General features: G+C 44.5%; 55 protein-coding genes (1 of these 55 running past the window's edge). 40 read left to right on the plus strand and 15 right to left on the minus strand.

Features of this window, described 5'->3' with window-relative positions; translation table 11 throughout:
- The first annotated feature begins 672 nt into the window (after nucleotides 1–672).
- The 6 genes from KCX82_RS15575 to KCX82_RS15600 all read left to right on the plus strand — a co-directional run bounded on the left by KCX82_RS15575 (nucleotide 673) and on the right by KCX82_RS15600 (nucleotide 7708).
- Nucleotides 673–1584, plus strand: coding sequence for a 3-hydroxyacyl-CoA dehydrogenase family protein (locus KCX82_RS15575; RefSeq protein ID WP_227019419.1), 912 nt, complete (start codon nucleotides 673–675; stop codon nucleotides 1582–1584).
- Complete coding sequence (locus KCX82_RS15580) at nucleotides 1581–2528, plus strand: 3-hydroxyacyl-CoA dehydrogenase NAD-binding domain-containing protein (RefSeq protein WP_227019420.1); 948 nt, start codon at nucleotides 1581–1583, stop codon at nucleotides 2526–2528. Before KCX82_RS15575 ends, KCX82_RS15580 begins: the two co-directional genes overlap by 4 nt.
- Before the next feature lie 352 nt (nucleotides 2529–2880).
- Nucleotides 2881–4812, plus strand: coding sequence for an endo-1,4-beta-xylanase (locus tag KCX82_RS15585; RefSeq protein ID WP_227019421.1), 1932 nt, complete (start codon nucleotides 2881–2883; stop codon nucleotides 4810–4812).
- A 303-nt stretch (nucleotides 4813–5115) separates the two neighbouring features.
- Nucleotides 5116–6399 (plus strand): 4Fe-4S dicluster domain-containing protein, encoded by a 1284-nt coding sequence (locus KCX82_RS15590; RefSeq protein ID WP_227019422.1) that lies wholly within the window; start codon nucleotides 5116–5118, stop codon nucleotides 6397–6399.
- A 33-nt stretch (nucleotides 6400–6432) separates the two neighbouring features.
- Complete coding sequence (locus tag KCX82_RS15595) at nucleotides 6433–7131, plus strand: M23 family metallopeptidase (RefSeq protein WP_264373298.1); 699 nt, start codon at nucleotides 6433–6435, stop codon at nucleotides 7129–7131.
- Nucleotides 7132–7135: 4 nt separating this feature from the next.
- Nucleotides 7136–7708: a DUF4256 domain-containing protein gene (locus KCX82_RS15600; RefSeq protein WP_227019423.1), complete on the plus strand. Its 573-nt coding sequence runs from the start codon at nucleotides 7136–7138 to the stop codon at nucleotides 7706–7708.
- 229 nt (nucleotides 7709–7937) lie between these two features.
- Here the strand turns inward: KCX82_RS15600 and KCX82_RS23395 are convergent, their stop codons facing one another.
- Genes KCX82_RS23395 through KCX82_RS15635 form a run of 7 tightly spaced genes read right to left on the minus strand, consistent with a single transcriptional unit; the run spans nucleotide 7938 to nucleotide 10936 of the window.
- A complete protein-coding gene (locus KCX82_RS23395; RefSeq protein WP_465250664.1) occupies nucleotides 7938–8099 on the minus strand; it encodes a cysteine-rich KTR domain-containing protein in 162 nt (53 codons plus the stop codon).
- On the minus strand, nucleotides 8030–8800 hold the full coding sequence (locus KCX82_RS15610; RefSeq protein ID WP_227019424.1) for an ABC transporter permease: 771 nt from the start codon (nucleotides 8798–8800) through the stop codon (nucleotides 8030–8032). Before KCX82_RS15610 ends, KCX82_RS23395 begins: the two co-directional genes overlap by 70 nt.
- Nucleotides 8801–9562 (minus strand): ABC transporter ATP-binding protein, encoded by a 762-nt coding sequence (locus KCX82_RS15615; RefSeq protein WP_227019425.1) that lies wholly within the window; start codon nucleotides 9560–9562, stop codon nucleotides 8801–8803.
- Nucleotides 9559–9912 (minus strand): DUF1048 domain-containing protein, encoded by a 354-nt coding sequence (locus KCX82_RS15620; RefSeq protein WP_227019426.1) that lies wholly within the window; start codon nucleotides 9910–9912, stop codon nucleotides 9559–9561. Before KCX82_RS15620 ends, KCX82_RS15615 begins: the two co-directional genes overlap by 4 nt.
- A 2-nt stretch (nucleotides 9913–9914) precedes the next feature.
- Entirely contained in the window at nucleotides 9915–10256 is a 342-nt protein-coding gene (locus KCX82_RS15625) for a DUF1048 domain-containing protein (protein ID WP_227019427.1), read from the minus strand.
- A 9-nt stretch (nucleotides 10257–10265) separates the two neighbouring features.
- A complete protein-coding gene (locus KCX82_RS15630; protein ID WP_227019428.1) occupies nucleotides 10266–10613 on the minus strand; it encodes a DUF1048 domain-containing protein in 348 nt (115 codons plus the stop codon).
- Nucleotides 10613–10936 (minus strand): PadR family transcriptional regulator, encoded by a 324-nt coding sequence (locus KCX82_RS15635; RefSeq protein WP_227019429.1) that lies wholly within the window; start codon nucleotides 10934–10936, stop codon nucleotides 10613–10615. Before KCX82_RS15635 ends, KCX82_RS15630 begins: the two co-directional genes overlap by 1 nt.
- 245 nt (nucleotides 10937–11181) lie before the next feature.
- Here KCX82_RS15635 and KCX82_RS15640 point away from each other — a divergent pair, with 245 nt between their 5' ends.
- Nucleotides 11182–12000, plus strand: coding sequence for a TIM barrel protein (locus KCX82_RS15640; RefSeq protein ID WP_227019430.1), 819 nt, complete (start codon nucleotides 11182–11184; stop codon nucleotides 11998–12000).
- Nucleotides 12001–12041: 41 nt separating this feature from the next.
- Here the strand turns inward: KCX82_RS15640 and KCX82_RS15645 are convergent, their stop codons facing one another.
- On the minus strand, nucleotides 12042–12908 hold the full coding sequence (locus KCX82_RS15645; protein WP_227019431.1) for a Crp/Fnr family transcriptional regulator: 867 nt from the start codon (nucleotides 12906–12908) through the stop codon (nucleotides 12042–12044).
- Here KCX82_RS15645 and KCX82_RS15650 point away from each other — a divergent pair.
- Together KCX82_RS15650 and KCX82_RS15655 are read left to right on the plus strand one after the other, a co-directional pair.
- Nucleotides 12907–13281 (plus strand): permease, encoded by a 375-nt coding sequence (locus tag KCX82_RS15650; protein ID WP_319633359.1) that lies wholly within the window; start codon nucleotides 12907–12909, stop codon nucleotides 13279–13281. The two genes, KCX82_RS15645 and KCX82_RS15650, sit on opposite strands and share 2 nt — an antisense overlap.
- A gap of 11 nt (nucleotides 13282–13292) precedes the next feature.
- Nucleotides 13293–14018 carry a permease gene (locus tag KCX82_RS15655; RefSeq protein ID WP_227019433.1) on the plus strand — a complete coding sequence of 242 codons (726 nt, stop codon included), beginning with the start codon at nucleotides 13293–13295 and terminating at the stop codon, nucleotides 14016–14018.
- A 269-nt stretch (nucleotides 14019–14287) separates the two neighbouring features.
- Here the strand turns inward: KCX82_RS15655 and KCX82_RS15660 are convergent, their stop codons facing one another.
- Nucleotides 14288–14887: a TetR/AcrR family transcriptional regulator gene (locus KCX82_RS15660; protein WP_227019434.1), complete on the minus strand. Its 600-nt coding sequence runs from the start codon at nucleotides 14885–14887 to the stop codon at nucleotides 14288–14290.
- Nucleotides 14888–15064: 177 nt separating this feature from the next.
- Between KCX82_RS15660 and KCX82_RS15665 the strand changes: the two genes are divergently transcribed.
- The 3 genes from KCX82_RS15665 to KCX82_RS15675 are packed head-to-tail and all read left to right on the plus strand — an operon-like array spanning nucleotide 15065 to nucleotide 18791.
- The gene (locus KCX82_RS15665) at nucleotides 15065–16336 is read left to right on the plus strand and encodes an aconitase X (protein WP_227019435.1); all 1272 of its coding nucleotides are present in this window, start codon (nucleotides 15065–15067) and stop codon (nucleotides 16334–16336) included.
- A 1-nt stretch (nucleotide 16337) separates the two neighbouring features.
- Complete coding sequence (locus KCX82_RS15670) at nucleotides 16338–16778, plus strand: aconitase X swivel domain-containing protein (protein WP_227019436.1); 441 nt, start codon at nucleotides 16338–16340, stop codon at nucleotides 16776–16778.
- A 24-nt stretch (nucleotides 16779–16802) separates the two neighbouring features.
- A complete protein-coding gene (locus KCX82_RS15675) occupies nucleotides 16803–18791 on the plus strand; it encodes an oxidoreductase (protein WP_227019437.1) in 1989 nt (662 codons plus the stop codon).
- Between the two features lie 14 nt (nucleotides 18792–18805).
- Here the strand turns inward: KCX82_RS15675 and KCX82_RS15680 are convergent, their stop codons facing one another.
- Nucleotides 18806–20377, minus strand: a complete 1572-nt coding sequence (locus KCX82_RS15680; protein WP_227019438.1) for a response regulator — start codon at nucleotides 20375–20377, stop codon at nucleotides 18806–18808.
- Entirely contained in the window at nucleotides 20352–22124 is a 1773-nt protein-coding gene (locus tag KCX82_RS15685; protein ID WP_227019439.1) for a sensor histidine kinase, read from the minus strand. The genes KCX82_RS15680 and KCX82_RS15685 overlap by 26 nt, the downstream gene beginning before the upstream one ends.
- 407 nt (nucleotides 22125–22531) lie before the next feature.
- On the opposite strand from KCX82_RS15685, the gene KCX82_RS15690 reads away from it, so the two are divergent.
- From KCX82_RS15690 to KCX82_RS15765, 20 genes are all read left to right on the plus strand, one after another.
- Nucleotides 22532–23842, plus strand: coding sequence for an ABC transporter substrate-binding protein (locus KCX82_RS15690; RefSeq protein ID WP_227019440.1), 1311 nt, complete (start codon nucleotides 22532–22534; stop codon nucleotides 23840–23842).
- Between the two features lie 120 nt (nucleotides 23843–23962).
- Complete coding sequence (locus KCX82_RS15695) at nucleotides 23963–24835, plus strand: carbohydrate ABC transporter permease (protein WP_227019441.1); 873 nt, start codon at nucleotides 23963–23965, stop codon at nucleotides 24833–24835.
- 14 nt (nucleotides 24836–24849) lie between these two features.
- Nucleotides 24850–25695, plus strand: a complete 846-nt coding sequence (locus KCX82_RS15700; RefSeq protein WP_319633360.1) for a carbohydrate ABC transporter permease — start codon at nucleotides 24850–24852, stop codon at nucleotides 25693–25695.
- Between the two features lie 107 nt (nucleotides 25696–25802).
- Nucleotides 25803–26888, plus strand: coding sequence for a Gfo/Idh/MocA family protein (locus KCX82_RS15705; RefSeq protein WP_227019442.1), 1086 nt, complete (start codon nucleotides 25803–25805; stop codon nucleotides 26886–26888).
- Nucleotides 26889–26969: 81 nt separating this feature from the next.
- Nucleotides 26970–27869, plus strand: coding sequence for a sugar phosphate isomerase/epimerase family protein (locus KCX82_RS15710; protein ID WP_227019443.1), 900 nt, complete (start codon nucleotides 26970–26972; stop codon nucleotides 27867–27869).
- A gap of 11 nt (nucleotides 27870–27880) precedes the next feature.
- A complete protein-coding gene (locus KCX82_RS15715; RefSeq protein ID WP_227019444.1) occupies nucleotides 27881–28603 on the plus strand; it encodes a glucosamine-6-phosphate deaminase in 723 nt (240 codons plus the stop codon).
- Nucleotides 28600–29667, plus strand: a complete 1068-nt coding sequence (locus tag KCX82_RS15720) for a PfkB family carbohydrate kinase (RefSeq protein WP_227019445.1) — start codon at nucleotides 28600–28602, stop codon at nucleotides 29665–29667. The genes KCX82_RS15715 and KCX82_RS15720 overlap by 4 nt, the downstream gene beginning before the upstream one ends.
- A gap of 129 nt (nucleotides 29668–29796) precedes the next feature.
- Nucleotides 29797–30399, plus strand: coding sequence for a class I SAM-dependent methyltransferase (locus tag KCX82_RS15725; protein ID WP_227019446.1), 603 nt, complete (start codon nucleotides 29797–29799; stop codon nucleotides 30397–30399).
- Between the two features lie 253 nt (nucleotides 30400–30652).
- Nucleotides 30653–31147 carry a PEP/pyruvate-binding domain-containing protein gene (locus KCX82_RS23400; protein ID WP_465250665.1) on the plus strand — a complete coding sequence of 165 codons (495 nt, stop codon included), beginning with the start codon at nucleotides 30653–30655 and terminating at the stop codon, nucleotides 31145–31147.
- Nucleotides 31098–31274 carry a PEP/pyruvate-binding domain-containing protein gene (locus KCX82_RS23405; protein WP_465250666.1) on the plus strand — a complete coding sequence of 59 codons (177 nt, stop codon included), beginning with the start codon at nucleotides 31098–31100 and terminating at the stop codon, nucleotides 31272–31274. Before KCX82_RS23400 ends, KCX82_RS23405 begins: the two co-directional genes overlap by 50 nt.
- 102 nt (nucleotides 31275–31376) lie before the next feature.
- Nucleotides 31377–31706, plus strand: a complete 330-nt coding sequence (locus KCX82_RS23410; protein WP_465250667.1) for a hypothetical protein — start codon at nucleotides 31377–31379, stop codon at nucleotides 31704–31706.
- 22 nt (nucleotides 31707–31728) lie between these two features.
- A complete protein-coding gene (locus KCX82_RS23415) occupies nucleotides 31729–32868 on the plus strand; it encodes a PEP-utilizing enzyme (RefSeq protein ID WP_465250668.1) in 1140 nt (379 codons plus the stop codon).
- A complete protein-coding gene (locus tag KCX82_RS15735) occupies nucleotides 32865–33683 on the plus strand; it encodes a S1 family peptidase (RefSeq protein ID WP_227019447.1) in 819 nt (272 codons plus the stop codon). Before KCX82_RS23415 ends, KCX82_RS15735 begins: the two co-directional genes overlap by 4 nt.
- Nucleotides 33684–33912: 229 nt before the next feature.
- Entirely contained in the window at nucleotides 33913–34674 is a 762-nt protein-coding gene (locus tag KCX82_RS15740) for a type II toxin-antitoxin system Phd/YefM family antitoxin (RefSeq protein WP_227019448.1), read from the plus strand.
- Nucleotides 34675–35073: 399 nt separating this feature from the next.
- Nucleotides 35074–35661 (plus strand): TetR/AcrR family transcriptional regulator, encoded by a 588-nt coding sequence (locus tag KCX82_RS15745; protein WP_227019449.1) that lies wholly within the window; start codon nucleotides 35074–35076, stop codon nucleotides 35659–35661.
- Complete coding sequence (locus tag KCX82_RS23420; protein WP_465250669.1) at nucleotides 35658–36143, plus strand: PEP/pyruvate-binding domain-containing protein; 486 nt, start codon at nucleotides 35658–35660, stop codon at nucleotides 36141–36143. The genes KCX82_RS15745 and KCX82_RS23420 overlap by 4 nt, the downstream gene beginning before the upstream one ends.
- Nucleotides 36140–38281 (plus strand): phosphoenolpyruvate synthase, encoded by a 2142-nt coding sequence (ppsA, locus tag KCX82_RS15750; protein ID WP_465250670.1) that lies wholly within the window; start codon nucleotides 36140–36142, stop codon nucleotides 38279–38281. The genes KCX82_RS23420 and ppsA overlap by 4 nt, the downstream gene beginning before the upstream one ends.
- A gap of 118 nt (nucleotides 38282–38399) precedes the next feature.
- Entirely contained in the window at nucleotides 38400–38732 is a 333-nt protein-coding gene (locus tag KCX82_RS15755; RefSeq protein WP_227019450.1) for a DMT family transporter, read from the plus strand.
- A gap of 26 nt (nucleotides 38733–38758) precedes the next feature.
- On the plus strand, nucleotides 38759–39685 hold the full coding sequence (locus KCX82_RS23155; RefSeq protein WP_227019451.1) for an AraC family transcriptional regulator: 927 nt from the start codon (nucleotides 38759–38761) through the stop codon (nucleotides 39683–39685).
- A 237-nt stretch (nucleotides 39686–39922) separates the two neighbouring features.
- A complete protein-coding gene (locus KCX82_RS15765) occupies nucleotides 39923–43156 on the plus strand; it encodes an S-layer homology domain-containing protein (protein ID WP_227019452.1) in 3234 nt (1077 codons plus the stop codon).
- 61 nt (nucleotides 43157–43217) lie between these two features.
- Here KCX82_RS15765 and KCX82_RS15770 read toward each other — a convergent pair whose 3' ends face one another.
- Nucleotides 43218–45161: a M56 family metallopeptidase gene (locus KCX82_RS15770; RefSeq protein WP_227019453.1), complete on the minus strand. Its 1944-nt coding sequence runs from the start codon at nucleotides 45159–45161 to the stop codon at nucleotides 43218–43220.
- 2 nt (nucleotides 45162–45163) lie between these two features.
- Complete coding sequence (locus KCX82_RS15775) at nucleotides 45164–45526, minus strand: BlaI/MecI/CopY family transcriptional regulator (protein WP_227019454.1); 363 nt, start codon at nucleotides 45524–45526, stop codon at nucleotides 45164–45166.
- 219 nt (nucleotides 45527–45745) lie between these two features.
- On the opposite strand from KCX82_RS15775, the gene KCX82_RS15780 reads away from it, so the two are divergent.
- The gene (locus KCX82_RS15780; RefSeq protein WP_227019455.1) at nucleotides 45746–46063 is read left to right on the plus strand and encodes a TfoX/Sxy family protein; all 318 of its coding nucleotides are present in this window, start codon (nucleotides 45746–45748) and stop codon (nucleotides 46061–46063) included.
- Nucleotides 46064–46083: 20 nt separating this feature from the next.
- Nucleotides 46084–46551, plus strand: a complete 468-nt coding sequence (locus KCX82_RS15785) for a VOC family protein (protein WP_227019544.1) — start codon at nucleotides 46084–46086, stop codon at nucleotides 46549–46551.
- Between the two features lie 95 nt (nucleotides 46552–46646).
- Here the strand turns inward: KCX82_RS15785 and KCX82_RS15790 are convergent, their stop codons facing one another.
- Nucleotides 46647–47480 carry a class I SAM-dependent methyltransferase gene (locus KCX82_RS15790; protein WP_227019456.1) on the minus strand — a complete coding sequence of 278 codons (834 nt, stop codon included), beginning with the start codon at nucleotides 47478–47480 and terminating at the stop codon, nucleotides 46647–46649.
- A 391-nt stretch (nucleotides 47481–47871) separates the two neighbouring features.
- Between KCX82_RS15790 and KCX82_RS15795 the strand changes: the two genes are divergently transcribed.
- The 4 genes from KCX82_RS15795 (at nucleotide 47872) to KCX82_RS15810 (ending at nucleotide 53524) form a co-directional block, all read left to right on the plus strand.
- On the plus strand, nucleotides 47872–49842 hold the full coding sequence (locus KCX82_RS15795; RefSeq protein WP_465250671.1) for an acyltransferase family protein: 1971 nt from the start codon (nucleotides 47872–47874) through the stop codon (nucleotides 49840–49842).
- 112 nt (nucleotides 49843–49954) lie between these two features.
- Nucleotides 49955–50668: a response regulator transcription factor gene (locus KCX82_RS15800; protein WP_227019457.1), complete on the plus strand. Its 714-nt coding sequence runs from the start codon at nucleotides 49955–49957 to the stop codon at nucleotides 50666–50668.
- Nucleotides 50665–52059 carry a sensor histidine kinase gene (locus KCX82_RS15805; protein WP_227019458.1) on the plus strand — a complete coding sequence of 465 codons (1395 nt, stop codon included), beginning with the start codon at nucleotides 50665–50667 and terminating at the stop codon, nucleotides 52057–52059. The genes KCX82_RS15800 and KCX82_RS15805 overlap by 4 nt, the downstream gene beginning before the upstream one ends.
- Nucleotides 52052–53524, plus strand: a complete 1473-nt coding sequence (locus KCX82_RS15810) for a hypothetical protein (RefSeq protein ID WP_227019459.1) — start codon at nucleotides 52052–52054, stop codon at nucleotides 53522–53524. The genes KCX82_RS15805 and KCX82_RS15810 overlap by 8 nt, the downstream gene beginning before the upstream one ends.
- A 35-nt stretch (nucleotides 53525–53559) precedes the next feature.
- On the opposite strand, the gene KCX82_RS15815 is transcribed toward KCX82_RS15810, so the two are convergent.
- Entirely contained in the window at nucleotides 53560–54975 is a 1416-nt protein-coding gene (locus KCX82_RS15815; protein ID WP_227019460.1) for a PQQ-dependent sugar dehydrogenase, read from the minus strand.
- A 164-nt stretch (nucleotides 54976–55139) separates the two neighbouring features.
- On the opposite strand from KCX82_RS15815, the gene KCX82_RS15820 reads away from it, so the two are divergent.
- Nucleotides 55140–56042 (plus strand): DUF3658 domain-containing protein, encoded by a 903-nt coding sequence (locus KCX82_RS15820; protein ID WP_227019461.1) that lies wholly within the window; start codon nucleotides 55140–55142, stop codon nucleotides 56040–56042.
- A gap of 32 nt (nucleotides 56043–56074) precedes the next feature.
- Nucleotides 56075–57671, plus strand: the 5' portion of a protein-coding gene (locus KCX82_RS15825) for a translation factor GTPase family protein (RefSeq protein ID WP_227019462.1). The gene runs 1079 nt beyond the window's last position; the window shows 1597 of its 2676 coding nt (coding positions 1–1597); the start codon lies at nucleotides 56075–56077; the stop codon falls past the right edge of the window.

Genomic DNA, 57671 nt, shown 5'->3' on the forward strand with positions numbered 1-57671 from the left:
TGAGTACTTGCAATTTTCAAGGTTCTATTTGAGCCTTCTTCTTTCGCTCCGGTTTTCATAAACCACTTGACACTACCCGTTTACGAGTTTCTGATAAATACAAAACGATAACAGTTGATCAGACAGTATCTCATCATTCTTTTCAGCTGTTATTTTTGTTTTAATATAAAAAAAGCAATTCTCGTGCCATGTCATTTCCTTTTAATGAAATGAACCTCTTGTATGATCTGAAAACATTGCAAATAATAGACAGAAAATATCTAATATTCTGCCATATCGGAACCGGACTTCTGCATTATAATAAAAAATACATAATTTAATAAATGTAAATAAAAGGAAAACAAGGATGCGTGATATCTGTTGAAACATAGGAATTGCAATAATTCTCAATGATACAGACCCATAAAAAATATAATAAAGAAACTATTCATTATAAGATAAAGGTATCCAAATGTAGATAGCTTCCTATTCTTTATAATTCAAGGTTTTAAGGTTAACGTTTTATAATGGTTATTTATTATTGAATAATGACCTTCGCTAAATTAATGGAGGAAGCTTTTTTGAATATCTTAAACGCTTGGAATTGGAAGACCTTATACTTCAGAATAAAATATGGGCATGTTTATTGCTTATAACAATCTGCAATAATAATATTTTGAGTGGAGGTTCATTATGGTCGAAATAATTAAAAATGTAACGATTGTCGGATCCGGTGTTCAAGGTTCGATGCTTGCATTCCGCAGCGCGCTCTACGGGAAAAACGTCTGCATTTATGATGTAAGCCATGAAGCGGCACAGAAAGCTCTAAATAAAATCAAAGATTGGCTTTCGGAATATTCTGCAGATGGTAAAATTAAAACGAATGAAATAGACGACGTCTTGATGCGGATTCAAATTTCGGATAATCTGAAAGAAGCCCTGGCTGACGCTGAGCTTGCCATAGAAAATGTGCCTGAAAAACTTGAACTCAAACAAAAAGTATGGTCGGAAATCGATATGGCCGCTCCGGAAATAACGCTTCTTACAACGAACAGCTCTTCTTTAAGGAGCTCTCAAATAGGCGTCAACGTGAAGAGAAAAGATAAAACTTTTAATTTGAACTTCATGACTCCCACAAGAGATGATCTGGTCGAAGTCATGTGGAACGATGATACGTCTGAAAAATCGAAAGCGCTTATACTTGAATTTCTTAAGTCAAACAAACATATTCCCATTATTACAAATAAGGAGATAAAAGGTTTTTCCTTAAACCGTGTTTGGCGCGTAATAAAAAAGGAATGCCTCAAGCTTTGGGCAGAAGGTTACATTCGACCTGAGGATCTTGACAGAGCTTTTATGATGGAGTGGGCTACGGATCACGGCCCTTTCGGGCTTATGGATAAGGTGGGGCTTGATGTCATCAGAGACATTGAATACAGTTATTACAATGAAAGCGGAGATCAATCCGATGTTCCTCCCAAAGCGCTTGATGAAATGATTGAAAAAGGATGGCTTGGTGAAAAGACCGGCAAAGGATTTTATGAATATCCGGATCCTGCTTATCTGAAACCTGATTTTTTTAAGAAAGGAATTGAAACAAAATGAAAAAACCGGAAGAAATCAAAAAAGTAGCAGTTCTGGGCTGCGGATTTATTGGCTTCAGTTTTGGAATCGTATTCAGCCGAAAAGGAATTGAAGTCAATATGTATAACCGAAAATCGAAAAGTCTGGAAAGCGTGAAAGAGAGGATAAGGGATCAGTTCGAATTCTTAAAGGATGAAGGGATCATTGAGGAAGATTTAATTGAAGCTTCACTGGCAAGGATCCATACATATGACAATCTTGAAGAAGCGCTTAAAGGTGTAGATTATGTTCAGGAAGCAATGCCTGAGGATATGGCGCTGAAACAGGATATTTTTGCAGAGGCTGCGCGGCTGACAAATTCCGATGTGATCATTGGCTCAAGCTGTTCCGGACTGAGAAGGGCAGACATCGTGGAAAAGGTTCAAAATCATCCTGAAAGATGCATGGTGGCACATCCGACGAACCCCCCCCATCTGATTCCTTTTATGGAAATATCCGGCGACGGTGCAAGCAAGGAGGCCAAAGAAGCGGCATATGCTTTCATGGAGTATCTTGGACAAAAACCGATCCAATGCAAAGAAGTATACGGATATGTACTGAACCGGGTGCAGCTGGCATTGATCCAGGAATCGCTCTACCTGGTTGAACAGGATATTTGCACGGTGGAAGCGGTTGAGCGTGCAATCACGGATGGACTGGGATTGAGGTGGGCGTTTACCGGCCCCTACGGCGTTGAAGAATTAAACTCAGAAAATCTGAGGGAAGGACTCGGAAAATATAAGGCATATATGATCGGAGGCTTTAAAGAACTAGGAAAGGTTACGGATTACGGACAAGATTTTATCGATAAGGCCGTCAAAAACTTTAAACCGGTCATGAAAGGAAAGGACCACGACCAATACTTGACGTGGAGGAACAGAATGGTTCTGGGAGCCAGAAAATTAAAAGGAGATTTTGATAAATAAAATCCCTTGTTCCACTTAAACCAGGTATAACCCTCGATATGGACCATATCGAGGGTTTTTCTATGGTGTTAAACAATTCAAAATATTTTTTATTAGAATCTGTCATATGTCGTCATATTTTTAGAAAATATGAAAAATTTTTAATCTTATATGTATAAACTCATGAAATTTGTAGGACTGATTCGGTTGAATCATAAGATTTGGGAATGATATAATAAACCCAAGCTTTTATAAAGAAGTTTTTCAAAAGTATTTAATAAAACTCATCCAAAAGGAGGTGAAAATGCCTGAAAATAATGAGATTCAGGAGTTTGGCAACAATCTAAATTCTAATTTAAAGGAGGATAAGTAAATGACAAAAAACAAACGTAAATTATCCCTGGCGCTTGCCATCGGTCTCTGCCTGAGCTTGTTTGGCGGTCTCTGCTCACCCGTGAATGTGTCGGCGTATGACTATAATCTACCGTCCCTGTGGCAAGAGTACGAAGACTACTTCATTATAGGCACCTTCGGCGGCTGGAATAGTCAGCATTCGATGTACCACTACCGGTATAGCAGCTTCCCCAACGACCTGAAGCTGGTCGGCCAGATTGGCAGCCCTGATAGCGGTATCAACACACCCTCCCGCAACGAATATAATAGACGTGTTGCGGAAATCAACGCCGACACCAGCCTCAGCGATGCGGATAAAGCGCGGTTAATCGAGGAAGCCAACCGGAACGTGGTGCTGCTTGCCAACCCAAATAGCATCCGGATGCTGGATCAAATCCGGGAGTACAACAAAACCGTCCCTGAGCGGGATCAGAAGAAGATCCGCGCTCATGTGCTGGTGTGGCACGGCGGCCAGCAGCCTATGTATTTCTTCTGCAACGGTTTTAACTACAATGGCAATAAAATAACTGCCGACTGGGCGAGCCCCGAGACCATGCTCGCTCGTTTGGAGAGTTATATCCAACAGATGATGGAGCGTTATGCACCCTACAACGACATCATCTACTCCTGGGATGTGGTCAACGAGGGTCTCGACGATTACACCGGCCAGGTGCGCAATATGGATGACCCCCTCACCCAGAGCGGTCAGTGGGGAAATATCTTCCGCCGGACGGATTTGGACGATCCTGGCAAGGAGGACCAGCGGCTGTATGAGGAGTCCGTGTACATCCGCAAGGCATTTGAGTTCGCCCGCAAGTACTCTGATCAGTATGGTGCCGACTGGACCCTCTACTACAACGACTTCCAGGACAGCAACAAGCCTTATGAGCCCAAGATGAGCCAGACTATTAAGATGCTCAAGCCCATCTACGAGGCCGGCAACATCGACGGATACGGTATGCAGGGCCGCCTGGCCACGGCTTATCCGTCCATTGATTTACTTCGCCAGCAAATTGAGCTGGGCCTGACCGTGGCTGACGAGTTCTCCTTCACCGAGACGGATATCCGCAGCGACTTCAAACCAAATCCCGACTGGGATCCCACCAAGCCTGCCGAGCCCACCGGAGACACCCTCGAAACCAATACATACGATGTGAAAAACGGCCCGGCGATCAGAAGAGATGGTTGGGGCCGTATGAATCAGGATGGATGGACCGCGCAAAAGGCATCTGAAATGGCAATGCGCGAGGATATCCAGCGCGAGCAGGCAGACTACACTGCCGACCTCATGGACCTCCTCATCGAGTACAAGGACAAGTTCGTGGTCATGCAGTGGGACGGCTCCAGCGATAGCAACACCTTCAACAGGAGCAAGGGCGCTCACCTGTGGGGTGGCGTGGCCGGAAATCCGGAGAAGATGTCCTACTTTGCCTTCATCGGCGCGCCAAACCGCGACAAGCTAAAGAATGCCCTCGAGTCCGGCCCCACCGACGATATGGCCGGCAAATACCCTGCTCAGAAATGGGCTGCATATCAGGAGGCCAGGGACGTGGCAGAACCCCTGGTGACTAAGAGAATCTACGATATGGACGGTGTCAACGCGGTCAAGGAAGCCCTGACCAACCTCAACAACGCCATCGACACACTCGACTTGGGCATCAAGATACTTAAGGATTACGTTGAAAGTACGGACTTGAATAACGGCAATAAAAACGCCCTGACGGTGAAACTTGATCAGGCTCTTAATCTGCTAATAAAGAAAGGTGATAAGAAGGACGAAGCGATCGACGTAATGAATGGTTTTGTCGTCCAGGTCAATAGTCTTGCAGGCGCAGGAAAGCTGACTGAAGAGGAGACGGCAAAACTAATAAAAACAGCGGAGGAGATTATCTCCAACATAAATAAGCTTTGATTATTTCCATGCACAGCATCAGATCGATAAAGAACAACCGGATCAGGCAGCAGTGCACCTAGGTGACAAAGGGTACTTGGAAAGATACGACCTTTAAAAATACAATTCCAGACAGAAAATCCAAAGGCGTCAGAACAGCTCTTCTGGTGCCTTTGTTTTTACATCCAGCCTTGTCATTCAAAACCAAAATGCTATAATATGGTTGTGGTAGACGAATATTAATTATAATGAAATCAAAACAAAATTGATGGGATGAACTACTGCACTTTTTAAACTTATGCAAAGTATTGGGAAGGTGAATCCATGGGACATATTACAAGTAAAGATGCTTATAAGAATTTAGAAGAAAGAATCAATTGGTTTACACAAGGGGCTCCGCCATCGGATAGCCTATATAAAATTTTGCAAATTCTATATACAGAAACTGAAGCTAAACGAGTCGCGCTATTGCCAGTTCGGCCATTTACTGCAAAAAAAACAGCAAAAATCTGGAATATCAGTGAAGGTGAGGCAGAAACTTTTTTAGAGCATCTTTGCGAGAAGGCGTTACTTGTGGATTCGTTTTATAAAGGGGTACGTCAATTTGTAATGCCGCCGCCAATGGCAGGATTTATTGAATTTGCATTGATGCGAACAAGAGGCGATATTGATCAGAAGTATTTAAGTGAATTGTATTATCAATATATGAATGTAGAAGAAGATTTTGTTAAGGATTTATTTTTCGCAACAGAGACGCATCTTGGACGAGTTTATGTGCAGGAGCCAATCTTGACGAATGATAACACAATTCATATTTTGGATTACGAAAGAGCAAGCTATATCATTGAGGAAGCAACTCATATCGGCCTTGGAGTTTGTTATTGCAGGCATAAGATGTTACATGCGGGCCACCCATGTGAAATCAATGCCCCATTGGATGTTTGCCTTACCTTTGGAAATGTTGCACGTTCTCTTGCAGAAAATGGGCAGCATGCGAGATTAATTGATAAGAAGGAGGCAATGGATGTATTAGAACGTTCTTATGCAGCCAATCTGGTGCAAATTGGCGAAAATGTTCGGGAAGCCCCGGCATTTATTTGCAATTGCTGCGGTTGTTGTTGTGAAGCCTTGCAAGCAGCAAGAAAATTTAGCCCAATGCAGCCAGTGGCTACTACAAATTATATCCCTAAGATTTCGAAAGAATGCGCAGGATGTGGTAAATGTGAAAAGGTATGTCCGGTATTAGCTATTTCTATGCAAAAAAACAAAGAGGGTAAGGCGGTAGCTCAAGTAGATCATGAGGTATGCCTTGGTTGTGGTGTATGTGTGCGAAGTTGTCCCCAAAATGCTATTGAATTTCTGCGAAGAGAGGTTCAAGTCATTACACCGGTGAATAGTACCCATCGATTTGTATTACAAGCGATCGAAAAAGGAACCCTCCAAAATCTCATATTTGATAACCAGGCATTTGCCAATCATCGTGCGATGGCCGCGGTACTTGGAGTTATTCTTAAATTACCGCCTTTAAAGCAGATGATGGCTAGTAAACAGTTTAAATCCATATATTTGGATAAACTGTTGTCAGATAAACGTGCTAAAAGGTTGTAAAAGAGTTCCTAGTAAGAAAAAGGGGGTAATGAAATGAAAGGATTCGACGATCCGGCTATCATCGGCTTTCCATTAAGAGGAGAGTGGATGGCACCCAATACTCCGGGGAAAAGGATTCCAAGCCACGGAACAGACCAATTGGGAGAGCGCTATGCTTTTGATTTTTTACAGGTTGATTGGGCAAGAACAGGGAGACCCTTTTATCGGAAAAATCTATTACAGTATCTCTTCTTTGGCGTTCCCTTAAACAAGTGTTACGGCTGGGGTCAGGAAATATATGCACCTTGTGACGGGGAAATTATCAAAGCCGAAGACGGTTATAAAGAAAGGCCAATAGTCAATTTGTTTTCCGATTTGTTCGTCGCTTTAAAGAATGCTAATATGTTCAATCCTGAAAAAGATGATATTCGGACTGTTGCCGGCAACTATATTATTTTGAAATGCGTTGATCATGTATACGCCGCATTCGCCCATTTGCAAACGGGGTCCATTACAGTTTCTGTTGGTCAGGCTGTAAAAAAAGGAGATATTTTAGGAAAAGTAGGGCATTCAGGCAATTCAACAGCTCCGCACCTGCATTTCCAGCTCATGGACAGCAGTGATTTGCTTTCAGCAAAGGGTATCCCATGTGCTTTTGAGCAGTATGAAATTTTTCGGGATGGTAAATGGGAAACGGTATATAGAAGCGTTCCTTCTGACAAGGATAGAATAAGATATCAACGGAGGTTATAAAAGTATGAATAACATCAATAGTAATATAGAGTCGCCACCAGAGCAACGTGAGGAATTACTAAGCGCATTGAAAGCTCGTTTTGAGAAAAACATGAACCGTCATAAAGGTCTTGAATGGGCAAAAGTACAAGCAAAGCTGGAAACTAATACTGAAAAATTATGGTCACTTAACGAAATGGAAAGAACCGGCGGTGAACCGGATGTTGTTGGTCAGGATAGAACGACGGGCGAATATATTTTTTATGATTGTTCGGCGGAAAGCCCTAAAGGCCGCAGAAGTGTTTGTTACGACCGTAAAGCGTTGGAGTCAAGGAAAGAACATAAACCAGACAATAGCGCTATTGATATGGCTGCTGCCATGGGCATTGAAATTTTGACGGAAGAACAATACCGGGAGCTGCAGAAACTTGGAAATTTCGATACGAAAACATCAAGCTGGGTGGAAACACCTGCGAGTATTAGGAAACTCGGCGGGGCCCTCTTTTGTGATCGTCGCTACGACACCGTCTTTTTATACCACAATGGAGCAGAATCCTATTATACTGCCAGGGGCTTCCGAGGCTCACTCAGAGTCTAAATTTTGTATAGAAAATTCAAAAATGAACCTTCTACCAAGGCTCACCAGCCTCAAGCGGCATCTTTTTTATCTACTCAAGGATCGGGCCGAAGAATTGCGTTTTTCAGCCCGATTTTATCATTACTACCGGCAGGTCGCAGCCAAACAACTTATTCCGCACCCGCTTTCAACGCAGGTTCCAGTGTAGTACCATAAAAGAAAGAGCCGTTAACTGTGAACAATCTCACGGTTATCGGCTCTGCGTCTTAGCGTCTGGCTCTTTGATCACTGATATATTTAGTTGTTTTACATTGATGATCGTTTCCTTTATACATGCAAAGATCATGCTGCTTTCCGTTTGTATGCGCGCATCGCAAATAGATATGCGACGATCAGTATTCCTAAGCACCATGCGAGCGCAACCCAAATGTCATTTCCCACAGGCTGCCCCGACAGGAGTGCACGGATGGCTTCCACGATTGAAGTCACCGGCTGGTTTTCGGCGAAAGCGCGTACGACAGACGGCATCGTTTCGGTGGGCACAAACGCCGAGCTGATAAATGGAAGGAAGATCAACGGGTAGGAAAAGGCGCCTGCACCATCCACCGATTTTGCGGACAGTCCGGCAATCGCCGCGATCCATGTCAAGGCCAGTGTAAACAGCGCGAGGATACCGGCCACAGCAAGCCATGACAATACTCCCGCCGACGACCGAAAGCCCATCATGAGCGCTACGAGAATGATTACGACAATCGATATCGCATTGGATACCAGTGAGGTCAGCACATGTCCCCACAGCGCGGCCGAACGCGCAATCGGCATAGAGTGGAACCGTTCGAAGATGCCGCTTTGCATATCCAGAAACAGACGGTAAGCCGTATAGGCGATGCCGCTTGCAATCGCAATCAGCAGGATTCCGGGCAGCAGATAATTTACATAGTTATCCGTGCCGGCCTGGATAGCGCCGCCGAACACGTAGACGAACAGCAGCATAAGCGCGATAGGCGTGATGGCCACTGTGATGATAGTGTCCATGCTGCGGAAAATATGGCGCATGGAACGTCCAAGCATGACGCTCATATCGCTGAAAAAGTGTTTCTTTACGGTTTCCATTTATTTTTCCTCCTTCTTGCCGACGATTGCGAGGAATATGTCCTCCAAGCTCGGCTGTTTTTCAATATATTCCACCTTTGCGGGCGGGAACAGCTTTTTCAGGTCTGCCAGCGTGCCGGAGGCTATAATCTTTCCCTCATGCAGAATGGCAATCTGATTGGCAAGCTGCTCGGCTTCATCTAAGTACTGCGTTGTTAAGAATACCGTAGTACCGCCGCCGGCAAGCTCTTTGACCGTCTTCCAAACCTCGATGCGTCCTTCAGGGTCAAGCCCCGTGGTCGGCTCGTCGAGGAAGATAAGCTGAGGTTTTCCGATAAGGCTCATGGCGATGTCGAGTCTGCGGCGCATGCCGCCCGAATAAGTGGAAACCCTGCGATCGGCGGCGTCGGTCAGGACGAAGCGTTTCAGCATATCGTCTGCAACCTGACGCGGATTTGTAAGGTGCCGCAGCTTGGCGACCATGATGAGATTTTCACGCCCGGTCAATATCTCGTCCACGGCGGCAAATTGCCCTGTCAGGCTGATCGACTGCCGTACATGGTCGGGATTTGACGCGACGTCAAATCCGTTTACGACGGCGGTGCCTCCATCCTGTTTGAGCAGCGTGGTAAGGATTTTAACAATCGTGGTCTTGCCCGCGCCGTTGGAGCCGAGCAGGGCAAAAATCTCACCTCGCCTCACTTCAAAATCGACGCCCTTTAGGACTTTTGTGGTCTTGAAGGATTTTTTTAAATCCTTTACTTGAATTGCGATGTCTTTCATTTAGAATCGTTCCCCCTTCCAAATTTGTTCATAATGTCGCGGTTTAATTTCTTACGATAGTTATCAGTCCACACTTTCGTGTCGCGCAAAAGCTCGTCGCAGAACCCGACAACATCTTCGCCCGTCACGTCGAGAACGTGCTTACCGTCCATCGCGCTGGCTTCAAACAACTCTATCAATTCGTACTGAGTTTTCAACATGTCAGAGCCGTCTCCTCCCGCAAAATTCCACATGTATCCCTGAATTTTTTTAAATACGAACCGATAGTCTTCAGGCAATGCCTCTACTCTTGCCATTTGCTCCCTATATTCTTTTTTATCCCCAATTAATTTTTTGATAAGCTCCAGCATCGTTATTGCTCCTCCTTGTTAAATTCTTCCATAATCTCTTTGTCAACAGATTTTTGATAGATGTCAGCGTAAGTTTCTGAATCTTTGATTAGATCGTCGCAGAAAGCCGCTACATCACTGCCCGTTACTTCGAGCACGCCTTTCCCCAAGGCCGCGCCCTCTTCAAAAAGATCGATAATCCCCGAGAGCAAACCCGTCCCTTCGGTTAGCTCAACAGGGCCGACCTTAAACAGATATTTTTGAATCTCTTTATAAACAATCTGATAATCTTGCGGGAGCGCTTTGACACGCGCCACGTGCGCTCGCCACTCCTTTTTGCCTTCGATGATATCTTGTATTCTCATTTTATCCTCCTATTTACCTAATTTTTTAGTGATATTTTTGTTGAGTTGCTCACGCCACTTGTCACGAAAAGACTTTGCCCCTTCTTCGCCGGCCAGCGCTGAACAGAAGCCTTCGATATCGTCACCCAAAACCTCTGGGACACTCTGACCGTCCGCCGCTGTTTCTTCGAGCAGGCCAAGCACACCGTCAAGAATTGGCATGAGATTTCGACCGGTGAAATCTGAGTGCACCCAAAGATTGGCTTTAATTTTTTCCCATGCCGCTTGATAATCAGCCGGCAGATTTTTGGCTCGCGATTCAAAAGCTTTCAATTCTTTCGTCATGTCGCTGCCTGTGATTTTTTCATAAAAATTCATTATTTTTTCTCCTTTAACTCATTCATTTTTGATGATACAAACTCCCATTTTTCCCAAAATTTCCATAGTTCCTTACGCCCTGCGTCGTTGAGCACGAAAAACTTGCGCGGCGGTCCCATATCGGATGGTTTTTTTTCTATGTTCACGAGTTTATTCTTCTCAAGCCGCACCAAAATGGTGTAGACAGTTCCTTCCACAACATCTGTGAAGCCGAGAGCATTCAAGCGCCTCGTGATTTCGTAGCCGTAGGTTTCGCCGCGGTTTATAATTTCAAGGACACAGCCTTCAAGCACGCCTTTGAGCATTTCCGTTAAGTCTTCCATCACAATCACCTCCTTGCTATTCTGTATGACTGATATTCAGTATTACTTACTACTGCTACATAGTATCACGTAGTAGTTGGTCTGTCAATAGCAGTTGTTCTGATACAGTGATTATTATTTTTACAGTTTGGGAAAAATATCAGTCAATATAGAAAGATCAATATTAGACACTCCATTAACTTACGTCAAAAGATAAAAAATATATATTTTGATTGCAAAAATTTGGAAAGTGTAATGAGAAAAATATGGATAAATTACTATTTGGGATATCGGGCTTACCGGTAGGCAGTGGATCAAAGAAAATAAACTATGCTTCTGGTATCAACTATATAAAGTCAATAGGGCTTGATGCAATGGAACTTCTTTTTGTAAGAAGTGTTAATGTGACAGACAAAAATAAGAGTATAATATTAAAAACAAAGCTAGACAATGATTTCTATCTTTCAGCTCATGGATCCCATTATATTAATCTAAATGCAGATGAATTTGAAAAGCAGGAACAGTCAATGGAAAGAATAACGAATGCAATGGAAGGATTATCAAAGGTGAAGGGGAGAAGTTTAATCTTTCATCCGGGTTTTTATTTAAAGGACTCCAACGAAGAGGCTTATCATACTATAAAAGAAAACTTGTTAAAGCTTCCATATAAAGATATCGATTATAGACTTGAGACTACGGGAAAAAGAACGCAGTTTGGGACACTTGAGGAATTAGTTTCTCTCTGTAAAGAAGTAAGCTCCTGCAAGCTATGTATTGACTTTTCTCATATCCATGCAAGACAGAATGGATGTTTAAAAGGCTATGATGATTTTGCAAAAATACTGCAATATGTGACGGATGAGTTGGGCAGGTCCGCTCTGGATGATATGCATATCCACATGGGTGGAATAGACTACAATGATAAAGGAGAGAAAAGCCATCTTCCCTTATTAGAAAGTGATTTCAACTATTTAGATTGTTTAAAAGCCATAAAAGATTTTAATGTCAAGGGATGTATCATTGCAGAGGGGCCACTGGTAGAGAAAGATGCGTTGCTATTGAAGAATGCTTTTGAAAAATTATAAATATCTGAAATACGGCGCAGGTGAAAATACTTACGGCGTTTTTACATTAACATATCCATGTTAATGATGGTAATACTGTCTTTATCAAAGATCAGGAGTCCTTCCTTTTTCATCTTTTGCAGTTCTCTGGAAAGAGACGTCCTTTGAACACCTATGCGATCTGCAATGGCTTTTTTTGAAGTGTTCAACTGTATCGTGGAAGATTTTTGCAGCTTATATTCATTTTTCAAAAAGGCGATTAAACTTTCACGAATGGAACGATTCACATAATGTTTGATCTTATCGCCTAAAAGCGTGGCATGGTCAGAGATATACTCAAGGTAGACTTTTAAAAAATCAGTATTGGTTGCACAAAATTCAAAAACCAATCCCTTTGAAAGAGAGATAAGAGATACGTCAGTTTTAGCAGAAACCATCATCGGATAATGTGGATTCTTTGAAAATATTAAATTTCCACCCAGTACATCGTCCGGATAGAATTCTGTTATGGTCATCAAATTCCCGGAATCATCAATGCGTTCAACAACGACTTTTCCGCTGATAATGATATCTATATAAGTACATATGTCTCCGTCAAAGTGAATGATTTCACCTTGATTGTAAACTGTTTTCTTAATTGAATTTCCAGCATTCCTATTTTCAGATAAAGAATGAAATGGGATTGTTTTTAAAAGAGTAAAGTTCTTAAACAGCTCATTTAAATCATTCATAATTTTCCTTTCAAGCGTTACCTTGGTAACGCCATCTTTTTTAATTATATTATATACTTTGCATAAAAGATTGGAAAGGAGATTTATAATGGATATTTTTACACTGTCGTTCTGGGGTATTTCAATTGCCTTGACAAGTGTTTCTCTTATTAAGAGTAAGAAAAAGACTTTTGAAGCTATGAAAAAATCAAAAAGCATGATGGGTAATATGCTTGGAGAAATTATTGCCATTATTTTTATCATAGGCATTGTACTTACTTTTATTCCGCCGGAGTCGATAAAAAGTATACTGGGTTCTGAAAACACGTTGATGGCTACCATCGTTGCAGCAGTAGCAGGAAGTGTTACCTTGATACCCGCCTTTGTTGCATTTCCTCTCGTGGGATCGTTTGCGGATGTTGGCGCTAGTATTGTTCCGGCGGTGGCATTTTTAACAACACTGACAATGGTTGGCGTTGTGACGTTTCCGCTTGAGAAAAAGGAATTTGGTTTCAAATTTGCCTTGGCAAGAAATAGTCTTAGTTTTATAGCTGCACTCCTCATTGCAGCGGTAATGGGGGTGATCTTTTGACCATAAAGCAAATGCTGAAGAAAAATAAATTGTTTGTGATAGTTGCACTCGTTTATATGGTTTTATTTGTGACCATGCCGGAAAAGGCTAATGAAGCCCTTGGCAATAGCGTCTACTATCTGATTGAAATGCTGGAAGTATTGCCGGTTATATTTTTGCTGACAGTTGTCATAGAAGTTTTAATCCCAAAGGAATGGATCATGAAGCATTTTGGTGAGAACTCCGGGTTGATGGGAAACCTGCTTTCATTATTATTAGGGAGCATTTCTGCAGGACCTATTTATGCCGCCTTCCCAATCAGTAAAACATTACTCGGAAAAGGCGCCAGCGTCTCTAATATTGTCATTATCTTAAGCACGTGGGCAGTTATAAAAATCCCTATGTTGGCAAACGAAGCAAAATTCCTGGGTGCTTCCTTCATGGGAATTCGTTGGGTACTTACCGTTATTGCGATTTTATTGATGGCATGGGTTATCGGCAAAATCGTTAGTAAAAAAGAACTCATAACCGAGACTTTAGATTCGACAAAATCAAAAGTCTATGTCAATGAAGACTATTGTGTTGGCTGTGGGATATGCTCAAAAATGCTTCCTGAAGTATACAAAATAGTGGACCGTAAAGCTAAGGTTAATTTAAGTAATATTCATCCGAGTCATAGAATAATGATAGTGAAAACCATAGAAAAATGTCCAACTAAGGCGATTGTAATGAATATGGATAGAACAAGTGTACATTGAATAAGTCCTCTGAGCATGTAAAAATAGCCGTAGCTGCAGATACCGTTACGGCTTTTCTGTTTAAAAAGAGATTTTTTAACATGATTTAAGGGTATTATATCTATTTAATGAAGTTTTCGGCGAAACCTTTAGAAACATCGCATTTTCAAGTGGAAAATATCAAAATTGACTACGTCTTTTTTCAAGAAAAGAATCACCCCGCGCTGACGGGGTGATTCTCGTTAATAGGCGCCCGGTGGACGCAGTCTAACGGGTGAAAGTCCCGAACGTTAGATGGATAAAGGAGTCGTTAGTTTGTCCAGAACGAATAACAGATCCTTTTCTGCCTGTTTCATCAGATCGTAGGAATAATCGTTGAGACACCAGTCAAAAATCACACCCCGGTTGATTCGGATCAGAAAGGAAGTAAGTTCGTGCACCGTCATATCGGTGTGAATCAGGCCTTTCTGCAATGCCTTTCCCGCCAGTTCTTCTACTGTCTGATAGTATTTTCTTACAGGCTTGACGGAATATTTTACATCCGTTGACAATTGAGCGATGTAAAGCTCTTTTGTTAGGTTTGCCGATTCTTCCATAACATATTTTGTTTGGTGAAGTAATATAAATTTTATATCTTCTATAGGATCATGAAATTCATAATGCTGCAGCAGAAGGTCCAAAGCTTCGTCATAGAGAGCAAAGCCCTTGTTGATCATCTCTTCCTTTGAACTGAAATGATGGTAAAACGCTCCGGTGGAGATGCCGGCTTCCTGACAAAGCTGCCGGATGCTCATGTTATGATATCCCTTTTTTTGAATTAAATTCAAGGCGACCCGTATGATATTGTTCTTTGTCTGGGTAGCCTGCTCGACTCTTTTCTTTCTTGCCATAAGTTATTTCGCTCCAATTACGTACAGTTTTCCTAATCATAAACTTTTATCAAAAAAATTGCAAGGTGAAATCTTTGGACATGATTGACAAAAGTATAACAAGGTGATAACATTAACATAACATCGTTCGGTGAACGAGGTTGTTCCTTGAACCAATATAAATGAAAGGAGAAGATTATGCGGTTAACAAATGAAGAGCAGGATATTCTCAATGGAAAACAGGGAGAGATTCTGCAAAAAACAATGGAGACCCTTGTAAGGTATGGGGACATGTATGATGCTGAATGTCTTGTGCCTCTGGATGGGCCGGTGCATTTAGTGTGTTCCTTCGGAATGCCGGCCCTGAAACCTTTGTCAAGAATCATGAAAGAGATGATTGACGCCGGAATCAGAACCAAGCTGCCTTTCACAGCGGACCCGCAGCCTCTTGACTACGAGAACGTACCGGCTACCCAGCAGGAGCAAGAAATGTATCAATTGTTATACGGAACTCAGAAGGAATATGAGAGTATGCTGGCAAAGCTGGGAATGAAAGACGAAAAGGCCTATACCTGTGCATGTTATTTTGACGAGGTAGGCAACACTCCCAAGTTTGGAGACAATCTGGCCTGGGCAGAGTCCTCGGCGGTGGTTTATGCCAACTCCGTGCTGGGAGCCCGATCAAACAGGACCTCCGGCGTAATGGAATTCTTCAGCGGAATTATCGGCAAGACTCCGAAATTTGGTTTTCTGACCGATGGAGGAAGAAAGGCCGACTGGGTCATAGAGCTGAAAACATCCAAGATGCCCCGTCCTCAGATTCTGGGAAGCGCCATCGGAATGAAGGTGGTGGAAAAGGTACCTTACATAAAAGGACTGGATCAGTTCCTCGGGCCCGAATTGACTCCGGCAGTAAAGGACTATCTTAAAGATATGGGAGCAGCGACCGCATCAAACGGCGCAGTGGCCCTTTTCCATGCGGAAAACCTGACACCGGAGGCGAAAAAGTACGGAGAAGAACTGATCAGAGAGAATGCTTCCGTCTATGTTATCGACGATGCGGAGCTGGAGAGAGTGGTAAGCTCCTATCCGATCCTCTGGGCGGATTTAAATGCAAAGCCAGACAAAGCATTTATCGGATGCCCCCATGCATCCTTCAATCAGCTGGAAGAATGGACGGAAATCTTTGAACAGGCACTCAAAGAAAGCGGAAAGGACAACGTTGCGGTTGATACAGTTATAACCAGCGCACCGGATGTAATTGCAAAATTTAAGGAGACAGAGTACTATGACCGGCTTCTGAAAACAGGAGTAAGGGTGTCCCACATCTGTCCTCTGATGTATATGTCAAATCCGCTCTGTGCGAAAAAACCGATCATTACAAATTCAAACAAGCTGAGAACCTATTCCACTGCACGGTATGTTGACGATCATGAGCTTGTAAATCTTGTCGTAAAGGGAGGTTTTTAACATGGAAAAATTTCAGGGAAGAGCGGTGATTCCGGGACAGATCAAGGGAAATGCTATGGTGTCCAAAAAGGGATTCAATGTGCTTTCATCCTATATGGGCGCGCTGGTATCCAATGGAAAACAGACACTGTGTACCGACCAGAACAATCCGGATCTGTTTCAGAAGGATCTGTCGGGAGCCATCCTGTGCATTCCTCAGGTAATCGGCTCCACTACGGCAGGTATGCTGATTCAGACCATCGCAGCGATGGGTATTCAGCCGAAAGCAATGCTGTTTTCGGCAACAGCAGAATCCCTGGCGATTTCGGGAGTGCTGCTGGCGGATATTTGGGAAAATACAAAGATCATTACGGTTGACGGATTGGGCGATCGCTTCCTGGAGTTGGTTCAGGAGGGACAGACGGTGGAGGTCACGGAAGACGGCAACGTTACACTTTTTTAAGCGAATAGAAATGGAGGAAAAAACATGAGTACCAAATACAAAGAACTTTTTGAGCCTGCATATATCGGGAAAGTACAGATAAAAAACAAGTTATCCATGGCTCCCATGGGTCCTGTCGGATATGCCGATGCACTGGGTGCAATGAACCAAAGGCTGCAGGAATATTATGTAGAGCGGGCAAAGGGCGGAATCGGACTGATTATCACCGGTATCTGCAGTGTGGATCTGGATGTTGAAGGTCTGGTCAGACCTGGCCTCCCATGTCCGACTCAGAATCCGCTGGCGTTTATTCATGAAGCGTATCAGATGAATGAAAGAATTCACGCATACGGAACAAAGATTTTTCTTCAGCTCACCGGCGGCCTTGGCAGAAGCGCCTTGCCTGGATTTGCTACCAAGTTTATCGCTCCTTCGGAGAATGAAAACAGATTTGATCCCCGCATCAAGCACAGGGAAATGACGATAGAAGAAATCAAAAACCTGATTCAAAAATTTGTCATGTCTGCAGTGGTAGCGAAAAAGGCAGGCTTTGACGGTGTTGAGATCCATGCGGTTCATGAAGGATATCTTCTCGACCAGTTTGCCATAGCCCTTTTCAACCGCAGAACGGACGAGTACGGTGGTCCATTGGAAAATCGACTGAGAGTAGCTACCGATATCGTTAAGGGCATTAAGGCTGCATGCGGTCCCGACTTTCCGGTCAGCCTGCGTTACAGTCTGAAAAGCTGCATGAAGGGAATCAGACACGGCGGGCTGCCGGGCGAAGAGTATGAAGAAGCGGGCAAGGATATCGAAGAAGGAATCGAGGCGGCTAAAATTCTGGTCGCGGCAGGCTATGATGCGTTGAACGTAGATGCGGGAACCTACGATTCTTGGTACTGGAATCATCCGCCGATGTACTTCGAAGAAGGAATGTACAGAGAGTTCGGCAGACTTGTAAAACAGAACGTCGATGTTCCGGTCATTCTGGCCGGAAGAATGGAAAATCCCGAGATGGCAATAGAAGCTCTCGGAGATTCCTGTGATATCATCGGCCTTGGGAGACAGCTTCTGACCGATCCGTATTATCCGGAAAAAGTAAGAACCGGAAGACTGGATGAAATCAGACCATGCCTTGGCTGTCATGAAGGCTGCTTGGGCAGAATCGCAAACGCACCTGTAAGCTGCGCCGTAAATCCGGCCTGCGGCAGAGAGAAAATTTACGGTCTTGCACAGGCCGGTAAGAAGAAAAACATTCTTGTCATCGGAGGCGGTGTAGCGGGAATGGAAGCGGCAAGAGTGCTGGCTGAAAGGGGGCATCGCGTTACCCTCTGTGAAAAGAGCGGCAGCCTCGGCGGAAATTTGATCCCGGGAAGCGTGCCTCATTTCAAACGCTACGACAGGGCCCTGGTCAAGTGGTATCAGAGACAGCTTGAACTTCTGAATGTGGAAGTCAAAATGAACTGTGAGATTACCGCGGATCATATCTCCGATTACAAGCCGGATGAAATCATTACGGCAACCGGTTCAAAACCGATTCAGAGCAAGTTTGGATCGGAGGCTTTTGCGACTACCGCAGATGAAATCCTTCTTGGAAAAGCGAAGGCCGGAAAAAATGTCGTTGTGATCGGCGGCGGGCTGGTTGGATGCGAAACTGCTCTATGGCTGGCACAGAACGGTTCCAAGGTCACAGTCATCGAAATGCTGAAGGACATTTTGGGCGGCCACGGTGCGCTTCCGCATATGAATCATGATATGCTTGTGGATCTGCTGGCATTCCATAAGGTGGATATCTATACAAGCAGCACTGTGAAGAGTATAGCGGGAGGAAAGGTGACAACGGAAACTCCGGAAGGAGAGCGTTCATTCCCGGCTGATACGGTTATTTCAGCCATCGGCTACCGCGAAAATAATGCATTGTATGACAAACTAAAGGATATGGATATACCGGTCCACAACATTGGAGATTCCCAGAAGGTACATAATATTATGTATTCCATCTGGAATTCATACGAACTTGCCAGAGAGCTGTAACTCTTAATTCTGGTCTAATCCTCGCAGCTTTTGCGAAAGTCCTTGGGCTTAACGCCTACAACCTTTTTAAATATACGGGAGAAATAAACCGGATCGGAGATACCCACTCGTTCAGCAACCTCATAGGTTTTCAGAGGCGTAGTGCGAAACAGCGTTTTGGCTGCATCAATGCGAACATTCTGCATATAGGTGCTTAGATTTTCTCCCGTTTCCCGCTTGAATAGCTTGCTTAGATAGGTTGGGCTTAAATAGACGAGACTGGCAAGCCCCTCCAGTGTAAGCTCTTCTCTGTAATGCTGGGAGATGTAGTTTTTAATGGTATGAATAAGATTTCCCTGACAGGAAGTGTCGCAGGCCATTCGATCCAGAATCAGCTCTGCAAACGACAGCATATTTTTTTCAAGGCTGTCCACGGAGCCCCCCTCAATGAGCTTTTTCAAAGCCGGAAGGCCGATTTCTACCGCATAATCCTCTGCGTTGTGGAAGAACAGCGGATTGATGCAGAATTGATGAATATAAACACAGATATTGCGAACCTCTTCAATAGGAATTTTATTTTCTTTGATATATTGAAAGAGCTTTGTGATAATTTTGAGCGTACCGCTGATGTTCTGATTTTCAATGGCAGATTTCAATAGCTTAAGGTCTTCGAAAACATGGGCCATAATCTGCTGTGGAATTGCCGGCATCTGGGAATAGCTGATCACAGGACGCTCCGGAGAGCACTGGGCGATCTGTACCGCCTGGCCGGCCTCTTCGGCTGCTCTGGACATGCTCAGAGGATCGGTATAGTGTCGGCTGATACCGATGTAAAGCAGAAAACGAGGTAAGCTGCCGATGATGTCAACGGCTTCCCGGCACCGCAATTCCAGAGAATCGGTATCGGAGGTACAAGCGATGGCATAGCACATCTGATCGCCGAAGGGGGCGAAATGCACTAGGTATTCGGACAGACAGTCTGCAAGGACGCTCTGGGCCTGCTGAAGATAGACCAGGAGATCCTTCTCATTTTCCTCGATGGGTGAGATCTCCAGCCACAGCACGTGGTAGCTTGTAAGATCGAGATTCAGCTGGCTGATGCGGTTCAGCACAAAGAGCTGGGAAAGGCTGGCGCCGTTGATCAGATCATGAATCAGCATCCCCTGCTGCAGCATGAGATTTTGTTCCGACTGGTCAGCAAGTCTCCTGGCAAGATGCTGGTTGCTGCTGTCCTCGGCGATAAGCGCCTTTGCCTTTTCCACTGCTTGTACAAGGGAATCAACAGAAGTAGGCTTCAGAACAAAATGAACCACACGGTATTCAATAGCTCGCTGTGCGTATTCAAAATCCGGAAATCCCGTAAGAATGATAGACTTTATATGGGGATATGTTTCATTCAGCTGTCTGACCAGTTCAAGCCCGTCCATTTCAGGCATACGGATATCACTGATTACAATGTCCGGATGAATGATTGGAATCTGATTCAGTGCGTCGATTCCGTCCTCTGCCTGGCCTGCCACAACACAGTCCAGTGTCTCCCATCGGATGCAGTGGGCAAGCCCTTTTCTGATAGCTGCTTCGTTATCCACGATCATAATTTTGAACATCGTAAAAACTCCTTTCGGATTGGTTATCCGTGTCTATGGGAAGAGTCAGCATTACATCGGTGCCTTTTCCAGGTTCGGAAGAGATCGTCATGCCGTATTGCTGCCCGTAGAGCAGATGAATTCGGCGGTTAATATTGGCAAGAGCAACATGGTTATGCCTTGTCTGGCCATCATCCGACTCTGCTTCCAGATCTATCCGGGAGGTATCAAAACCAACACCGTCATCTGAGACCTTGACACAAACCGATTCATCTTCTTCCCAGATGCTGATTTTCAGAGTGCCGCCCCCTCTTTTCCGTTCCAGGCCGTGGACAATACCGTTTTCCACCAGAGGCTGAATGGTTAGCTTGGGAAGATAGTAATGCAGGATGGAGGAATCTTCCAGATTAATTTCGTAGTTCAGCTTCTCTTCGAATCGCTCCTTTTGAAGCTCAAGATAGTATCTTACATAAAGGAGCTCTTCCTGGAAGGTAATGGTCTGTTTATGCTTGTAAGTGACATTCGTCCTGAGCAGCTGGGCCAGATTGGATACAATGCGGCAGATTCCCAATTCGTTTGCGGCAAGGCAGCGCATGTTGATCAACTCAAGGACGTTGAAAATAAAATGAGGTTGTATCTGTGACTCCAGCAGATTGAATTCTGCTTCGCGAAGCAGCAATCCCTTGGTATATACCTCCCCGAAAAGATCCTCCAGGCGGTCGGCCATGTCGTTGAAGGCGGTTGCCATTCGTTCCGTTTCCCGATAAGGCGTCGGTTCCATGCGCACAGACAGGTCGCCGGTCGCCAGAAGGTCGATTTTATTCAGCATTTGCTTGACGGGCTTGCCCAGCATATAAAATAGGAATCCGCCGATCAGCAGGGTAATCAGCAGTATGAGGACGGTGAAAAGTCCGTAAACAAACAGTGTCTGCCGAATGGTTTCCAGAATCTCATTTCTCGGAATAAATACATCGATTCTCACTCGTGACGGTGGCAGAAACTGGCCGGTATGATAATAGGAAGCACCGTCGATGTCAATATAGTGTCCCTTGAGGTCTCCCTTGATCTTTCCTTTTAAAGCAGAGGCAAATGGAGTTTCGGCTCCGCTGATAATGCCTCCGTCCGTTCTGCTGACTACTACATTAGCCTGCTGATAAACCGTATCGATATATGAAGTATCGACAAGGTTTGCAGCTCGTATTTCAATGATGATTTTCCCTAAAGTCTTCATCGTCTCCAGGTCAATATAATCTACAATACAATAGCAATAATCAGGGTATTCCGGTACGGTAAAAAGTTCTCTGGCAGAATTAGCGTTTTTGTATGTCTCGAAAACGTGCATGACACGGCGGGAGGTTCCGATGAATTCTCCTCCTCTTAAGATGGATAAATATTGCTGACCGTCTTTTACCAGATAGATTCCCGTTACTGCATTGGGGTCCAGCGTATCACTGACAAGAAGAGCACGGCTCAGACCTTCTTCAACCTCAAGCCTCTTCAGTTGATCCGGCGCAACTTCCGTGCGCATAATCTGCTGTGTTGCATCGTCGCTCATGAGATAGTAGATGCTGTTGCGCATGGCATTGAGGGTAGAGCCTGTCCTTTCCGAAACCTGGCTCAAATAAAAATCCACCGTTTCGCGAACGGTGTCCTTTAATCTGGCAGATGCCGCACTTCCGAAATATATGGCAGTGCAGGAAATCGGCAGAATGATCAAAATGCAGCACATCAGAACGGCGATTACTGCAAGAGACTTTTTGTGTTTCATACCTGTAACCCTCTTAACTTCTTTGTGAGTACCTCCGCCCGAGCAAAGCAGGTTTTAGGAGGTGCCCTTGTTTCTTTTAATCTTATCATATTTGCAATCTATTGAAAATAATACGCTTTCGTTTTCGGACACCTCTGGGAAAGCTGCACAAAATTGTACTAGAAATGAGTAAAATAGTCCGGTTTTTTCAAAAAGTTATAAAAAAGAGTTTTATTGAGCCGAAAACCAAGCAGGATAATGCAAACTTTGATCTGTTTGCTTTATAGTTTTTTTATGGGTTATTTTTTATACTTATAGTAACATTACATCGGTTGACAATTTCATCTGCGTCAAGTGTATCGTTATCTTGTCAGCCAATGCAAAAAAACGGAGCGATCCGAGCTATGTTAAAATTGAGGAGGATTATCATGAAGAAGAGATTATTGGCATTGACCATGGCGGCTGTCATGACTGCAGCGTTGTTTACAGGCTGCGGTAAGAGTGCAGATACCGCTGAATCAGATTCTGACAATGGCGTTGTGACCATTAATTATCCGACGTTCCAGTGCGGCGTCAATACGGCTGCTCCCGTAGTTGCAAAACTGGTGGAAGAATTCAACACAGAATATGCCGGCAAATACCAGATCAAACTGGAAGAGGTTCCCGGCGATGCAAACTATGTTGACAAAATAAAGGTACAGCTCGGTACGGGCGATCTTCCGCCTGTCGTATACGGAGGCGGTTACAATCTGCTGGATCTTGCGATTGCAAAGGATCTTGTGGTTGATCTGACCGACAAGGTAAACGCTGATACGGAATGGAAGGCGCTCTACTCCACGGCAGCGCTGACTACCAACAGCCGTAACGGAAAAATTTACGCATCTTCTGTGGAAGGTTCCATCGTTGGCTATTTCTATAACAAGGAACTGTTCGCAAAGGCCGGAATTACCGAACCTGCAAAGACCTGGGACGAATTTTTCCAGCAGTGCGATAAGCTGAAGAAAGCAGGAATTACTCCGTTGGCTATGGATACTGCAGATTCCGCATGGGTTACTCAGCTCTGGTGGGGTGCAATGGTTGCAACCTCGGGAGATAATGGCTTGAAATTCATGCAGACGATGAATCCGTCGGACTACAATACTCCGGAAATGATCGCGGCGGTTGAAAAAGTACAGAAGATGCTCAAAGAATATACCACGCTGGATGCCATCGGCGGTAAGTATGAAAACGCTGCCAATAACTTCCTTTCCGGTCAGGCTGCAATGATTGCAAACGGACCATGGATGATCGGCGATTTCTCCGATACAACTAAGACAACAGAAGGTTTTGCAGATAAAGTAGGATCAGCGGTATATCCGGGCAACTTCGTGTATGACGCTCCGATCCAGGGTTACTTTGTAACAAAGCAGGATGATCCAAAGGTAGAAGAAGCTGCAATCGCAATGGTTAAGTTCTTTACATCGGCTCATGCGCAGCAGCTCGGACTTGAAATGCAGGGTATGGTACCGGCATCTGATACTGTTAAAATTACGGATAAAGCAGCTGAAAAATATCCGCTGCTGGTTGACTTCCTCGGCAAGGCATCCAATGCGACTCTGAGAAGCGACAATATGCAGGCTACCATGTACTCCAACCTGCTTGATGTGGTAAGTCAGGAACTGCCTCGTCTTTACTCCGGCGAACTGGATGCAAAGGCATTTTGCCAGAAGCTCACAGACGCTGCTGCAAAGAACAAGTAATACAGCAAAATTTTTCATTACATTTTTCTTCTATAATTGATATGGCAAATGGGCTCGCAGAGTAGCTTCGCAGCCCATTTGCTTTATACAAAAACCAATAACGGAAAGGACTGAGTCATTGTGAAAATCAAAAAAGGCTGGATACCGATATTTCTGCTTCCGGCAGTTGTTCTTTTCCTGCTGATTTATGCGCTTCCTCTGGTTATGGTGTTTGGCACTTCGTTATTTGATTACAGACTGTCCGCCCAGAAAATGACTTTTATCGGCTTCGAGAATTATATTCGGCTCATTCACGATCAGGATTTTTTTAAGGCCCTTAGCAATACGGTGATTTGGATTTTTATTCAGTGCATTCTTCATGTGGCCCTGGGTACTGTAATCGCATTGATCCTATATAAAAAACCGAGGGGCTGGAAGTTTGTTCGAACTGCCTATATGGTGCCCAATATCATATCCAATGCGGCAATCGGCATGATTTTTCTTAATATATTTAACCCGCAGTTCGGCGTTGTCAATTCGGTGCTGAAAGCGGTTGGACTGGAAAAGCTGACACATAACTGGCTGATGGATTCCGCTACGGCATTTCCAGCCGTCACATTAATCTGGGTTCTCTTTGCAGGCTATACCACAACGCTGGTACTGGCCCAGGCACTCTCTCTCGATGAATCCATGCTTGAGGCTGCACGGGTGGACGGAGCGACTCCGTTTCAGGTAGATATGATGGTGGTTCTGCCCATGCTGAAAAAGATCATTGGAACAACGATGGTAATGGCAGCTACCTATATGCTTCAGATATTTGACCTTATTTACATCACTACAAACGGCGGGCCGGGAAAGACAACAACAAACCTTCCGCTTCAGCTTTACGGCGTATATAAAACAGAAAACAATTACGGCTATGCCAACACCATCGGCGTTTGCATCGTGGTAATCGGAGTGATTGCCATGACCATCATCAATAAGGCCCTCAAGGTCAACAAAGAAGAGTATTAAGGAGGCAGGAAATCGTGAAATTCAAACATATGAACGAGAAAGAACGCATACTGCACGTTCTCAAATACCTGTTTCTCGCTGCCTGCGTATTTGTGGCGCTGTTCCCCATAGTTTGGGTCATTATGTCTTCGTTTAAAACCAATGCAGAGATCTTATCAAACGGTGTGGCGCTTCCGCACAGCTTCAGCTTCAAGGGCTATGTGGATGCACTGAAAATTTCACCGATTCTCAGTTACTTTTGGAACAGCATTATTATTACGGCGATTTCCACCGTGCTGAACGTATTATTTTTATCCATGGCGGCATATGTATTTGCACGGTTCACCTTCCGCGGCCGGGACACGCTTTATTTCATACTTTCCCTGGCGTTGGTGATTCCCATGACTGCACTGCTGCATCCGGTATACAGCGTAATTCAACACCTTGGATTGTATGATACCAAGGCCGGCCTGATTCTGGTCTATACGGCACTGAATCTGCCCATGTCGCTGCTCATACTCAGAAGCACGTTTCTGTCCATCCCCAAAGCCATTGAAGAAGCTGCTTATGTAGACGGTGCAGGATTTGTCCGTACCTTTTTCCAGATCATGCTGCCCTGTGCAAAGGGTGGTCTGACCTCGGCGGCTGTGCTGGCATTCCTGAATTCCTGGAATGAATTTACCTTTGCTCTGGTTCTGACAAGTGGACAGTCAGCGAGAACACTGCCTCTCTCCCTGAGCTATTTCACCGCCCAGTTCAGCTTTAATTATACGGCAATGTTTGCAGCGGTTACCATTGCAGTGATACCGTCCATCGCAGTGTTTGCTATTTTCCAGGAGCAGGTGGTATCGAGTCTCACCGCAGGCTCTGTCAAAGAATAAGGATACAAGGGGTTGGCTTGAAATAGATTGAAAATCATAGGCGTTTCGATTCAATCTATTTTGAGACTCCCCATAATATAGAACAATACAAAATGGAGGAATATTAAATGATTAAACTTGGGGTTATCGGCCTGGGAGAGGTTTCCCAGCTTATGCATCTTCCTATTTTACAGGATCTGTGCGATAAATATCAGGTAACGGCGGTATCCGACGTATCGCCATCTCTGGTGCAGTTCATTCAGAAAAAATACCATATCGAGGGAGGATACCTGTCAGCCTTAGAGCTTATTGAACAGGCGGATGTCGATGCCGTACTGATTCTTTCTCCCGACCAGTATCACGGAGAGTATGCGGCCAAAGCTTTAAAAGCTGGAAAACATGTATTTGTAGAGAAGCCCGTTACCCTTTGCGGTGAGGAGCTGCAGGAACTCATCGAACTGAAAAAACAGTATCCCCATCAGATGGTGATGGTGGGTTATATGCGAAGATATGCCGAAGCTTATCTTAAAGCAAAGGAAATCATGGAAAACGATCCGCGAAAAACCGAATATCTCCGTTTCAGGGATATTATCTGTGAGGGACCGTTCTATATCGGACAGACAAGGCCGATCTTTTATCCGGGCGATGTACCTGCCGATGTGATTCAGGAAGGCGGAAAACGAAGACGCGAGCATCTTGACCGTGCCATCGGAGCCGATGCAACCGACGCTCAGCGTGTGACCTATCAGATGATGACCGGACTGGGCTGTCATTCCTTCTCCGCGGTCAGAGAACTGTTTGGACTGCCGAAGAAAATCCACTCTGTAACCACTGCCGCAGGAGGTGAGCAGGTTGTCATCGTAATGGAATTCGACGGCTTTCTGGGAGTTTATGAGCTGGTCAATAATCAGGATATCGTTCAGTTTGACGCTGCAATTGAAATATTCCAGAAAAACAGAAAAATACTGGTGAAATATGAGACCCCTTATATCAGATATCAGCCAATGTCACTCCAGGTTACTGAATCCGGCGAAAAAGAAACAAAGACCACAAATCACGGGCCGGATTACCGTGATGCGTTCCAGACCGAGCTGAATCTCTTTGCAGAGTGTATTGAAACGGGAAAACAGCCGAAGACGGTTCTTGAAGACGCCCAGGGTGACTTCAAACTCTTTGAGGAGATTATCAAAGTCATGGGTGAACAGATGAAATAAGTACGACAAAAATCAATGAATCAGAGATTCATGATTTTTCAGCATATATGTCGGATAGAATGTTAAGAAGTGAGGAAAGAAATGAGTAAAGTAACAATTGCAACAGCACCGTGCTCATGGGGCGTATGGTATGCCGACGGAACTCCGTCCGGAACACCCTATGATCTGTTTTTGAGCCAGGCGTCGGAAATCGGATATAAAGGGCTTGAGCTTGGTCCCGACGGCTATCTGCCTCAGGATAAGGAAGAACTGAGGGAAATTCTCGCTCATTACGGACTTGCCGTCTGTGCAGGAACTGCCTGCTATCAGTTCGACAGATACAACGATTTTGAGGGCTTTCGTCCGCAGCTTCAAAAACTGTGTGAGCGCATCGGCTCGTTAGGCGGCAAATATCTTGTGACCATGGATGAATCCGACGTTGGCCTGTACAGTGAGAAAAAGATGGATTACACACCAGAGCTTTGGGATAAGTATCTGAATATGTTTCAAAAGCTGGGGCGCTTTACGGAGGAAGAGTTCGGAATTAAGACGGTTTATCATCCACATATCAAGTCTCTAATCGAAACAGAGGAAGAAATCATCAGACTCATGGATTATACCGGACTTGATCTTTGTTTTGATACAGGTCATCACGCCTACGTCAACGGTGACGGAAGACAGGGAGATTCTTCGGCGCCGGAATTTTTGCGCAAATACGCCACACGTATACCATATCTGCATTTCAAGCAGATGGATGGAAATGTCTACAGTAAGGTGCTTGCAGAGCATCTGGATTCGGATACGGCGTTTGACATGAACGTTATGTGCGATCTGCCTGACGGAATTATCGACTTTAAGGAAATAAAAAGAATTCTGGATGATATTAATTTTGATGGTATTGCAGTGGTGGAATCTGACATGCCACGGGCGACAAACGCTCAGGCAGCTCTTTCTGCAAAAAGAAATCTGGAATATTTAAGAAAGATACACGTGATTGATTGAGAGGGAGAAAAATGCAGATTATCGTATGTAAGGATTACGAAGAAATGAGCAGAAAGGCAGCTGAACTTGCGGCAGTCAGTATCCGGGACAACCCGGAAGCCCTTGTCAGCTTCCCCGGCGGAGATACGCCGGTGGGTATGGTTCATGCCTTTGCTGAGATGGTGAACGAAGAAAAAGTGGACATATCGAAAGCGAGCTATGTGTCGCTGGACGAATGGGTAGGGCTTTCGAACAGCGATGAGGGCTCCTGTGGATTGTTTAACAGGGAAAATCTTATCAACCGCCTTCATAAGCCCTTCGCCCGAATGCACCTGATTAACGGTGCTGCGGAGGATATTCAGCAGGAACGGAAAGCGCTGGATGAGTTTATTCAAACCTACGGTCCTCTCGATGTGTCGGTGCTGGGAATCGGCATGAATGGTCACCTTGGCTTTAATGAGGACGGCGTAGATTTCAATCTTAACGCACATATTATTCCGCTGTCGGAAACGACGAAGCAGGTTATGACGAAGTATTTCGGTGAAAAATTCCATCCGGAGTACGGTATTTCTCAAGGAATCCGTCAGATTATGGCAGCAAAGAAGGTAATTCTGATCGCTAACGGAGCGCATAAAGCAGAAATTCTTAAGCTAGCGGTCAAGGGCGAGGTCACAAACAGGGTGCCGGCCAGCGTGCTGCAAAACCATCCGAACTGTTACGTGGTGGTGGATCAGGCAGCCGCGGCTATGCTGTGAATCCCTTTTCCCACCTGTCAGAAAGGCAGGCTGAGATCGCCGAGAAACGCATCGTCGTAGGCTTTGACGGATTTATCGATACCATTGTCAGACCCGTACGTCAGACTGCAGCTGTCGATGCTCCGGAAATGCTATTTAGAACCATAGGTGAATTCGGTCAGTTTCTGGCCGGTTGCGCCGAAAAGAGCTGCTCTATTGAACTGAAGCAGGAAGCGAAACAGCTTGGGGGGAATTTACCTTACCTTTCCCGCAGTGCAGGCAGATTGGGAATGAATGTGACTTGCATCGGAATGCTGGGAGCTGACGGCAAGATTGAGCAGGAGTTTCAGGAGTTGCCATGCAGACTGTACTCATTTGCAGCGCCGGGACAGTCAACATGTTTTGAATTTCAGGATGGGAAGATTTTCTTTGCAACGGACTGTAAGATGACCCAGGATCCTTGGCAGCTGGTGCTTGATGCCACAGACAGTGAAGCTGTCCGTCTTTTTCAAAACGCTGATCTGACAGCTATGGTCAATTGGAGCGAGCTTTCCTTCGCCCCTGGATTGTGGGAGGGTGTATTTGAACATGCTTTGAAAAATCAGTCCTGTGATAAGAAGCGGTTCATGTTCTTTGACCTATGTGACTGCTCCAGGAAAACAGATAGGGAAATTGAAGATGTTTTGCAACTGATGGGACGTTTTTCCAAAGTGCGGACGTCAATATTAAGTGTGAATGAGAATGAAGCCCATGTGATAGCCGATAGGATTCTATGCTGCGGGACCGAACTGGGAACCATCGGAAAAGCGTTGCGTGACGAGTTTGGAATTGACCAGGTCATAATCCACACCATTCGGGAAAGTTTCCTTGTGACATCCCACGGAATCACAGGCAAGCCAAGTGAATTTGTTGAGCACCCAAAGATCTCAACAGGAGCAGGAGACAATTTCAATGCAGCCTTTTGCTTTGGTACGGTGATGGGCCTAACGGATGAGGATCGGGTAATCTTTGCAAATCGATATGCCAGCTTTTACGTTTCAAATGGATACAGCCCCACTCTGGAAGAGATTGTGACAACATTGTGATCTGGCCCGGCCAAACAGACTGCTAATAAAAGTTAGGCTTCTAACTTCAACTTTACGAATGAGACGTAAGTTTGGTATAATCTTAAAATAAAAGTTAGATTTTTATTAAGGCAGATTGGAGAGGTAATAATGGGAAATACGGATAAGTTCGAAATGATAGCCAATCAATATGACACTCCTGAAAGGGCCCAAATTGCAAAGGTATCATCAGATGCTATTCGTGAATATTTAGTTGATGCTAACAACAAGAATGCCATTGATTTTGGATGTGGAACTGGTCTTGTCGGTATGAACTTATTGAATGAGTTTCAATCAATACTGTTTCTGGATACATCACAAAACATGATTCATCAAATTAAGCAAAAAATTTCAGGTTCTAATATACAGAATGCAGATACATTATGCTTTGATTTTGAAAAAGATCATCTATCGGATTTGCATACGGATTATATTTTTATGGCGCAGGTTCTGCTCCATATTGAAGATTTTCAGTCAGTTTTATCAAAGCTATATGACGTTTTGAATCCGGAAGGACATTTAATAATCATTGATTTTAATAAGAATGATGAAATAGTTTCGGATTTGGTTCATAGCGGCTTTGATCAAGAAATGCTATCAGATACTATGTTAAATATAGGATACAAAAATATTCAATCTAAAACTTTCTATAAGGGAAGTAAAATATTCATGGGTCATGATGCATCGCTATTTATACTGGATTCACAAAAATAAGTTACCCGATTGGGAATTGATTGGGACCATAATCTTTCTCTCTACCTTAATTATAACATATAAAAAATTGTAAATGTAGACTATTTGTTCTCATTTGGCAATGCTAAATGCAATAACATGTTAATGCAATATGACAGCGGAACAAGCCATGCTTGCTTCGCTGTCCGTTTTGCTGCTAAAGCTAAAGCTGTGGCAAAACGGCAACGATTTGTGATTTCTTTGCATAAGGGGAATTGCCAAAGGAGGTAAAGATATGAGTTTACATGTGCTTGGTTTTCAGGACATTGACAAAACAAAACTCATGGTTGTTGGGGGGAAAGGCGCGAACCTGGGAGAACTTTCCAGGATTGAAGGAATACGCGTACCAGATGGTTTTTGTATTTCTACGGAAGCCTTTAAAAGAATCGTTGAAGAATCGTCCTCGATTAACGGATTACTGGATCAGCTATCGCTTCTAAAAGCGGAAGACCGGGGTCAAATCGCTGAACTTAGCGGTGAGATTCGCTTACGTCTCGAAGGGACAGCCATCCCTGAGGACATTCGTGAAGAGATCTCCCGCCTTCTCACCAGACTTGGAGAAAAAAATGCCTATGCAGTACGATCCAGCGCAACTGCAGAGGATTTACCGACAGCCTCCTTTGCAGGCCAGCAGGATACGTATTTGAACATGATCGGAACAGAAGATATCCGCCAAGAAGATGGTTGTTTTTGCCTTAAAAGACGGCGGCACAAAAAAGCAGGAGCTTGAGCCCGAGCGACAGAACAGGCAAGTCCTGACGGATGAGCAAATTTTACAGCTAGAGGGCATTGGCAGAAAGGTCGAAGAACATTTCGGCAGCCCCCAGGATATCGAATGGTGTCTGGCTGACGATTAGTTTTATATTGTCCAGAGCCGGCCCATCACTACTTTATACCCCATCCCTGAAGCGAATGATCAAGAAAATCACGTCTATGTATCTGTTGGTCATCAGCAAATGATGACTGATCCCTTGAAACCATTGGGGATGTCTTTGTTTGAGTTAACATCTATGGGACCCAGGTTTAAAGCTGGTGGCAGGTTGTTTGTCGATGTTGCACCAATGCTGGCTTCGCCTGACAGCCGAGAACTTTTATTAAATACCATGGGACAACACGAGCCGCTCATGAAAGACGCGCTCATGACCATAATAGAGCAAGATTTTATAAAATGTTTACCAAATGATAAGACAGTACAGAGTCCCGGTAAAAGCAGTAAAGGTGCGCCGCCTCCGGAGCCACAGGCACAAATCGTAAATAGATATCCAGACATTAAAGAAGATTTTGTTTGATCCGCAAAGTACAGCGGTGTTTATGACTGCTATCAATGCTTCATCATGGATTAATGAAAAAATGAGCGAGTGGTTAGGTGAAAAAAACGCAGCAGATACGCTTTCTCAATCTGTACCAAACAATATTACTTCGGAGATGGGTCTGGCACTATTGGATGTCGCAGATGTGATTCGTCCTTATTCGGAAGTAGTTGATTATTTGCAGCAGGCAAAAGATGACAACTTTTTGGATGGACTGGTTCAGTTTGACGGCGGACAGGAAATCAGGAACGCTATCCATGCTTACCTTAACAAATACGGTATGAGATGTGTCGGAGAAATCGATATTACGAAAGCCCGTTGGAGCGAAAAACCAACTACACTTATCCCTATGATTCTTAGTAATATTAAAAACTTTGAGCCGAATGCCAGCAAGCGGAAATTTGAGCAAGGACTGCAGGAAGTTTTGAAAAAAGAACAAGAGTTATTGGAGCGATTGAAGCAATTACCGGATGGTGAAAAAAAAGCCAAAGAAACAAAACAAATGATCAGCTTAATTCGGAATTTCATCGGTTATCGTGAATATCCCAAATACGGAATGATTCATCGCTACTTCGTTTATAAGCAGGCTTTACTGAAAGAAGCTGAGCAACTCGTGAAAACCAACGTTATTCATGAAAAAGAAGATATTTACTACCTTACTTTTGAAGAATTTCATGAAGTCGTACTCACAAATAAACTGGATTCCCAGCTCATTAGTAAACGAAAAGATGAGTACAAATTATACGAAAAACTAACTCCCCCGCGTGTGATTACGTCTGATGGTGAAATCATTGCAGGTGAGTATAAACGAGAAAACCTCCCGGCGGGCGTTATTGTCGGTCTGCCTGTTTCTTCCGGAGTGATAGAGGGCCGGGCGCGTGTCATCTTAAACCTGGAAGATGCCGACCTAGAAGATGGAGATATATTAGTCACCTCCTTTACTGACCCTAGTTGGACACCATCGTTTGTATCCATAAAAGGTCTGGTCACCGAAGTTGGCGGACTGATGACCCATGGAGCCGTTATCGCACGCGAATATGGCTTGCCGGCAGTTATCGGAGTAGAAAATGCTACCAAGCTCATAAAAGATGGGCAGCGGATTCGTGTGCATGGAACAGAAGGGTATGTAGAAATTCAATGAAAACAAAACAAAAAAAAATAGTCCTTAGAATAATAGTTGTTGTTATACTTATTATTTCCTTTTTTCTTCCCTCTATTAAATCGTCTTTAAACCAAGCGATGCATAGAGAACTTATTGAAAAGGTTGATAAATATGCGCTTTCAGCAAATATAAAGATCGTTCAACTAAAATATAAAAACCAAGGAAACAGTAGTTCCACATCGGTCTCAGCAGGCGCTAGCGGAGTCATTATCCGTAAGGAAAGTAATAAGTATTATGCGCTTACAGCTGAGCATGTAGTTACAGAGGATGATAATATTGATAAAACTCAGATTATTGTTATGGGATATAACGATTTGGATTTTAAAGATTATCTAAGCAAAGAAGGAGAATTTCAGGGAATAGCCAATTATTATCAGCAGTTCCCCGAAGCTGTAGTCGAATACTCTAATGATAAATATGATTTAGCCATAATTAGTTTTATTGCTGATGAAGTTTATACAGTTCTTCCAATTGCAGATGAAATGCCTAAGTATGGAGATATTGTTGTATCTATGAGTAATCCATATGGTAAAAGAAATATTGTTACAGCTGGAAAAGTAATCAGCAGAAAACCAAGACCCTTCGGTGATGAAGCAGGAAAAACGCAATATCCAATAATTAAGCATACCGCTGTATTATCAGAAGGAAGCAGTGGCAGCGCTTTACTTAATGAAGATTTGGAAGTCGTTGGAATAAATTTAGGTGGTAATGAGAATATCTTTCGAAAGTTTATTTCTGGAATGGCGATGCCAAGCGACAGAATCCACGCTTTTTTAGAGGAATGGGAAAATTAATATTTCTAACACTGTCAGGCTGATAAAAGACGGGCAGCGGATTCGAGTACACGGAACAGAAGGCTATGTAGAAATCCTGTAACAGATGGCCCCCCCTGGTGGCAGGGGGGGCCATCTTGACGAAAAGTGTGTAGAATACGAATTCGCCGTACGATAATATTGACAAAATTCGTACGATGTGATATGTTGTTCGTACGATAAATAATTTTTATCGTACGGAGGTGATAAAATGAGTGAAAATAATGTGTTCAGCAAAACGATTACTGCAACTGAGCTGAAAAAGAATTTGGGAAAATATCTGGACTATGTCAATGAAAACAATGAGGTGGTCATAACCAAGAATGGGGAAAAGGCGGTTCGGATGACGCCCTACCTGTCGGACTATGACCGGTATTATTTGATGCAGGTGAAAGAGCAGGCGCTGGATTACCAGTATGGGGGAAAAAAGGTGTCCTATGAGGAATTCATGGACATCAGTGAAAAAAGCGAGCTGAGGATGGAGTATATCGATGGGGAGATCATACTGCTTGGGTCACCAACAGTAGAGCATCAGGAAATATCAGGCTTTTTACACATTATATTCAGTCAGTTCTTAAAGGGAAAAAAGTGTAAAGTGTTTTATGCTCCCTTTGACGTTCACTTTTTCAAGCCGGAAATCAAAGATCCGGACGTATGCCAGCCGGATTTGCTTATTGCCTGTGATATCGAGGAAAATGTTAATGCAAAAGGCCGATATATGGGTACCCCAACCCTGGTTGTTGAGATACTTTCCCCTAGTACCCGGTCCAAGGACATGGTAAAAAAGCTGAATACTTATATGCTCTCCGGTGTAGAGGAATTCTGGGTGGTGGATCCCATACAGAAAACGATCATGATTTATGACTTTCAAGACTTGCAAATCGAAAGCTGTGCTATTTATAAAAATGATGAGGTCGCAGTTTCCCAAGCTTTTGACGGACTCGCCGCTCCTTTGGCTGAAGTGTTCGTTTAAATAAGAAGTTCTTGAAAAATATAAGCATCTGAATCTTGGATGACGTGAAAAAATAAAGATTCATAATATAGTACTGAAAAAATTTATGAGGTGATGAGGCGGAATGCATTTTGGAACATTTGTGCAAATTTGCATATGATGCTTAAGAATGCCGTTCTTCGCTGTTGCGTGAGCGATCATTGTTACTTTCAGAGACAGAATAAAGAAGAATAATTTGCAGAATAATGATCCGCCGGCTAAGCTGGCGGATCATTATTTTAGATGCGGTTAATAATTATTTGACAACATGACCAGATGGTCATATAATAAAACCATAATATGACCACGTGGTCACATATGGAAAAGTAAATCTTTTTGTAAATAATATGACTGCCCACTTGCGAAAGGAGGACGAAAGTTATGCCAACAAATACTTTTTATAATTTAAGTGGTGAGAAGAAAGATAGAATATTCGACGCTGCTCTGCAGGAGTTCTCAATCCGGACTTTCAGCCAGGCATCCCTTAACCAGATCATCAAGAATGCAGGTATACCGAAAGGTAGTTTCTATCAGTATTTTGATAATAAAGAAGACCTCTATCTCTATATGCTAGAAGAAGTTTCAAAAGAAAAGACAGAAATACTCAGCCACATAGAAGGAATGGATCCGGATGCAGATGTTTTTGAAGTGATTGAGCGCAGAACCAGAGAGTTCCTTGAACGAGGAAAAGTGAAACCGGGATATGTCGAGGCAGCGATGCTGATGGAGATTGATAACAGTGAATTTATCAGGAAAATCCGTAAATCATCCGCTGATCGATATGTAAAAATGGCTGAGCGTGATAAAGCGCGCGGCCTCATCAAACCAGAAGTTGATTCCGAGCTTGTGATCAATATGATTTCCACATTCAATTTAAATGAGTATTTCAGGAACGGATCAGACAAGGAAAGGTATTTAAAGAATCTGGGCGATGCAATCAAAATGATCAAGGAAGGGGTATGTTTATGAATTCATATGTACTTGGGTTTCAGGATACCGATAAAACGAAATTAGCGATAGTCGGGGGCAAAGGCGCAAACCTGGGGGAACTATCCAAGATCAAGGGGATACAAGTACCGGAGGGCTTTTGCGTCACAACCGAAGCGTATCAAGAAATGATTGGGAATAACGAGGAATTTCATTCATTGCTGGATCAGTTGTCCCTTCTGAAATCGGACAACAGGGAAGGGATTGGTAAAATCAGCGCCAAAATACGAACGGTCATCGAAGGAATAACGATTCCAAAAGACATCAATCATGAGATTACCCGTCATCTGGAACAACTTGGTGAAAACAATGCTTATGCCGTGCGTTCCAGTGCTACGGCAGAGGATCTGCCGACGGCCTCCTTTGCAGGCCAGCAGGATACGTACCTGAACATTATCGGAAAGGAAGCGATCCTGGGCACATCAGCAAGTGCTGGGCATCGCTGTTTACCGACCGTGCCGTGATCTACCGCATCCAAAACGGTTTTGACCACAACAAGGTCCATCTGTCCGTGGTTATCCAGAAGATGGTTTTCCCGGAGGCAGCGGGGATCATGTTCACTGCCGATCCAATTACTTCCAACAGAAAGGTTGCATCCATCGATGCAAGCTTTGGACTCGGTGAAGCCCTGGTCTCCGGACTGGTAAACGCAGATATCTACAAGGTACGTGACGGCAGAATCGTTGATAAGAAGATCTCCACGAAGAAGCTGGCGATCTATGCTATAAAAGAAGGAGGAACGGAGGAGAGGGTGATCGAGCCCGAACGTCAGAATCTGCAAACGCTGAGAGACGAACAGATCTTAAAGCTGGAGCTGATCGGCAGGCATATTGAGGCTTATTTCGGCCGCCCCCAGGATATCGAATGGTGCCTGTATGAAAATAAATTCTATATCGTCCAGAGCCGTCCGATCACTACTCTTTACCCGATACCGGACGAGCAGGATGGGAAAAACCATGTGTATATGTCTTTCGGCCATCAACAGATGATGACCGACGCCATGAAACCATTGGGGTTATCTTTTTTTCAGCTATTGTCTGACGAGTTTCCCCTTTTTCAAGTCGGCGGAAGGTTGTTCTTCGATATTGCGCACGATTTGGCTTCTCCCACTGGACAAAAGATCGTGCTTATGGCTGCAGACAAAATGGACCCTCTCATGCATAACGCAATCAAGAGCATAATAAAGCGAAAAACCTTTATGAAATCATTGGCGCGTGGTAAAAAAGCCTTCAGTATGGGTTCCGGGTATTTCTCATGGGCGCTGCCCGTTCAGATTATCAAGACATACCGCAGCAACGATGCATCCATCGTTCCGGCTCTGATGTCCCGGAACGAGGCGTCTGCCCGGGATCTGCGGCAAAGGATGGAAAACCTGTCCGGAGACGAGCTGTTTGCCTTTATTATAGAAGCTCATAAGCAATTAAAAGAGGATATGTCTGGCCCGCAAAGCATGGGAACGGTTTTTGCCGGGATATATGCAGTGAGCTGGATTAATAAGAACATGGAAAAATGGCTGGGTGAAAAGAGTGCGGTAGATTCGCTTTCCCAATCGGTAGCCAACAATGTCACTTCGGAAATGGGGCTGGCGCTTTTGGATGTAGCAGACGTTGTCCGGCAATATCCGGCAGTGATGGAGTATTTACAACACGCCGATAATGAAACCTTTTTTGAAAACCTGGCCAAGTTGGAAGGCGGCAATGCTGTCAGCGAATCCATACGGGCGTATCTTGAAAAATACGGCATGCGTTGTTCCGGGGAGATCGATATCACCAGACCCCGCTTCAGCGAACAGCCTACCGCCCTTGTTCCCATGATTTTCAGCAATATCAAAAACTTTGAGCCGGATGCTCATAACACCATATTTGAGCGGGGCCTGCTGGAAGCGAAACAGAAGGAGCAGGATCTCCTGAACCGCTTGGAACAGCTGCCGGTTGGAAAACAAAAGGCCAAAAAAACAAGGAGAATGATCAGCGTTTTGCGCAATTTCGCAGGCTTCAGGGAATACCCGAAGTACTTGATGATCGGGCGTTACTGGATCATCAAGCAAGCCCTGCTGAAAGAGGCCGTCAAGCTCGCGCAAAAGGGGGTTATCCGGGAAAAGGAGGATATCTACTACCTGTCCTTTGAGGAACTCCGTGAGGCCGTTCGTACGAACCGGTTGGATTACAGCATCATAACGAAGCGAAAAGAGGAATACGAGGTCTTTGAGAAATTAACACCTCCCCGTATTATGACCTCCGAGGGCGAGGTTTTGTCCGGCGAATACGATACCGGCAACATCCCGAATGGTGCTTTGGCGGGCATACCTGCTTCATCAGGAACCATTGAAGGCCGGGCGCGGGTCATTTTAAAAATGGAGGATGCCGACATCGAGGAAGGCGATATTTTAGTCACCGCATTTACTGACCCCAGCTGGACACCGGTTTTCATATCCATAAAGGGTCTGGTGGCGGAAGTGGGCGGAATGATGACCCACGGTTCTGTAGTTGCCAGAGAATACGGCCTGCCTGCAGTAGTAGACGTGGAAAACGCTACCAGGCTGATCAAAGACGGACAGCGGATCCGGGTGAACGGAACGGAAGGATATGTAGAAATCCTGTAAATGCCTTTTTATAATACTCTCTAAATCTTGACTATATCCGAGATGATGAATAAAATGTTGGTATGTAGTTTTATCTGTCGAAAAATTTACAAGCGATGCAGAATAAAGGAGAGATTAGATGGCCCAATATTGGATATATTTGTTTCTTACCATAGCATGTGAAGTAACGGGAACCGTGATGATGAAGATTTCCAACGGATTTACAAGAATTGTACCATCAATTCTAATGATGGTATTTTATATATCTATTTTGCCTCTTTTTACACTGGCTTTAAAGAAAATCAACCTCGGCGTTGCCTATGCAATCTGGTCGGGCGTAGGTACTGCTTCTATCGCAATTATCGGATATCTTCTATTCAAAGAACAGATGAACCCTGTAAAAATCACTGCGATAGCCATGATTATTATTGGAGTAATAATGCTTAACCTCAGCGGTGTGACACACGGATAGAAAACAGAGAGGCAGGTGATACACAGGTGCGCCCTGAAATAATTAAATTCGCAAACGGAATACCGGTCAAAGCATTTGTCAGGAGTGTCGGCAAATATCCCTACCACTGGCATGACGCACTGGAAATCATACTGGTGCTGAAGGGTTCTTTCAATATCAGAATGGGCACGGAAGATCACTTGCTGTACGAAGGCAGCATAGCGGTGGTCAATGCCGGCGAACTGCACCGTATGGAAGGAAACGAACAGGAGAATCAAATCCTATTTTTTCAAATCGATGACCGCTTTTATAAAAGTGTCCTGCCGGACAGCAAATATTCCTTTATCTACTGCTGCTCCACCTACCATGAAGCAGAGGCGCCGGAAAAGTACGGTAAGCTGAAAGATTACATTGCCCGGCTGGCAGTGATATTAAACGAACAAACCGGCGTTAACCGTCAAAAGGACGCCGAACACCTCCTGACGGCACTGCTTGCCTATCTGACGGACAACTTTAATTATCTGCGTTGGGGGCCTGGGAAGGCAGCGTTTGAGGAAAAACAGGTGGAAAGACTCAGACAGATGGCTGAGCATATAAACAACAGCCATAGCGTTAATCCGGGACTGAAAGACCTGGCTGCAGAGGTTAATATCAGTTTATATCATTTATCTCATGATATTAAGAATAAGTTCGGATATACATTCCAGGAATTATTGTTTTACAGCAGGATTGAACAAGCGGCAAAACTTCTTTTAAGCACCGATGAACGGATTATTGACATTGCGATGGAGTGCGGGTTTTCCGATTCAAAATATCTTATCAAACACTTCAGGCAAAACTACAAATATTCTCCTTCTGAGTTTCGTAAAAAGTACCGGACAGATGCCAAAACCCTGGCATCACAGACGCAGTACCACGAATATCCCCTTTCTGAAGCAATAAAGTGCATTGGAATTTCAGGAGGCGGGAAATGAGAATGAACAAAATTAGGAAAGAATGGAAAGGCGGGCGTAAATGAACGACCGGCCTTTTTTTTTTACGCAGTTTGACGGTGGTACACCGAAAATTTTTTTATAATAAACCGCAAAAATGTCAATGTATGCGTCTTCCAAAAGAAATAGAATAATTATGCTATAAAATCGCCCAGGGTTAAGAATCCGGAATAATTTATTCCGACTGATGAATACCTGGAAAAACCAGGAGGTAAGGATATGGGGAAGGCAAGCTTATACAAAATAGCGGTGTTTTTTATTGTAATCTGCATGATGGTGACTGCCGCAATACCGATGACATCATGGGCAGAGGAAGAGGGATTCAGCATTCTATCATCCCCTGCGGAGGGCGATGCGTATGTATACAGCGGATGGGCAAGCAATTCAAGTCAATCCGTCACATTCCCTGACGGCATTGTTATTGACGGGACTCAGCCAGGGGCTTATTCAACGATTAAACAAGGCGTTTCAGGTGTCCAGGCCGGAAGAACGCTGTTCATTGCAGATGGCAGCTACACAGGAGCAAACAACAGAAATATAACAATTAACAAGAACATCTCAATGATTGGTCAAAGCCTGGCCGGTACAGTAATTGATGCTCAGCAGGCAAGCAGAATATTCACAATTTCGGCTGGCAGAAACGTTACTATCCGTAATATAACAATGGCAAACGGTCAGATAAGCACTGTCAGCGGCTTTGATTTTTATTTCGGCGGCGGAGCCATATTTAATAAAGGGACTTTAACAGTAAATGATTGTGCTTTTACAGGCAATACCGCGCAAGGCAATGATGTTTTTGTCGGCGGAGCTGTTTATAATTATGAGAATTCTACTTTGAAAATTAATCATTGTATTTTTTTAAATAATGTTGCACAGGATTGGGGCGGCGCCATTTATAGTGACTGGTACGCTACTCTGGAGATTAAAGACAGTACTTTTACAGGCAACACGGCTCCTTTCGGCGGCGCTATATGCAGTTCCACAGGTTTATTGACCGTTGAGGGCAGTACTTTTGCCAATAACAGCGCAACCGCCGATTATAACAGTGGAGGCGGCGGGGCCATATCCAGTTCGGCTGATGAAGTGTTGGTGAAAGACTGTGCTTTTATTAGCAATGCGGCAGCCGCAGATGGCGGGGCCATTAGTTTCGCCTCTGCTGCTGCGGTTGAAGACAGTATTTTTACAGATAACAGCGCAGATTCGGGCGGCGCTGTACACAATGGTGAAAACGCCACACTGATCGTCACCGGCAGCACTTTTACAAATAATACAGGAGGAAATTACGGCGGTGCAATTGTAAATTACGGCAAATTCAACCTGGAAGAAAGTATACTCGTACAAAATAGTGCTGCAGGGTATGGCGGCGCGCTCTATACGGGCTTTGATGATTGTAATATAAGCAACAGTACTTTTGAAAGCAACCGTGTAACCAGCACGTGGTCCGGCGATGGAAAAGGCGGTGCCGTCTGCAGTTTTGATTGCATTTTGAGACTGGATACCTGTGATTTCATCAACAACCTTGCGGATAACAACGGCGGTGCTATTTATAATGATGAACCATGGTTCAGAGAAAGCAGCACGCTGGAAGCGATAAACTGTAACTTTACCGATAACAGAACCAATACGGGCATTAACCGAAATGGCGGTGCCATCTACAATTGTGATATTTTGATGTTGAAGGCCTGTGATCTCAGCAATAACACGGCAGGAACGGATGGCGGCGCCATTTACAATGATGGCGGCAATGCGGAGATTCATTTTAACAGAATCACAGGCAATATGCCCGGCAATAGCCAAATAAGCCACAGCAGCGGAACTATGAATATTGCCAACAACTGGTGGGGGGATAACGAAGGATCGGATGGGAAAATAGCAGGTATCGGTTTAACACCTGCCACATGGCTGGTTCTTACTGTAAGCCGGGACCGGGAAGTTCTTGATCTTGGTGAGTCTTCAACGGTAACAGCAGACTTACTGTATGATAATCAGGGCAATTATTATGCACCTTCCAATGGACACATACCGGATGGAATCCACGTAGCGTTTGATGAATCCGGTATTCCACCCCTTGGCAGTTTCAACCCTTTGTCGGGAACAATGGTTGATGGTCAGGCATCAACTGCTTTCACCGCGAATCGTCCAGGTGCAGCCAATATCATGGTATCCGTTGATAATCAGCAGGTTTCAGCTCAAATTGACATTGAAGATATTGCAATCATACCAGGACGACCTGATACCGGCGGCAGAGCCAGAACATCAGAGCTCGTAACGATTGATTCTGCCGGAAATATAACGGCTGCACCCAAGTTCAATCAAAATACCTTCATAGCAGCAACAGAAATAGGGACTTCCATATTGAATAAGGCTTTTGAAAGGGTTGCAAAAAACAGTGACGGAAAGAGGGCTGTAGAAATTACAATAAACGTAGAAAAAGGCGCGAAGGCATATGAGCCTACCCTGCCCGCAAGCGCCCTGACCTCCTCCGGCACAGGCACGGAGTTTGTAATAAAAACCGGGTTCGCATCGGTCACTCTGTCCGGCGGCATGCTGGAGCAGGAGGCTGCGGCATGCGCTGAAAAGGTGTCCCTGACCGTTGCACAGACGGACTCGTCAGACATTGACAATGAAGAAGCAAGGGAACGGATTGGCGGTAGGCCGGTGATACAGCTAAGCTTGAAACTGGACGGAAAGCCTTATGCATGGAGCAATGAAAACACGCCTGTGACGGTGAGTATCCCATATCAACCTACTGCCCAGGAGCTTGCCGACTCGGAGCATATTACTGTATGGTACATTGACGGCAGGGGCAATGTGGCGGAAGTACCGTCGGGAAGGTATGACCCTGCAACGGGAACCGTAACCTTCAGTACCACACATTTCAGCAATTTTACTGTGGTCTATGTGACAAAGACCTATGACGACCTGGGAAGAGTGGCCTGGGCTAAGAAGCCCATTGAGGTCCTTGCGTCCAAAGGGATCCTGAAGGGGATCTCGGAAACAGAATACGCACCCCAGACAAACATCACAAGGGCGGACTTCCTGTACTGTCTGGTCAGAACCCTGGGCGCCGATGCGAAGGCTGACGGGAATTTTGATGATATAGGCAAGGATGCCTATTACTATAAGGAGATCGCCGCTGCCAGAAAGCTCGGCATCACCGGAGGTACCGGAAACAACAAATTCAGCCCCGATGCAGGTATCACGAGGCAGGACATGATGGTATTGACCGAACGGGCCCTGAGAATGCTGAACAGGCTTGACGCACAGGGTACGGCTTCGGACCTCAGCCAGTTTGCCGACAAATCCCTGGTAGCAGCCTATGCCGTGAACGGAGTAGCCTCTGTTGTCAAGGAAGGACTGATTACAGGCAGCGGCGGCAAGATTAATCCAAGAGGCAATACAACAAGGGCGGAAGCAGCGGTATTCCTGTACAGGATATACAATAACGATTAGAGCTGCCGTGACATCTATAACGGTATTTGGTGTGATGAACAGAGAGCTTGCAGGTTGTATGTTACTGGTCTAATAAAATTTCATGATTTCTATAAACGATGTCCGAAATAAAATCCGTACTTTCGATGTCAAAATTTACAAAGTTTTTCATTCTTGATAGTAACCCGGCATACAGGGACAATCTGCCGTCGTTGTTATAGGTGATCATCATATCCCCATTTGGATGTGTATACGCAAAGGTTACGATTTGCTTTGCAGCCGGGTTAAAATATGCCGCATGAGACCGATGGAGCCCGGAGCCCCATGAGTAAGTGAAATACAATTCCGGCACTCCATCCCCTTCCATATCTGCCAGAGCCATGCTCGTTACACCGAATCCGCCGAACCATTCGCCGAGCGGGTATATGTTACCCTCATATAGCAAAAAGGAAGCACAGGAGGTGTCATATTTAAAGATCCTATAGTCGGAGTTCTCTTTGATCGTTACTGGTGTGATGTTATAACATGTATCGGTGTTGTATCCCGATTTAAAATCCCCTTGCAATGACAGAAAGTCCTTAACACCATCCTGTGTTCCGTATACAGAGGTTTTTATGGGAATTTCCCCGTCGACCCTTTTGATCTTGTAAATACTCCAGATATATCTGCTCTTTTGAGTATTGACATTGTCCATATGCAGACGTGCCAGCCATATTTCATCATCCAGCTGATAAATTCGATAAACAGCGGCACCGGAAGCGTCGGTTAACGTGTACTGATATCGCTCTTTGTATGCAGAAATATCAGGAACGCCCATATTTTCCACCATAAAGTCATTCCCAAACGCCCTTTCATCTACCTCGTTTTGCGTATAGGTAACAGGAATCCTTTGCTGATTGCCGGCCTCATCTATCAGAATGAGTGAATTTTCAGTAATAGTGTAGTATTCTCTATACCCATCAAAAGCAATAAAGGAACTGAGCGGATTCATATAGATTTGCTTTTCAAACGCATAATTGCCATTCAACTCAGCGCTCCTCTTTCCCTCTTTATTTTGCATTGGGTTGGCTGCGCAGACGGCAACGGTGGCAAAACATAGGATGACGGCAAGGAGGATCACCCATTTTTTTGGCTCCCTGAACCTCAGAACGTTCTTCACACGCTCCCGTATGCCAATCTCCCCGAAGGTAAGCGGCCTTGCTGCCAGAAAACGCCGGTTTGCTGCAAAGGACAGCAGTGACGTGCTGTATTCATAAATAATGTCCTCATCTGCTTCCGACAACACCTTTTCATCACAGCTCATCTCCATGTCTTTTGTCATTAGAAGATAAGCAAGCCAGACAAAAGGATTAAACCAGTGAACAGTCAGCACACAAAAACTTAACGGTTTTATCAGATGGTCTTTCCGTTTCAAATGGTACCTTTCATGGTGCAGGATGTACGCACGCTCCTGTTCGCCCAAGCCGAAGGGAATATAAATTTGAGGTCTGATAAAGCCGAGAACGAAAGGCGACCGAATTTTGTCGGATTCATAAACATTGCTTTCCAGCCGGACAGCAGTGGCCATGCGGCGTTTTAGACGGATATAGGTGATCGTGTTGTAGACAAGGAGCACGGTGATACCAGTGCACCAAAGGATTGTGCCCAGCAGTATCCATATTTGGAGAGGATTGACGCTGGCGTATGGAGCAGCTGCCGGAAGGCTTTCACTAATGATAGAATTCATGGTGGGGATGCCTACCGTTACCTTTGGCGTGCTCATATACCCGATATCGGCGGGGACATAATGAAGTGCCGCCCCGCCGCCTCTCTGAGCGGTTGTCATATCAAAGGGCTTCGTTTGAAAGATGCTGAATACGGAGGAAAAAGATACCGGACAAATCAGACGAAACAGCACCACAGACCATAATAGATAGGAATACTTTTTCGGAACCCTTTTCAGAAGCAGTCGGATAAAAAGCAGTGTCAGGATGACATAGCTCGCTGTAATGCTCATGTTTAATACCTTCAGAAACAACGATTCCATGATCATCCCTCCTTATGTGCATCGATCAGGCGTTTGAGTTCGTCGGCTTCCTTTTTCGAGATGGTTTTACCACCGAGAAACGAGGTGAGAAACTGCGGCAGTGAGCCCTCAAAGGCCCTTTCAACAAAACACTCGCTCTCAAAGGCCTGTACTTGCTCTTTAGGAACAACAGCACTTACCACGGTATTCACGTTTTTCAGAAGTCCTTTTTCGCACATTTTTCGCAGCACAGTATAAGTGGTGGGCTTTTTCCAGCCGAGCTTTTCAGCACATAGCGCCACAAGACGGCCCGAAGCCACCGGCTCGTTTTCCCATACAACCAACATAAATCGGTAGTCACTTTCGCAAAGTTTCAGATTTTCCATTCTCTATACCTCCCAATCAGGTTTATGGTTATAAACCCCATGGTTAGTTTATAACTATAAACCTTTATTGTCAATAGGGAAAATTGGTTATTAAGAGATGACATTGAAATAACCTCAAATATAAAATATAATTTTGATTGTGGAAAATGATAGAATTCCAAGCGCGTATGATTCTATGAATCGAGCAATATAAACGGTGGAATGAAGAAAGGAGAAGGTATGGCAACGACGATAGATTTTATAGAATATGTCTGTGAACAGATCAGAGGGATTGGTACTATCAGATACAAGAAGATGTTTGGAGAGTATATGGTTTATATAAATGAAAAACCGATACTTCTCGTATGTGATAATACGGTTTTTGTAAAAAAACTTGACTGTATCAGCGAAAAGATGAAAGACGCAGAGACAGGCTTTCCTTATGACGGGGCAAAAGAGCATTATATATTGGACATAGATCATTCCGAATTCAGCAAAGAAGTGATCGCTTTATTGGAGCCGGTTATTCCGATTCCAAAACCGAAGAAGAAAAAATAAATTTACACGGAGGAAAGATGATGAAGTTTAAGGGCCCTATGCTGGTTGTAAAAGAGATTGAAAAATCTCAGCGATTTTACAAAGAAGCTCTTGGTTTAAGGACTATTTTAAATTTTGGGGCAAATATAACTCTAACAGGCGGTGTCGCATTGCAGACCAGAGAAAGCTGGGAAGAGTTTATTCGGAAAGATGATACCTGCATCCGTTTCGGAGGAAACAATTCGGAATTGTATTTTGAAGAAGATGAGTTTGATCATTTTATCGAAAAGCTCAATAAAATGGAAAATATCCAATATGTTCACCCTGTATACGAACATCGGTGGGGGCAGCGAGTTGTTCGCTTTTATGATCCGGATATGCATATTATCGAAGTCGGAGAAAACCTGAAAGCAGTATGTAAACGATTTTTGGACAGTGGTATGACAGTTGAGGAAGCTGCACAGAGGATGGATGTTCCTGTAAAATTTGTTCAGGCCTGTATTCGATAAATTCCGCTTTAACAGTAGGGATTGCATATAAAATGAAAATAAGGCATGCCAAGATAGCCGGGGGCTGCCTGGCATGCCAGAATAAAAATACCACATTATGCTTTGGAACAAAGGATACCTATTACAAGCGAATCTTCGCAGTATTTTTCACCCCATAAATTAGATAATATTGCTTCTACATGAAAACCATTTTCTTCCAGTTCTTTTTGTATGGACTTATGGGAAAAGAAAGACTGATAGATATAATAAGACTTTATCTCAGAATCTATTACAACTGCAAGATCGCACAGTGCAGAAATATCCGGGTAGATTATGGTTTTTTCAAGAACGAAGTGCTGATGGGGCCTCCAGAAGCCTGAATCGGAAGCATACCACTTTGATACAGCTCTTTCTTTTCGGTGCTCAAAAGCACTCATAGTGGAAACGTCAAAAGCAAAAAATCCTTTTGGTTTTAACGCTTGGTGTATGTTCTTCAGTAAAATTCTCCTGCTGTCCGGGCTAAGAACACCGTAGTCCTGGGAAATTAACAGTGCACTATCAAATTGGTTGTCTCCAAAAGGACTCAGGTAACTTGAAATGATGAAGTCCGCATTTTTACCTCGATTCAGATTTCTTGCATACCGGATAGAGGTTTCCGATCTGTCTATACCAGTCAGTTGATATCCCTTCTGAACAAGCTGAAAACTGTATAAACCCGGACCGCAACCCAGATCCGCTATAGAGCTACCGGTTTTTAATCCTGTTGCTTGGATGAAATATTCGCAAATGGCTTGTATTTTTTCCGGTTTATAGCTTGCGGCATCGGTTTGTGGTGAAAGGTGCGCCTCCAGCATCATTTTAGAGATATGAAGATCATTCCAGAGTTCCGCACCTTGTTCGTATGGTGCAGGAAGTCTGTCGGTGTTTATTAAGTCTATTAAAGTAAGCATAGCAACTTCCTTTCTAAAATAAATCATTTGATAGCATACTGCAAAAGGGGATACCGCTTATACGGTATCCCCTGGAAAATAAAAGGAGATACCACCAGAAAGGAGAGCAGTTACAACAAAAAATGCCTTCATAAAAAAGGTAAAAGACATTTTTATCTGTAAACTGTTCCTTCTTTCTTTTCCGGTTCGTGCAGATTTTCGCCCCAACCGGATGGTATCCCTCCAATAATCATATTCAGTATACTATCACTTCTATCATATCTTGCTGTGTACCGGATGTCAATTATTTAACATTTTCGTAAAGAATTTTAAGTATTTTGTAAAGCACTGAAACTCAAAACTTGGTAAGGTAAAAAGGAAGAAAATTGGCTATAAAGAAAGAAAATTGGCTATGATGGAAAAAATCCGAGGCCTGACACAAGTGGAGAGTGAAGATAACATGAATTGCAGTAAGAAAACGAATCAATGGAATTTATATCAAGGAAGATCACAGGTGGCTTCCATCGGCTATATGCCGGGATTGGATGGGCTAAGGGCTTTGGCGGTGTTTGCGGTAATGGCCTACCATCTCAATCTGACCTGGGCACCGGGAGGGCTTTTAGGGGTAAGTCTGTTCTTTGTACTGTCCGGGTATTTAATTACCAACATCCTGCTGACCCAATGGGAACACTCCGGATCCATTGATTTGAGAGATTTCTGGCTGCGCCGGGCCCGGCGTCTGCTTCCGGCCTTTTTTTTGATGCTGGCCGGCGTGATGTCCTGGATTGCGTTGTACGCTCCGGAACGTCTGGCAGTCTTGAAGCAGGAAGCGTTAGCCGCAATATTTTATTGCAGCAACTGGTATCTGATCTTCCATCAAGTATCTTATTTTGAAAGCTTCGGCCCGCCGTCTCCTTTGGGGCACCTCTGGTCTTTGGCGGTAGAAGAACAATTTTATCTTTTCTGGCCGATTCTTTTGGGATTAGGGCTGCGCTGCTTTCCGCAGCGAAAATGGATTATCAGGGGAACAGCTGTTGTCGCTTTGATTTCGGTTGCGGCGATGACGCTGATTTATATACCTGGACATGACCCCAGCCGGGTATATTATGGAACGGATACACGTGCTTTCGCGTTGCTCGTCGGGGCTGTACTAGCAATGGTATGGCCCAGCGGTCAGATGACTGCGAACCTGTCCGGCAAAAAGCGAGTGACCCTTGACGCGGTAGGAAGCATGGGGTTGTTGGTCGTACTTTTGATGATTATGAAAACCAACCAATACCATCCCTTTCTCTATCAGGGCGGACTCTTGCTTTATTCTGCTGCGGCGGCTTGTCTGGTGGCTGCTCTGGCCCACCCTGCAAGCTATCTGGGCAGGATTTTCGGATGGCGCCCGTTGCGTTGGCTGGGAGAGTGTTCTTATGGGCTTTACTTATGGCATTATCCGGTTATCGTGCTGACAAGCCCCGCTGTGAATACGGAAGGCCCGGACCTTTCACGTACACTGTGGCAAATCGCGGTGAGCATGCTTCTGACGGTATTGTCTCGCTACCTGATCGAGGAGCCGATTCGATACGGAAGAAGAAAACCATTTCGGAAACGGCCGTCGGACCTTCAGCGGTGGCGGAGGCCAATGGCCCTCAGCATCAAAATTTCAGTTAGTATCCTTCTGATTTTTTTAGTGTTGTTTGTGACTGCCAATGAAGGGATACAGACTTTGGCAAAGGATTTATCAGAGAGAACGGAGAACAATACGGCTGAAATGGAAGCCCGGGTGACTGAAATGGAAGACAGGGTGACTGAAAAGCAAACCCAAACGGACGAAAATAAAGTTATTGCAGAGGGTAAGGAAGATCCTAAGGACGAACCTGCCACGGATGGGGAACCAGCTGCGGCAGATCAGAAGGGTGATATCAAAGGGGATGATATTACAGCTATTGGAGATTCCTTAATGATCGATGTAGAATCGGTTTTGCTGGAACGTCTGCCCGGCATTGTCATCGATGCGAAGATCGGCAGACAGATGCATCAGGCTCCGGACGTCGTTTCAAGGCTTCAAAAAGAAGGGAAACTCGGGAAAATCGTGATTATAGAATTAGGAACAAACGGTTCATTTACGGAAAAACAGTTAGCTGAAACACTGGATACCCTGAAAGAAGCCGAGGAAATCGTCCTGGTAAATACGCGTGTCCCGAAGCCTTGGGAAACGGTGGTGAATGAGACGCTGAAAAGGGTGTCGGAGTCTTATCCGAATACAAAGCTGATAGACTGGTATGCAGCCAGCAGCGGCCATGATGATTACTTTTATCCGGATGGTGTACATCTGAACAGGAAGGGTGCGGAAGCCTACGGGGAAATCTTGTTCGAAGCCTTATCAAATTTATGATATAATGAACGCTAGCCATTGAGATGCAGCGTCGCTGCAAAGAAGCGTTTATTGAATCATAAATTGCTCACCAATTTATGATATAATACTAAAAAACCAAAGGAATAAGGATATGCACGAAAATAAGATAAAAGTATTGGTTGTTGAAGATGAAGCTTCTATCCGGCGTTTTATCACACTGAATCTGGAGATGGCCGGGTATGAAGTCGGAGAAGCAGAGAGCGGAGAGGCTGCACTGGCACTGCTCACGACGCTGCGCCCCGACGTGGTTGTGCTGGATCTGATGCTGCCCGGAATTAACGGGCTGGAAGTCTGCCAGCACATTCGTGAAACCATGCCGGAACCGCTCGTCATCATGCTGACGGCAAAGGGACAGGATACGGATAAAATAATGGGTCTTGAACTGGGAGCGGATGATTATATGGTCAAGCCCTTTAATCCCTTTGAATTAATTGCCAGAATCAAAGCAATGCTAAGACGCAGGAACCGTTTTGAAACCGGGAAAACGGCCTATGTTTGCGGTGATCTGCACTTGGACACTGCCGCCAACAAACTGCTCAAAAACGATATGGAAGTGGAGCTGACCCCTACGGAATATTCTTTATTGAAAATGTTTATGGAAAATCCGGGAAAAGCATTGAAGAGAGACGAGATGCTGAATGCTGTCTGGGGAGAAGATTATTTTGGCGATACGAAAACTTTAGATGTGCATATCAGGCGGCTGAGGGAAAAAATCGAAGACAATCCCTCTGAACCCCAACATATTAAAACCGTTTGGGGTTCCGGCTATCGATGGCAGCCTCAGTCCGGCAGGAGGCTTCCATGAAAGGGATCAGAGGGAGACTGACGGCGAATTTCATGATTGTAATTTTGGTTTCGGTGGCTATTTTGGAAGTACTGCTGATCTATACTGTCCAGCAAAATTACTACGGCAGCTTAAAGGGCAACCTGACGAATCAGGTCAAAATCAGCGCGGATATGTATTCCAAATATTATTCCGATACTTCATTGGAAGATAATATCCTCTATAATGTCGATGCATTTTGGAATCAAAGCAATGCCGAAGTGGAAATTGTCGACCGGGAAGGGAAGATTATCATGGACTCCTTGGGGACGATCCCCGGACAAGGAGAGCCGATGGATGATATTCAGGATGCCTTACATGACAGGATGGGGGAATGGGTAGGCAAATTAAACGGCCAGAAAGTTATGGCTGTAGCCTATCCTTTGAAGTCGGATGGAGAAATTGTCGGAGCCTTACGTCTGATTGCTTCTACTGATGCCATCGATCAAGACATTCGGAGCACGATGAAAATTTTTATCGCCATCGGGATTTTTGTTGTTTTGATTGTCGGTTTGCTCAGTATTTTTTTAGCGAATACCATTCTGGTCCCTTTGAAGGAAGTGACGACTGTTGCCGAAAGCATGGCGGCAGGAAATTTTCAAATCAAGAGTCAGAAAAAACGGGATGATGAGATCGGAAAGCTTTCAGATACCTTGAACTACATGGCCGATGAAATTAAAAAGAAGGAAAGGCTTAAAAATGATTTTATTTCTTCGGTATCCCATGAATTGCGCACCCCGCTGACCTCTATTATGGGCTGGGCTATTACGCTTCAAAGTGAGAAATTTCAGCAGAAAGAGATGCTTCACGACGGCCTCGGCATTATTGCCAAAGAGAGTGAACGTCTCACTCAGATGGTAGAAGAGCTTCTTGACTTTTCAAAGTTTATTTCCGGCAGAATCAAGCTTGAATATAAAACAGTGAACCTGACGGATCTTCTGGAACATATCCGAAAACAGCTGACGCCGCGGGCCGTTCGGGAAAGCATTGATTTTACCGTTGCTTATCCGGAAAACATGTCCCCTTTGTTAACAGATGGCAACCGTTTAAAGCAATTATTTATCAATATTCTGGATAATGCTTTAAATTTTACGGATGCCGGAGGATTTGTCCACTTTCAGACCGAGATCAGAGAAAAAGAATATACGTTTACCATTACGGACAGCGGGTGCGGCATTGCTGCCGAAGAGCTGCCCATGGTGAAAGAAAAGTTTTATAAAGGCAAGAGCTCACATTCCCAAAACGGGATCGGTTTATCCATCTGTGAAGAGATTGTCATCCTGATGGGGGGGCGGCTGGAAATCAGCAGCGAGGTTCATGTGGGGACAACTGTCGTGATTACCTTGCCGAAAGAGGTGGGAGCCAATGGTTAAAAAATGTCTGCTTCTCTTCCTTGCATTTTTGGTTTTGATGCTTGGGGGCTGTGCCAATTCCTCAGGCTCATCGGCCGGTAAGATTATACCCCCGCCCAATCAAACCTCCCCTCTTGGAGGAAAATGGACCGTGATTCAAGAGTTGGATAAAAACGGGAATACAGGAGAGACAACGTTGCAATGGGAAGGAAGCAGTGTGCAATTTACTGCAGGTGCCGTCGCATTCGGCGGGCATGTATGGGACAATCTTTCTTATAAAATCAAAAGGGTAAATGCGGCAGATTATTTAATGACAAAATATATTCCATTTTCCGATGTTTCCATTCCGGAAACCCAGGAGGTCGATGTCATTACGGTCTATGCCGCTTCCAATTTTCTGGGCGAATTTATGAAAATTGACGATGCAAACATGATTTCCTTTGTACAAAACAAAGGCCTTTTATTGAAAAAGGTTTCGGATCAGGCGGACGGCCTGCTGGGAACAGCCGACAGAAATGTACAAGATCTGAATCAGGACAGCAATGAAGGGACATCCGGTGTCCTGTTGGGATTGCGGATTCCTTCAGGCAGCGGTTATATCTACCGTACGATTTGGGTCGCTGCCGATCATCACCAGCTTCACCCGGTTCTGGCGGCTGAACAGATTTTTTTCCCGCGTACCAGCGGGTTTTGGCAGCTTCGTGTTCAGGACATCTCTGCGGGCGGAAAGACAGGCAATCTGCTGACGGCCCGCAATGTGGAGACAAAAACTCCTGAGATGAAGAAGGAGAAAGATGGAACGGAGGCGCAGGAGGGTACTGAGCCGGCTGTAAGAATCATCCATTATATCGGCAATGATTATATAGCCACTGAAAAAGATCATGACGGAGTGAGACAATTGCAGGTATTGCCGGTGGACAAATTATCGTCTGCCACGGAAATCAAGGTTTCCGATTTGATGGGGGACAAGGGATTAAGCGCTTATTTGTATGCAAGAGAGCATGCAGCTGAGGCATTAAGCGACAAAGGGGTTCGTTTGATTGACAGAGATGATTCCGGGGAGAATTTCGGCCTCGTAAGGAAAAACGGACATTGGTTTCTTGTGGGTAGAATCAACCATCAAAGCGGCGGGGAGATTGCGCAAACAGACTTTGATCTCAAGATTATCCCGCCGTCTAATTTGATTTTCTATGATACCCTGGTTTTAAGCTGGCATCATATCAAAGACCGGGTTCCTGATGCCATGGATGCCTTTACTTCACCGAATAAGGATATTGCTTTGGTTAAAACGAAAAATAAATTGATGATTTACCCTATTGGTTCTGAACAATTAGCGGAAAACCCGCTGGGGGAGATTGACCTGCAGGAAGGAGCCGCCGTAATCATGGCCGAGTGGGCGACAGGGTCCTATGTTGACAGTTGGGAGAAGTCGTTTCTCTCTTTTGGTGCCCAAGCCCTACCAAGCAGCTCTGTCCGGATACGCTGAAGGTGACTCATGGAATAATTTACGCTGAAGGTGACTCATGGAACAATTTCAAAAACAGTCCCTTGGTTAAGATCAGCCACTCTCATAGAGCCATAAACCCCTAAATACAGCCTGGTTTGATCCAGATTTGTTCCCAAACCGACATAATAAGCTGATTGAGACCCAAAATCATAATCGGTTTCAATGACGCTGAAATCATTTTGTTTACAATCTGCCCGTAACCAGGTATAAGCAAGAACCCCTCTTGCAGGTGGTGAAGAACCTTCATTTCGAGCCAGATCAGTAAATAAAATACTTCCCGTTAAATCGGGAATGTCATTCCCCATATAGGGTTGGACTCCTGTAAGTGCGGTTGCCCCAAACTTATCGGAGCGGGCATCCTTATGAAAATAACTGGTCAGAGGGCGAAGACGCTGTGCGGAAGTTCTAACTGCTTCATCGTAATAAGCAACTATTTTCTCATCCAACGCAGGATTTCCAGCACAGCCGCTTATGATTGAAGTAGGAAACGAACCTTCCCACCCGCGCCATCCGAAGTTGATAAAGCCTTCTCTGTCAGGTCCGGATTCTGTGAAAGGCGCTTGAACAAGCTGAGTAACCGGTATTGGTTTGTAATCAGAGAATGAAAAAATCGACTCTTCCAGATCCTGTCCTACATTACCTACAAATTTGATAAACTGATTCTGAAATCTTTGAAACGAAATGCCTGGTATATTTCGAACCCCTTTGGCAATTACCGTAAGGGTTTCCGGAATCGGTGCGGGAAGTTCGTCAAAACGTGTAACGACGGGCGGATTATCGATAAATGTATTCACAGCCACATCAATTTCAATTATTTTGCCGGCTATTTCCATATCATTTTGGCTTAAATTAAATGGGTCATAGCCTGATCCGCCATCACCGGTGGTTAAAACAAGCTTTCCTGTTTCCGGTGAAAAATTTAAACTATTGAAACCATTATGATTTGAAAAAGGCCTTCTTAAATAAAGTAATGTCCGCCGTTTTTGAGGTTGACCATTCAATTGTAAACTCCATTCTTCAACGGTATCAATATGATCATATTGAATTTCTCTATCGATCCAGTTTTGGTTTAAGGTTTCGGGGTTGCACGGGTCAGGATGAAATGATCCGGGAAGAGCACCCGGACCTTGTGTTCCCGCTGCTGAATAATGAAGATAAAACAGACCGTTATCATAAAAGTCGGGATGAAACGCCAGTCCCAGTAATCCCCTTTCATCATATCCGCCGTTGGATGTACCTAAATCCAGGATTTGCGGACGGATATCTAAAAAAGTCTCTATAACTCCATTTCCTACGTAATAGATTTCTCCTATCTGGGTTGCAATAAATAATCTTTCAGTTAAGTCCCCCGGAAGAATAGCTGTTTTTATAACAGTAGGCATATTTAAATCACTGACGACAGGCCGTAAACGAACTTTAACATGGACCAACGAGTTTCACCCCTCTTTCATGGTATTCTTTTATAAGAATATGATAACAACTGTTCATTTAGTACAGATTGGCCCAGAGCTGATATTTGCAACATAATCATACAAGTACGTACATAATTGTGGTATACTAAGAATGGATACAAAAGCAAGAAAGGAGCCTTTCTATGATTGAACTTGCCTTTGGAGAAAGTCCTGCCGGTGCACTAAAACTGGCAAAATCGATGAAACGGGGAGAACGTCTATCTGGTACAATTGCCGTGTTTGGCGGCACCAAAAAAGAACGGCGTGAAGCAAAGAAGCCCCGCAATTGGTCTGGTATCACCATGGAAGGCTGTTCGAAGGATGTTGAGGCCTTGACCCTTGCATTGGATATTGGTGATATTGCGGAGATGGATACCGACATAATCAAACGCAAAATGCTGCTTGACGGTTTGTTTGCGGACTTTCCGGGAGCGTCTGATGAATTATGGAAAACGAATATGAATGCACTGATGCGGATTCAGGAAGCAAGAACAACACTGGAGCCTGTACGAATGTGGATATGCTCCGATGATCCTGCGGAAGTATGCGGATTGTATTATACCTGCCGCTTGATGTCAGATTCACAGACACCTCTTTCTGTTGTACGTATACCTGCGCAGATTGAGAAAGACAACAGTATCACCCGTTATCACAGCACCAGAGAAGTACCTGCAGAAGATTTTGGAGCATTCACTGAGTATGAGGAGTCTATAAGTGATTTACAACGTAGAGTTTATGCAAATAATTGGGGTTATTTGACGCATGAAAATGCTCCTTTACGTACGATAATCAATGGAAGAGTCATTAGTGTACCGGTGGACTTCTATGATTTTGCACTTCGATCCAACATACCTGAGGGAGAGTTTCGGGTTGCACAGTTGATTGGCAGAACATTAAACCAAATACCAGGCGTCATTGACAGCTGGCTGTTCTTAAGGGTGCAGGCTATGATACAATCAGGAGAATTGATTGAGATTTCAGCGGTTTCTGACGATCATCCCTATTCAGGTGTGGTGAAACGAAGCTGCGAAAAGGATATCTTTTGAAACAGACAAAAATAAAGGATTTAAAATAGATTATGGAGAAATTAGTCATCGGAATATTAGCACACGTGGATGCGGGCAAGACGACACTCTCAGAGAGTATCCTGTATCTGAGCGGTAAAATTGGAAAATTGGGAAGGGTGGATAATAAGGATGCTTACTTGGATACCTATGAGCTGGAACGGGCAAGAGGAATCACCATTTTCTCCAAGCAAGCCGTATTTGAAATCGGTGAGACTCAGATTACCTTACTGGATACTCCGGGGCATATAGATTTTTCGGCAGAAATGGAGAGAACCCTTCATGTGTTGGATTATGCCATTTTAGTGATAAGCGGTGCTGATGGCGTACAGGGACATACCAAAACATTATGGCGGCTGCTTGATAGGTATCAGGTCCCTGTTTTTATATTCGTGAATAAGATGGATCAGAATGGGACGGACAAGGACAAGCTAATAGAGGAAATAAAAAAGCAGCTGGATGACCGATGCGTTGAATTTGGGCCGGTTGAGACCGACGGATTTTACGACCAACTGGCCATGTGTGACGAAAGGATGCTGGAAGCCTATCTGGCAACAGGCCAGATTGAGACCTCACAGATAAAAAGAGCGGTCAAGGAGCGCAGCGTATTTCCGTGCTTTTTCGGCTCGGCTTTAAAATTGGAAGGCACTGAGCAATTGATACAGGGGATCGTAAAGTATGCCGTGATTCCTTCCTATCCCGATGAATTCGGGGTTAAAATATTCAAAATAACAAGAGATGAGCAGGGAAACCGTCTCACGCACCTGAAGCTTACAGGCGGAAACCTGAAGGTGAAGGATCTCCTGAAGAATGGCATTTGGGAAGAGAAAGTGAATCAAATTCGCATCTATTCCGGTCAGAAATTCGAGGCGGTGAATGAGATACAGGCGGGCTCTGTATGCGCAGTAACAGGGCTCAGTCAAACCAAGCCGGGAGAAGGCTTGGGGAGAGAGAAAGCTTCTGATAAGCCAGTATTGGAACCCGTACTCTTTTATCAGATGATCCTTCCGGAAGGCTGTGACCCAAGAGCGATAATGCCCAAGCTGCGTCAGTTCGAAGAAGAGGCACCGGAACTTCATCTTGTCTGGGATGAGCAGCTGCAGGAAATTCAGGCACAGCTCATGGGGGAGGTGCAGATTGAAATTCTGCAGAGCCAGATACAAAGCCGTTTTGGAGTTGAAGTGGTCTTCGGTGCAGGAAGAATTGTCTATAAAGAAACCATTCTCAACGTAGTAGAAGGGGTAGGACACTTCGAACCATTGCGGCACTATGCAGAGGTTCACCTGTTGCTGGAGCCGGGTGAGCCTGGCAGCGGCCTGGAGTTTGGAGTAAATTGCAGTGAGGATGTGTTGGGTAAAAGCTGGCAAAGACTTATTTTAACCCACCTGGAAGAAAAACCGCATAAAGGAGTTCTGACAGGGTCAGCGATTACAGACATGAAAATTACTTTAGTCTCAGGCAGAGCACACAATAAGCACACGGAAGGCGGGGATTTCAGGGAGGCCACCTACCGTGCGGTGCGCCAGGGCTTGAAGGAGGCCCGATCCATATTGCTGGAGCCCTATTACGACTTTCAACTGGAGCTGCCTGAGAAAATGGTTGGAAGAGCGA

The sequence above is a fragment of the Sinanaerobacter chloroacetimidivorans genome, assembly GCF_018128545.1.
In the GTDB taxonomy this organism is placed as follows: Bacteria; Bacillota; Clostridia; order Peptostreptococcales; family Anaerovoracaceae; genus Sinanaerobacter; species Sinanaerobacter chloroacetimidivorans.

Coding starts and splice junctions, on each gene's coding strand:
- KCX82_RS15710 (WP_227019443.1), top strand. CDS start 26,970: ATGAGTAAAGTAACAATTGCAACAGCACCGTGCTCATGGGGCGTATGG.
- KCX82_RS15765 (WP_227019452.1), top strand. CDS start 39,923: ATGGGGAAGGCAAGCTTATACAAAATAGCGGTGTTTTTTATTGTAATC.
- KCX82_RS15645 (WP_227019431.1), bottom strand. CDS start 12,908: ATGCTTTTTGATTTTTTCATAGCTTCAAAAGTCTTTTTCTTACTCTTA.
- KCX82_RS23395 (WP_465250664.1), bottom strand. CDS start 8,099: ATGGTGCTTAGGAATACTGATCGTCGCATATCTATTTGCGATGCGCGC.
- KCX82_RS15665 (WP_227019435.1), top strand. CDS start 15,065: ATGCGGTTAACAAATGAAGAGCAGGATATTCTCAATGGAAAACAGGGA.
- KCX82_RS15755 (WP_227019450.1), top strand. CDS start 38,400: ATGGCCCAATATTGGATATATTTGTTTCTTACCATAGCATGTGAAGTA.
- KCX82_RS15705 (WP_227019442.1), top strand. CDS start 25,803: ATGATTAAACTTGGGGTTATCGGCCTGGGAGAGGTTTCCCAGCTTATG.
- KCX82_RS15820 (WP_227019461.1), top strand. CDS start 55,140: ATGATTGAACTTGCCTTTGGAGAAAGTCCTGCCGGTGCACTAAAACTG.
- KCX82_RS15675 (WP_227019437.1), top strand. CDS start 16,803: ATGAGTACCAAATACAAAGAACTTTTTGAGCCTGCATATATCGGGAAA.
- KCX82_RS15795 (WP_465250671.1), top strand. CDS start 47,872: ATGATGGAAAAAATCCGAGGCCTGACACAAGTGGAGAGTGAAGATAAC.
- KCX82_RS15715 (WP_227019444.1), top strand. CDS start 27,881: ATGCAGATTATCGTATGTAAGGATTACGAAGAAATGAGCAGAAAGGCA.
- KCX82_RS15790 (WP_227019456.1), bottom strand. CDS start 47,480: ATGCTTACTTTAATAGACTTAATAAACACCGACAGACTTCCTGCACCA.
- KCX82_RS15575 (WP_227019419.1), top strand. CDS start 673: ATGGTCGAAATAATTAAAAATGTAACGATTGTCGGATCCGGTGTTCAA.
- KCX82_RS15610 (WP_227019424.1), bottom strand. CDS start 8,800: ATGGAAACCGTAAAGAAACACTTTTTCAGCGATATGAGCGTCATGCTT.
- KCX82_RS15800 (WP_227019457.1), top strand. CDS start 49,955: ATGCACGAAAATAAGATAAAAGTATTGGTTGTTGAAGATGAAGCTTCT.
- KCX82_RS15630 (WP_227019428.1), bottom strand. CDS start 10,613: ATGAATTTTTATGAAAAAATCACAGGCAGCGACATGACGAAAGAATTG.
- KCX82_RS15620 (WP_227019426.1), bottom strand. CDS start 9,912: ATGCTGGAGCTTATCAAAAAATTAATTGGGGATAAAAAAGAATATAGG.
- KCX82_RS15655 (WP_227019433.1), top strand. CDS start 13,293: ATGCTGAAGAAAAATAAATTGTTTGTGATAGTTGCACTCGTTTATATG.
- KCX82_RS15670 (WP_227019436.1), top strand. CDS start 16,338: ATGGAAAAATTTCAGGGAAGAGCGGTGATTCCGGGACAGATCAAGGGA.
- KCX82_RS15685 (WP_227019439.1), bottom strand. CDS start 22,124: ATGAAACACAAAAAGTCTCTTGCAGTAATCGCCGTTCTGATGTGCTGC.
- KCX82_RS23415 (WP_465250668.1), top strand. CDS start 31,729: ATGACTGCTATCAATGCTTCATCATGGATTAATGAAAAAATGAGCGAG.
- KCX82_RS15615 (WP_227019425.1), bottom strand. CDS start 9,562: ATGAAAGACATCGCAATTCAAGTAAAGGATTTAAAAAAATCCTTCAAG.
- KCX82_RS15745 (WP_227019449.1), top strand. CDS start 35,074: ATGCCAACAAATACTTTTTATAATTTAAGTGGTGAGAAGAAAGATAGA.
- KCX82_RS15650 (WP_319633359.1), top strand. CDS start 12,907: ATGATGGGTAATATGCTTGGAGAAATTATTGCCATTATTTTTATCATA.
- KCX82_RS15680 (WP_227019438.1), bottom strand. CDS start 20,377: ATGTTCAAAATTATGATCGTGGATAACGAAGCAGCTATCAGAAAAGGG.
- KCX82_RS15725 (WP_227019446.1), top strand. CDS start 29,797: ATGGGAAATACGGATAAGTTCGAAATGATAGCCAATCAATATGACACT.
- KCX82_RS15625 (WP_227019427.1), bottom strand. CDS start 10,256: ATGAGAATACAAGATATCATCGAAGGCAAAAAGGAGTGGCGAGCGCAC.
- KCX82_RS15805 (WP_227019458.1), top strand. CDS start 50,665: ATGAAAGGGATCAGAGGGAGACTGACGGCGAATTTCATGATTGTAATT.
- KCX82_RS15585 (WP_227019421.1), top strand. CDS start 2,881: ATGACAAAAAACAAACGTAAATTATCCCTGGCGCTTGCCATCGGTCTC.
- KCX82_RS15580 (WP_227019420.1), top strand. CDS start 1,581: ATGAAAAAACCGGAAGAAATCAAAAAAGTAGCAGTTCTGGGCTGCGGA.
- KCX82_RS15660 (WP_227019434.1), bottom strand. CDS start 14,887: ATGGCAAGAAAGAAAAGAGTCGAGCAGGCTACCCAGACAAAGAACAAT.
- KCX82_RS23420 (WP_465250669.1), top strand. CDS start 35,658: ATGAATTCATATGTACTTGGGTTTCAGGATACCGATAAAACGAAATTA.
- KCX82_RS15690 (WP_227019440.1), top strand. CDS start 22,532: ATGAAGAAGAGATTATTGGCATTGACCATGGCGGCTGTCATGACTGCA.
- KCX82_RS15810 (WP_227019459.1), top strand. CDS start 52,052: ATGGTTAAAAAATGTCTGCTTCTCTTCCTTGCATTTTTGGTTTTGATG.
- KCX82_RS15770 (WP_227019453.1), bottom strand. CDS start 45,161: ATGGAATCGTTGTTTCTGAAGGTATTAAACATGAGCATTACAGCGAGC.
- KCX82_RS15595 (WP_264373298.1), top strand. CDS start 6,433: ATGAAAGGATTCGACGATCCGGCTATCATCGGCTTTCCATTAAGAGGA.
- KCX82_RS15780 (WP_227019455.1), top strand. CDS start 45,746: ATGGCAACGACGATAGATTTTATAGAATATGTCTGTGAACAGATCAGA.
- KCX82_RS15640 (WP_227019430.1), top strand. CDS start 11,182: ATGGATAAATTACTATTTGGGATATCGGGCTTACCGGTAGGCAGTGGA.
- KCX82_RS15735 (WP_227019447.1), top strand. CDS start 32,865: ATGAAAACAAAACAAAAAAAAATAGTCCTTAGAATAATAGTTGTTGTT.
- KCX82_RS23405 (WP_465250666.1), top strand. CDS start 31,098: ATGGTTGTTTTTGCCTTAAAAGACGGCGGCACAAAAAAGCAGGAGCTT.
- KCX82_RS15600 (WP_227019423.1), top strand. CDS start 7,136: ATGAATAACATCAATAGTAATATAGAGTCGCCACCAGAGCAACGTGAG.
- KCX82_RS15635 (WP_227019429.1), bottom strand. CDS start 10,936: ATGGAAGACTTAACGGAAATGCTCAAAGGCGTGCTTGAAGGCTGTGTC.
- KCX82_RS15590 (WP_227019422.1), top strand. CDS start 5,116: ATGGGACATATTACAAGTAAAGATGCTTATAAGAATTTAGAAGAAAGA.
- KCX82_RS15785 (WP_227019544.1), top strand. CDS start 46,084: ATGAAGTTTAAGGGCCCTATGCTGGTTGTAAAAGAGATTGAAAAATCT.
- KCX82_RS23400 (WP_465250665.1), top strand. CDS start 30,653: ATGAGTTTACATGTGCTTGGTTTTCAGGACATTGACAAAACAAAACTC.
- KCX82_RS15775 (WP_227019454.1), bottom strand. CDS start 45,526: ATGGAAAATCTGAAACTTTGCGAAAGTGACTACCGATTTATGTTGGTT.
- KCX82_RS15740 (WP_227019448.1), top strand. CDS start 33,913: ATGAGTGAAAATAATGTGTTCAGCAAAACGATTACTGCAACTGAGCTG.
- KCX82_RS23410 (WP_465250667.1), top strand. CDS start 31,377: ATGACTGATCCCTTGAAACCATTGGGGATGTCTTTGTTTGAGTTAACA.